This window comes from Jatrophihabitans fulvus (genome assembly GCF_054781375.1).
The window spans coordinates 1-57,101 of sequence record NZ_BAAGUN010000006.1 but is presented as its reverse complement, the minus strand read 5'-3'; the positions used below and the strand labels follow the sequence as shown (position 1 = coordinate 57,101).

Annotated in this window: 53 protein-coding genes and 1 pseudogene (1 of these 54 running past the window's edge); 36 read left to right on the top strand and 18 right to left on the bottom strand. The window is 73.3% G+C overall.

What is annotated here, in order from left to right:
• On the bottom strand, positions 1-490 hold the beginning of the coding sequence (locus tag ACYVP9_RS18195; protein WP_460606343.1) for a cryptochrome/photolyase family protein. Its footprint begins 926 nt before the window's first position; only the first 490 of its 1,416 coding nucleotides appear in the window; the start codon lies at positions 488-490; its stop codon lies beyond the left edge, outside the window.
• Here ACYVP9_RS18195 and ACYVP9_RS18190 point away from each other — a divergent pair.
• Genes ACYVP9_RS18190 through ACYVP9_RS18180 form a run of 3 tightly spaced genes read left to right on the top strand, consistent with a single transcriptional unit; the run spans position 489 to position 2,664 of the window.
• The gene (locus tag ACYVP9_RS18190) at positions 489-923 is read left to right on the top strand and encodes a DUF5709 domain-containing protein (protein ID WP_460606342.1); all 435 of its coding nucleotides are present in this window, start codon (positions 489-491) and stop codon (positions 921-923) included. The genes ACYVP9_RS18195 and ACYVP9_RS18190 overlap by 2 nt on opposite strands.
• Positions 924-940: 17 nt before the next feature.
• A complete protein-coding gene (locus ACYVP9_RS18185; protein ID WP_460606341.1) occupies positions 941-1,579 on the top strand; it encodes an MBL fold metallo-hydrolase in 639 nt (212 codons plus the stop codon).
• Positions 1,580-1,584: 5 nt separating this feature from the next.
• Entirely contained in the window at positions 1,585-2,664 is a 1,080-nt protein-coding gene (locus tag ACYVP9_RS18180; RefSeq protein ID WP_460606611.1) for a dipeptidase, read from the top strand.
• A 1-nt stretch (position 2,665) separates the two neighbouring features.
• Here the strand turns inward: ACYVP9_RS18180 and ACYVP9_RS18175 are convergent, their stop codons facing one another.
• Positions 2,666-3,640 (bottom strand): threonine/serine dehydratase, encoded by a 975-nt coding sequence (locus tag ACYVP9_RS18175; protein ID WP_460606340.1) that lies wholly within the window; start codon positions 3,638-3,640, stop codon positions 2,666-2,668.
• Between the two features lie 106 nt (positions 3,641-3,746).
• On the opposite strand from ACYVP9_RS18175, the gene ACYVP9_RS18170 reads away from it, so the two are divergent.
• The 16 genes from ACYVP9_RS18170 to ACYVP9_RS18095 all read left to right on the top strand — a co-directional run bounded on the left by ACYVP9_RS18170 (position 3,747) and on the right by ACYVP9_RS18095 (position 20,706).
• Entirely contained in the window at positions 3,747-5,771 is a 2,025-nt protein-coding gene (locus tag ACYVP9_RS18170) for an oxidoreductase (protein ID WP_460606339.1), read from the top strand.
• Between the two features lie 20 nt (positions 5,772-5,791).
• Positions 5,792-6,907 carry a hypothetical protein gene (locus tag ACYVP9_RS18165; RefSeq protein ID WP_460606338.1) on the top strand — a complete coding sequence of 372 codons (1,116 nt, stop codon included), beginning with the start codon at positions 5,792-5,794 and terminating at the stop codon, positions 6,905-6,907.
• Positions 6,908-7,065: 158 nt separating this feature from the next.
• Positions 7,066-8,214 (top strand): sensor histidine kinase, encoded by a 1,149-nt coding sequence (locus tag ACYVP9_RS18160; protein WP_460606337.1) that lies wholly within the window; start codon positions 7,066-7,068, stop codon positions 8,212-8,214.
• Entirely contained in the window at positions 8,211-8,879 is a 669-nt protein-coding gene (locus tag ACYVP9_RS18155; RefSeq protein WP_460606336.1) for a transcriptional regulator, read from the top strand. The genes ACYVP9_RS18160 and ACYVP9_RS18155 overlap by 4 nt, the downstream gene beginning before the upstream one ends.
• 78 nt (positions 8,880-8,957) lie before the next feature.
• Positions 8,958-9,794, top strand: a complete 837-nt coding sequence (locus tag ACYVP9_RS18150) for an amidohydrolase family protein (RefSeq protein WP_460606335.1) — start codon at positions 8,958-8,960, stop codon at positions 9,792-9,794.
• Positions 9,795-9,829: 35 nt separating this feature from the next.
• Entirely contained in the window at positions 9,830-10,360 is a 531-nt protein-coding gene (locus tag ACYVP9_RS18145) for an MSMEG_0572/Sll0783 family nitrogen starvation response protein (RefSeq protein WP_460606334.1), read from the top strand.
• 4 nt (positions 10,361-10,364) lie between these two features.
• The gene (locus ACYVP9_RS18140) at positions 10,365-11,432 is read left to right on the top strand and encodes an MSMEG_0568 family radical SAM protein (RefSeq protein ID WP_460606333.1); all 1,068 of its coding nucleotides are present in this window, start codon (positions 10,365-10,367) and stop codon (positions 11,430-11,432) included.
• Between the two features lies 1 nt (position 11,433).
• Positions 11,434-12,822: an MSMEG_0567/sll0787 family protein gene (locus tag ACYVP9_RS18135; RefSeq protein WP_460606332.1), complete on the top strand. Its 1,389-nt coding sequence runs from the start codon at positions 11,434-11,436 to the stop codon at positions 12,820-12,822.
• On the top strand, positions 12,819-13,658 hold the full coding sequence (locus ACYVP9_RS18130) for a carbon-nitrogen hydrolase family protein (RefSeq protein ID WP_460606331.1): 840 nt from the start codon (positions 12,819-12,821) through the stop codon (positions 13,656-13,658). Before ACYVP9_RS18135 ends, ACYVP9_RS18130 begins: the two co-directional genes overlap by 4 nt.
• A complete protein-coding gene (locus tag ACYVP9_RS18125; protein ID WP_460606330.1) occupies positions 13,655-14,905 on the top strand; it encodes an MSMEG_0569 family flavin-dependent oxidoreductase in 1,251 nt (416 codons plus the stop codon). Before ACYVP9_RS18130 ends, ACYVP9_RS18125 begins: the two co-directional genes overlap by 4 nt.
• The gene (locus ACYVP9_RS18120; RefSeq protein WP_460606329.1) at positions 14,902-15,732 is read left to right on the top strand and encodes a carbon-nitrogen hydrolase family protein; all 831 of its coding nucleotides are present in this window, start codon (positions 14,902-14,904) and stop codon (positions 15,730-15,732) included. The genes ACYVP9_RS18125 and ACYVP9_RS18120 overlap by 4 nt, the downstream gene beginning before the upstream one ends.
• Entirely contained in the window at positions 15,732-16,796 is a 1,065-nt protein-coding gene (locus tag ACYVP9_RS18115) for an MSMEG_0565 family glycosyltransferase (protein ID WP_460606328.1), read from the top strand. Before ACYVP9_RS18120 ends, ACYVP9_RS18115 begins: the two co-directional genes overlap by 1 nt.
• A 92-nt stretch (positions 16,797-16,888) precedes the next feature.
• Positions 16,889-17,257, top strand: coding sequence for a DUF485 domain-containing protein (locus ACYVP9_RS18110; protein WP_460606327.1), 369 nt, complete (start codon positions 16,889-16,891; stop codon positions 17,255-17,257).
• Positions 17,254-18,894: a solute symporter family protein gene (locus tag ACYVP9_RS18105; RefSeq protein ID WP_460606326.1), complete on the top strand. Its 1,641-nt coding sequence runs from the start codon at positions 17,254-17,256 to the stop codon at positions 18,892-18,894. Before ACYVP9_RS18110 ends, ACYVP9_RS18105 begins: the two co-directional genes overlap by 4 nt.
• 104 nt (positions 18,895-18,998) lie before the next feature.
• Positions 18,999-19,178, top strand: coding sequence for a hypothetical protein (locus tag ACYVP9_RS18100; RefSeq protein WP_460606325.1), 180 nt, complete (start codon positions 18,999-19,001; stop codon positions 19,176-19,178).
• A gap of 226 nt (positions 19,179-19,404) precedes the next feature.
• Positions 19,405-20,706, top strand: coding sequence for a sensor domain-containing phosphodiesterase (locus ACYVP9_RS18095; RefSeq protein WP_460606324.1), 1,302 nt, complete (start codon positions 19,405-19,407; stop codon positions 20,704-20,706).
• Between the two features lie 9 nt (positions 20,707-20,715).
• Here ACYVP9_RS18095 and ACYVP9_RS18090 read toward each other — a convergent pair whose 3' ends face one another.
• Positions 20,716-23,007, bottom strand: a complete 2,292-nt coding sequence (locus ACYVP9_RS18090) for a HelD family protein (RefSeq protein WP_460606323.1) — start codon at positions 23,005-23,007, stop codon at positions 20,716-20,718.
• A 24-nt stretch (positions 23,008-23,031) separates the two neighbouring features.
• A complete protein-coding gene (locus tag ACYVP9_RS18085) occupies positions 23,032-24,255 on the bottom strand; it encodes an arginine deiminase (protein ID WP_460606322.1) in 1,224 nt (407 codons plus the stop codon).
• 93 nt (positions 24,256-24,348) lie between these two features.
• On the opposite strand from ACYVP9_RS18085, the gene ACYVP9_RS18080 reads away from it, so the two are divergent.
• Positions 24,349-25,869, top strand: a complete 1,521-nt coding sequence (locus ACYVP9_RS18080) for an acyl-CoA synthetase (RefSeq protein WP_460606321.1) — start codon at positions 24,349-24,351, stop codon at positions 25,867-25,869.
• Here ACYVP9_RS18080 and ACYVP9_RS18075 read toward each other — a convergent pair.
• Positions 25,838-26,722 carry an alpha/beta hydrolase gene (locus ACYVP9_RS18075; protein ID WP_460606320.1) on the bottom strand — a complete coding sequence of 295 codons (885 nt, stop codon included), beginning with the start codon at positions 26,720-26,722 and terminating at the stop codon, positions 25,838-25,840. The genes ACYVP9_RS18080 and ACYVP9_RS18075 overlap by 32 nt on opposite strands.
• Before the next feature lie 57 nt (positions 26,723-26,779).
• Between ACYVP9_RS18075 and ACYVP9_RS18070 the strand changes: the two genes are divergently transcribed.
• The gene (locus ACYVP9_RS18070; RefSeq protein ID WP_460606319.1) at positions 26,780-28,330 is read left to right on the top strand and encodes an HNH endonuclease signature motif containing protein; all 1,551 of its coding nucleotides are present in this window, start codon (positions 26,780-26,782) and stop codon (positions 28,328-28,330) included.
• A gap of 185 nt (positions 28,331-28,515) precedes the next feature.
• On the opposite strand, the gene ACYVP9_RS18065 is transcribed toward ACYVP9_RS18070, so the two are convergent.
• Positions 28,516-29,298: a VOC family protein gene (locus ACYVP9_RS18065; RefSeq protein WP_460606318.1), complete on the bottom strand. Its 783-nt coding sequence runs from the start codon at positions 29,296-29,298 to the stop codon at positions 28,516-28,518.
• A gap of 64 nt (positions 29,299-29,362) precedes the next feature.
• Here ACYVP9_RS18065 and ACYVP9_RS18060 point away from each other — a divergent pair, with 64 nt between their 5' ends.
• Entirely contained in the window at positions 29,363-30,007 is a 645-nt protein-coding gene (locus tag ACYVP9_RS18060; RefSeq protein ID WP_460606317.1) for a winged helix-turn-helix transcriptional regulator, read from the top strand.
• On the opposite strand, the gene ACYVP9_RS18055 is transcribed toward ACYVP9_RS18060, so the two are convergent.
• Entirely contained in the window at positions 30,004-31,140 is a 1,137-nt protein-coding gene (locus ACYVP9_RS18055) for a DUF3500 domain-containing protein (RefSeq protein ID WP_460606316.1), read from the bottom strand. The two genes, ACYVP9_RS18060 and ACYVP9_RS18055, sit on opposite strands and share 4 nt — an antisense overlap.
• A gap of 81 nt (positions 31,141-31,221) precedes the next feature.
• Here ACYVP9_RS18055 and ACYVP9_RS18050 point away from each other — a divergent pair, with 81 nt between their 5' ends.
• The gene (locus ACYVP9_RS18050; RefSeq protein WP_460606315.1) at positions 31,222-31,542 is read left to right on the top strand and encodes a putative quinol monooxygenase; all 321 of its coding nucleotides are present in this window, start codon (positions 31,222-31,224) and stop codon (positions 31,540-31,542) included.
• 38 nt (positions 31,543-31,580) lie between these two features.
• Positions 31,581-32,189 carry a DUF6226 family protein gene (locus ACYVP9_RS18045; RefSeq protein ID WP_460606314.1) on the top strand — a complete coding sequence of 203 codons (609 nt, stop codon included), beginning with the start codon at positions 31,581-31,583 and terminating at the stop codon, positions 32,187-32,189.
• A gap of 3 nt (positions 32,190-32,192) precedes the next feature.
• Here ACYVP9_RS18045 and ACYVP9_RS18040 read toward each other — a convergent pair whose 3' ends face one another.
• Genes ACYVP9_RS18040 through ACYVP9_RS18025 form a run of 4 tightly spaced genes read right to left on the bottom strand, consistent with a single transcriptional unit; the run spans position 32,193 to position 37,236 of the window.
• The gene (locus ACYVP9_RS18040; protein ID WP_460606313.1) at positions 32,193-33,542 is read right to left on the bottom strand and encodes a 6-phospho-beta-glucosidase; all 1,350 of its coding nucleotides are present in this window, start codon (positions 33,540-33,542) and stop codon (positions 32,193-32,195) included.
• Positions 33,543-33,549: 7 nt separating this feature from the next.
• A complete protein-coding gene (locus tag ACYVP9_RS18035) occupies positions 33,550-34,971 on the bottom strand; it encodes an aminotransferase class I/II-fold pyridoxal phosphate-dependent enzyme (RefSeq protein ID WP_460606312.1) in 1,422 nt (473 codons plus the stop codon).
• Positions 34,968-35,813, bottom strand: a complete 846-nt coding sequence (locus ACYVP9_RS18030) for a MurR/RpiR family transcriptional regulator (protein WP_460606311.1) — start codon at positions 35,811-35,813, stop codon at positions 34,968-34,970. Before ACYVP9_RS18030 ends, ACYVP9_RS18035 begins: the two co-directional genes overlap by 4 nt.
• Before the next feature lie 4 nt (positions 35,814-35,817).
• A complete protein-coding gene (locus tag ACYVP9_RS18025; protein ID WP_460606310.1) occupies positions 35,818-37,236 on the bottom strand; it encodes a type I glutamate--ammonia ligase in 1,419 nt (472 codons plus the stop codon).
• Between the two features lie 121 nt (positions 37,237-37,357).
• On the opposite strand from ACYVP9_RS18025, the gene ACYVP9_RS18020 reads away from it, so the two are divergent.
• From ACYVP9_RS18020 to ACYVP9_RS18010, 3 genes are all read left to right on the top strand, one after another.
• Complete coding sequence (locus tag ACYVP9_RS18020) at positions 37,358-38,860, top strand: APC family permease (protein ID WP_460606309.1); 1,503 nt, start codon at positions 37,358-37,360, stop codon at positions 38,858-38,860.
• Positions 38,861-38,921: 61 nt separating this feature from the next.
• Positions 38,922-39,971, top strand: coding sequence for an amidohydrolase family protein (locus tag ACYVP9_RS18015; RefSeq protein WP_460606308.1), 1,050 nt, complete (start codon positions 38,922-38,924; stop codon positions 39,969-39,971).
• Entirely contained in the window at positions 39,968-41,131 is a 1,164-nt protein-coding gene (locus tag ACYVP9_RS18010) for a M20 metallopeptidase family protein (protein ID WP_460606307.1), read from the top strand. Before ACYVP9_RS18015 ends, ACYVP9_RS18010 begins: the two co-directional genes overlap by 4 nt.
• On the opposite strand, the gene ACYVP9_RS18005 is transcribed toward ACYVP9_RS18010, so the two are convergent.
• Positions 41,132-42,268 (bottom strand): acetamidase/formamidase family protein, encoded by a 1,137-nt coding sequence (locus ACYVP9_RS18005; RefSeq protein WP_460606306.1) that lies wholly within the window; start codon positions 42,266-42,268, stop codon positions 41,132-41,134.
• Positions 42,269-42,387: 119 nt separating this feature from the next.
• Between ACYVP9_RS18005 and ACYVP9_RS18000 the strand changes: the two genes are divergently transcribed.
• Complete coding sequence (locus ACYVP9_RS18000; RefSeq protein ID WP_460606305.1) at positions 42,388-43,137, top strand: sulfite exporter TauE/SafE family protein; 750 nt, start codon at positions 42,388-42,390, stop codon at positions 43,135-43,137.
• Between the two features lie 50 nt (positions 43,138-43,187).
• Complete coding sequence (locus tag ACYVP9_RS17995) at positions 43,188-44,027, top strand: Rossmann-fold NAD(P)-binding domain-containing protein (protein WP_460606304.1); 840 nt, start codon at positions 43,188-43,190, stop codon at positions 44,025-44,027.
• 43 nt (positions 44,028-44,070) lie between these two features.
• Here ACYVP9_RS17995 and sigJ read toward each other — a convergent pair whose 3' ends face one another.
• The 6 genes from sigJ to ACYVP9_RS17965 all read right to left on the bottom strand — a co-directional run bounded on the left by sigJ (position 44,071) and on the right by ACYVP9_RS17965 (position 50,297).
• A complete protein-coding gene (gene sigJ, locus ACYVP9_RS17990; RefSeq protein ID WP_460606303.1) occupies positions 44,071-44,967 on the bottom strand; it encodes a sigma-70 family RNA polymerase sigma factor family protein in 897 nt (298 codons plus the stop codon).
• Positions 44,954-45,703 (bottom strand): SDR family oxidoreductase, encoded by a 750-nt coding sequence (locus tag ACYVP9_RS17985; RefSeq protein WP_460606302.1) that lies wholly within the window; start codon positions 45,701-45,703, stop codon positions 44,954-44,956. The genes sigJ and ACYVP9_RS17985 overlap by 14 nt, the downstream gene beginning before the upstream one ends.
• Positions 45,704-45,733: 30 nt before the next feature.
• The gene (locus ACYVP9_RS17980; protein WP_460606301.1) at positions 45,734-46,207 is read right to left on the bottom strand and encodes a carboxymuconolactone decarboxylase family protein; all 474 of its coding nucleotides are present in this window, start codon (positions 46,205-46,207) and stop codon (positions 45,734-45,736) included.
• A gap of 122 nt (positions 46,208-46,329) precedes the next feature.
• A complete protein-coding gene (locus tag ACYVP9_RS17975) occupies positions 46,330-46,899 on the bottom strand; it encodes a PAS domain-containing protein (protein WP_460606300.1) in 570 nt (189 codons plus the stop codon).
• A 60-nt stretch (positions 46,900-46,959) separates the two neighbouring features.
• Positions 46,960-49,152: a cytochrome P450/oxidoreductase gene (locus ACYVP9_RS17970; RefSeq protein WP_460606299.1), complete on the bottom strand. Its 2,193-nt coding sequence runs from the start codon at positions 49,150-49,152 to the stop codon at positions 46,960-46,962.
• A gap of 65 nt (positions 49,153-49,217) precedes the next feature.
• Entirely contained in the window at positions 49,218-50,297 is a 1,080-nt protein-coding gene (locus tag ACYVP9_RS17965) for an NAD(P)-dependent alcohol dehydrogenase (RefSeq protein ID WP_460606298.1), read from the bottom strand.
• Between the two features lie 75 nt (positions 50,298-50,372).
• On the opposite strand from ACYVP9_RS17965, the gene ACYVP9_RS17960 reads away from it, so the two are divergent.
• From ACYVP9_RS17960 to ACYVP9_RS17930, 7 genes and pseudogenes are all read left to right on the top strand, one after another.
• A complete protein-coding gene (locus ACYVP9_RS17960; RefSeq protein WP_460606297.1) occupies positions 50,373-51,821 on the top strand; it encodes an aldehyde dehydrogenase family protein in 1,449 nt (482 codons plus the stop codon).
• Complete coding sequence (locus ACYVP9_RS17955; protein ID WP_460606296.1) at positions 51,818-52,459, top strand: PucR family transcriptional regulator; 642 nt, start codon at positions 51,818-51,820, stop codon at positions 52,457-52,459. Before ACYVP9_RS17960 ends, ACYVP9_RS17955 begins: the two co-directional genes overlap by 4 nt.
• Before the next feature lie 195 nt (positions 52,460-52,654).
• The gene (locus ACYVP9_RS17950) at positions 52,655-53,674 is read left to right on the top strand and encodes an alcohol dehydrogenase catalytic domain-containing protein (RefSeq protein ID WP_460606295.1); all 1,020 of its coding nucleotides are present in this window, start codon (positions 52,655-52,657) and stop codon (positions 53,672-53,674) included.
• A complete protein-coding gene (locus ACYVP9_RS17945; RefSeq protein WP_460606294.1) occupies positions 53,671-55,041 on the top strand; it encodes an amidohydrolase family protein in 1,371 nt (456 codons plus the stop codon). The genes ACYVP9_RS17950 and ACYVP9_RS17945 overlap by 4 nt, the downstream gene beginning before the upstream one ends.
• Entirely contained in the window at positions 55,035-55,727 is a 693-nt protein-coding gene (locus ACYVP9_RS17940; RefSeq protein WP_460606293.1) for a flavin reductase family protein, read from the top strand. The genes ACYVP9_RS17945 and ACYVP9_RS17940 overlap by 7 nt, the downstream gene beginning before the upstream one ends.
• Before the next feature lie 29 nt (positions 55,728-55,756).
• A complete protein-coding gene (locus tag ACYVP9_RS17935; protein WP_460606292.1) occupies positions 55,757-56,896 on the top strand; it encodes a type 1 periplasmic-binding domain-containing protein in 1,140 nt (379 codons plus the stop codon).
• 108 nt (positions 56,897-57,004) lie between these two features.
• Positions 57,005-57,101 (top strand): annotated as a pseudogene (locus ACYVP9_RS17930) (ATP-binding cassette domain-containing protein); the annotation flags it as partial.

Sequence of the window (57,101 nt, the reverse complement as noted above, 5' to 3'; positions counted from 1 at the left end):
AGAACGGGGTGTAGACCTTGAACGGCTTGCCCGAGCCGTTGAGCACCCGTCCGGGTGCGATGGCGTAGGGCGAGCCGGTGCGTACGAGCGGCACGTCGCCCAGCGCCTGCTCGACCGCCTCGTCGCGCCGCGAGCCGTACGGGCCGAAGTCGGCCGCGATGTGCACCGACGAGGCGTCCGCCTCCTTCACGACGCGGGGGACGACGTTCTCCGGCTTGCCGCGGCGCACCACCAGTGCCCCGCCCTTCTCGCGCAGGTCGGCGTCCAGTGCGCGCAGCGTCCGGTAGAGGAACGCGGTGCGCGGCCCGCCGGCGGGCTTGAGCAGCGCCTGGTCGAGGACGAACAGTGCGACCACGGGGCCGTCCTTCGCCGCCTCGTCCAGCGCGGGGTTGTCGCGCAGCCGCAGATCGCGCCGGAACCAGAGAACGGACGTCACACCCGCGAGCCTGCCCGTGACAGCGGCGGCGATATCGGGAAGGTGAAGTGGCATGACCGAGCCTGAAGACCGTGACGACCTGTACGAGGGCGTCGTCGTCGACGCCAGCCAGCTGGACCCGTCCGAGACGCTGACCGGGTCGAACACCGACGACCCGCTGGACGCCGGCTACAACCCGCCCGACCGCGAGCCGCACTCGTTCCGTGGCGACACCGCCGAGGAGACCCTCGAGGGGGAGTCGCTCGACGAGCGGCTGTCGGAGGAGGAGCCCGACGTGTCCGAAGCAGACCTGGACCGTGCCGACGAGCGGGAGCGGGTCGGACGGCTCGTGGCCCCGGACGAGGGCGCGCACCCGGACGAGGAGAAGGACGAGATCGCCACGGACGTCGGCCGGGCCGGGTACGCGGCCAGCGCGGAGGAGGCCGCCATGCACGCGGCCGAGGAGGCGGCGCCGCCTGCGGACCTGGACGGGCCGGCCACCGTCTGAGTTCTAGGCTCGGACCCATGCAGCTGACGAAGTACACGCACTCGTGCGTGAGATTCGACGACGGCGACCGCACCCTCGTGCTCGACCCCGGCGCCTTCAGCGAACTCGACGCCGCGCTCGACGGTGCCGACGCGGTGGTGGTCACGCACGAGCACCCCGATCACGTCGACGTCGAGCGGTTGCGCGCGGCGGCCCGCAAGGACCCGCGGCTCGCGATCTGGACGACGCCGGCCCTCGCGCAGCAACTCGATCTCGGGGAGCAGGTCACGGCGATCGGGGCGGGCGAGTCGTTCGAGGCGGCGGGCTTCTCCGTGCGCACGTTCGGCGGGCAGCACGCGGTGATCCACCCGAGCATCCCGGTGATCGCGAACGTCGGCGTGCTCGTGAACGGGTCGGTGTACCACCCGGGCGACTCGTTCGCGGTGCCGCCCGTGCCCGTCGACACCCTGTTCGCGCCGGTCCACGCGCCGTGGTCGAAGGTGTCCGAGGTGATCGACTTCGTCGTCTCGGTGCGGGCGCCGCGGACGTTCAATCTGCACGACTCGCTGCTCACCGACATCGGCCTCGGTGTCGTCGAAGGTCAGATCACCCGCATCGGGGCAGAGCACGGCAGCGAGTACCGCCACCTCGCTTCCGGCGAGACCGTCGACGCGTGACGTCGATGCGGGTGGTCGACGGCCACAACGACCTGCCATGGGCCATGCGGTTGCTGAACGACTACGACCTCGACGCCTACCCGGTCGACGTCGAGCAGGACGCGACGCACACCGACCTGGTGCGGTTGCGCCGCGGTGGCGTGGCGGCGCAGTTCTGGTCGGTGTACGTCTCGACGCAGCTGGGCGAGCGCAGCGTCGCGGCCACGCTCGAGCAGGTCGACTTCGTGCTGCGCATGATCGCGCGATATCCGGACGAGCTCGAGCTGGCGTTGACCGCTGACGACGTCGAGCGGGCTTGGGAACAGGGCCGCATCGCCTCGCTCATGGGTGCCGAGGGTGGCCACAGCATCGACTCGTCCCTCGCCGTGTTGCGCACCCTGCACGCCATGGGGGTGCGCTACATGACGCTCACCCACAACGACAACGTGCCGTGGGCCGACTCGGCGACCGACGAACCCGCGGTAGGGGGACTGAGCGACTTCGGGCGTGACGTCGTGCGCGAGATGAACCGGCTCGGGATGCTCGTCGACCTGTCGCACGTGGCCCCGTCGACGATGCGCGACGCGCTCGACACCTCGTCGGTCCCGGTGATCTTCAGCCACTCGTCGGCCCGGGCGGTCACCGACCACGTGCGCAACGTGCCCGACGACGTGCTCACGACCCTGGCCGGCAACGGCGGCGTGTGCATGGTGACCTTCGTGCCCGCGTTCGTGTCGTCCGCCTGCGCCGAGTGGAACGCGGCCGTCGTCGCCGACATGGCCGAGCGCGGCGAGGACCGCCGCGATCTCGCCGCGCTCGACGCGGCGGCCGAGCGGTACGCGGCCGAGCACCCGCGTCCGGTCGCCACCCTCGCCGACGTGGCCGACCACGTCGAGCACGTGCGCGAGGTCGCCGGTGTCGAGCACGTCGGCCTCGGCGGCGACTACGACGGCTGCGACGGCCTGCCCACCGGGCTCGAGGACGTCTCGACCTACCCCGCCCTGCTCGACGAACTGCGGTCGCGCTCGTGGTCGGAGGACGACCTCGCCGCCCTGACCCACCGCAACGCGCTGCGGGTGCTGCGCGACGCCACGCCGTCCGCCTGATTCACCCGACGACAGGCGTCCGCCCGGCCAGCACCTCGGTGAGCACGGCGGCGTCGACGTTGCCGCCGGAGTGCACGACGCCGACGCGGCGTCCGGCCATCGCCGCGCGCTCGGCGAGCAGGCCGGCGAGGGCGAGCGCGCCGGCCGGCTCGGCCAGGTTGTGCGTGGTCCTCAGCATCACCCGCATCGCCTCGGCGGCCAGGTCGTCCGACACCGTGACCACGCGGGCCAGTCCGCCGGCCAGGACGCTGATCGCGTCGGGGTCGGGGCTGCGGGTGGCGACGCCGTCGACGAAGGTGTCGGCCGTCGGCGTGGTGACCACGTGACCCGCCGCCAGTGAGCGGGCGGTGGCGTCGGCGCGGTCGCTGACGACCCCGACGATCTGCGTGTCGAGCCCGAGCAGGTCCCGCACGCCGATGAGCCCGCACGCGCCGGAGCCCATGCCGATGGCGACGTACACGACGTCGAGCGCCGGCGCGGCGGCGAGGAACTCGTCGGCGTAGGTGGCCACGCCGAGCACGAGGTCGGGGTGGAACGACGGCACCATCTCGAGACCGGGGTCGGCGGCGGCCAGTTCGGTGGCGTACTCGCGGCTGGCCTGGAAGTCGTGGCCCTTCTCCAACACGGTCGCGCCGAGCGCGCGCATCGCCGCGTTCTTGTCGAGGCTGTTGCCCTGCGGCACGACGATGGTGACGTCCAGGCCGGCGCGGCGGCCCGCGACCGCCAGGCTCTGCCCGTGGTTGCCGCGGGTTGCGCACACCAGCCCGGTGACCTCGGGGCGGCGGGTGCGCAGCCGGTCGACGTAGACGAGCCCGCCGCGCACCTTGAACGCCCCGACCGGCGTGTGGTTCTCGTGCTTGACCCACACCTCGGCGCCGGTGGCGTCGTCGAGCAACGGCCAGTGGTGGGTGGGGGTCGGCGGGACGACGGCCCGGACGGTGGCGGCAGCGAGGTCGAGATCGGTGCGGCTGAACATGCCGGCCAGTCTGGTGCGGACGGGGGCCCCGGCGCCCGGGCCGATCGCGACCCGATGGCCTGGTTCGACGGGGCACCGGGGGTTACCCGCGAGTAGGTTGACGGCCATGACGCGCTTCCCGCACCTGCTCGCGCCCCTGGACCTCGGGTTCACGACGCTGCCGAACCGGGTGCTCATGGGCTCGATGCACACCGGACTGGAGGACCGTCCGAAGAACCTGCCGAAGCTGGCCGAGTTCTACGCCGAGCGGGCCCGCGGCGGTGTCGCGCTCATCGTCACCGGCGGTTTCGCGCCCAACCGCACCGGCTGGCTGCTGCCGCTGGCCGGCAAGCTGACGACCGGGCGCGAGGTCGCGCGGCACCGCGAGATCACCGACGCGGTGCACGACAACGGCGGGCGCATCGCCCTGCAGGTGCTGCACGCCGGCCGGTACAGCTATCACCCGCTGTCGGCCACCGCGTCGCGCTCGAAGTCACCGATCACGCCGTTCTCCGCGCGGGGGATGACGTCGCGGGAGGTCCGTCGCACCGTCGACGACTTCGCGCACACCGCCGAACTCGCCCGCCGCGCCGGCTACGACGGCGTCGAGATCATGGGGTCCGAGGGCTACCTGATCAACCAGTTCCTCACCGAGCGGGTCAACCGCCGTGACGACGAGTGGGGCGGCAGCGCCGCGAACCGCCGCCGCTTCCCGACCGAGATCGTCCGCCGGTCGCGCGCGGCCGCGGGCGACGACTTCATCGTCTGCTACCGCATGTCGCTGCTCGATCTCGTCGAGAAGGGGCAGAGCTGGGACGAGACCGTGGCGCTCGCCCACGACGTCGAGGCCGCGGGCGCCACGCTGATCAACACCGGCATCGGCTGGCACGAGGCGCGTGTGCCGACGATCGTCACGTCGGTGCCGCGGGCGGCGTTCGCCGACGTGACCGGACGGCTGCGCGCCGAGGTCGGCATCCCGGTCGTCGCGTCCAACCGCATCAACATGCCCGAGGTCGCCGAGCGGATCCTGGCCGACGGGCAGGCCGACATGGTGTCGCTGGCCCGGCCGTTCCTCGCCGATCCCGACTGGGTGCGCAAGGCTGCCGAAGAGCGCGCGGACGAGATCAACACCTGTATCGCCTGCAACCAGGCGTGCCTGGACCACACGTTCAAGCACAAGATCGCGTCGTGCCTGGTGAACCCGCGGGCGGGCCACGAGACCGAGCTCGTGCTGCTGCCGACCCGCCGCGCCGCCCGGGTCGCCGTCGTCGGGGCCGGCCCCGCGGGGCTCGCGGTCGCCACCGCCGCCGCCGAGCGCGGTCACGAGGTCGAACTCTTCGAGGCCGAACCCGAACTCGGTGGGCAATTCCAACTCGCTCGGCGCATCCCCGGCAAGGAGGAGTTCGCCGAGACGCTGCGCTACTTCACCCGCCGGCTCGAGCTGCTCGGCGTCAAGGTGCACCTCGGCCACGCCGTCACGGCGGCCGAGCTGACCGCCGGTTCGTGGGACCACGTCGTCGTCGCCACCGGCGTCACCGCGCGGCGGCTCACGGTGCCCGGTGCCGACCGTCCGAACGTGCACGGCTACGCCGACGTCGTCACCGGAGCGGTCACCGTCGGACGGCGGGTCGCCGTGATCGGTGCCGGGGGCATCGGCTTCGACGTGGCCGAGTTCCTCACCGACCCGGCCCCGGACGGCCGTCCGCAACCGCTGGACGCGTGGCGCCGCGAGTGGGGAGTCGGCGACCCGGCGACCGAGCGCGGCGGGCTGGGCACCGCCGTCCGTCCGGCGGCCGCCCGCCAGGTGTACCTGCTGCAGCGCAAGAGCTCGAAGGTCGGCGCCGGGCTGGGCAAGACCTCCGGCTGGGTGCACCGCAGCTCGCTCGCGCACCGCGGCGTCGAGACGCTGAAGGGCGTCACCTACGTGCGCATCGACGGCGCCGGGCTGCACGTCACCGTCGACGAGCAGCCGCGCGTGCTCGAGGTCGACGACGTGGTCGTGTGCGCCGGCCAGGAACCGCGCCGCGAGCTCGCCGACGAGCTCGCCGGCGCACCGTTCGCGGTCCACGTCGTGGGCGGGGCCGACGTCGCCGCCGAGCTCGACGCGAAGCGGGCGATCGACCAGGGTGTCCGCCTCGCGGCGTCCCTCTGACGCCCGACAGAATCGGCTGCGTGGCCATCGCCTTCCCCGAGCCGGTCGAGCCGGCCGAGTTCGCCGCGGAGTTCCGCCGTGCGGCCGTGACCGAGGAGCGTGTCGCGTCCGCCCTCGGGTCGGTGGCCAGCCGGTCGGTGCGCATCGGTCCGTACGCCGCGGGCCCGCTCGCGCGGGTGTCCGCGGCCGGGGTTCTGGGCACGCCGCGGGTGCGGCGCACCGACCCGTCGGCGCCGGCGTTCGTCGTCACCGTGCCGGCGACGCTCGAGCTTTCGGTGCGGGTGGGGGTCGAGTCGCGCGTGCGCGCGGACGTGGAGATCGACCTGACCCTCACCCCGCGTCCCGCCCACCCGCTGGTGCTGGTCATCGACATCGCTGCGCTGCAGGCGAGCGACGTGCGCATCCGGGTGCGGGGCCGGGGGCTCGGCGCCGCCGTCAGCGGCCTCATCGGGGTCACGCCCGGCGCCGTCACCGACGAGGTCCGGCGCCAGGTGGCCTGCCAGGTCTCGAACCTCCTCGACGGCGACGCCCTGCGGCGGGCGCGGACCATCGACGTCGCCGCGCGCATCGACGGCGCGTCCCGGCCCACCCCGGGACGCAGGGACGCGGTGCGCTGGCAGTGGATCGGTGACGCCGAGTTCGGCGAGCGCTTCCTGGCCCGGGCCGTCACGCGCGAGCGCGTCGCGCACGGGTTCGGCACGCTGGCCGGACGCCCGCTCTCGATCGGGCCGCTGAAGGTGGGCCCGGGCGGCATGGCCGAGGTGCGCGCCGAGGGCGCGGTCGGCACCCCCGAGGTGTCCGACGACCCGGCGGGTGGGTACGCCGTCACGCTGCCGCTCGGTCTCGACATCGCCGTCGTCCTGGCGCGCGAGAACCGCTACCACGCCGACGTCCGGGTCGCGCTGCGCGCCGTCGCGCGCCCGGCCGCCGGGCTGACCGTCGTCATCGACATCCCGCCGGTGGGACCCGACGACGTCGCGGTCACGCTGACGCCCGCCGACAACCTCGCCGGCATGCTCGCCCGCGCCGGCAAGCTCGAGGACCAGCTCGTCGCCCAGGTCGTGCGCACCGTGAACGACCAGATCGGCGACGCCGCGGGACGCGTCGTCGACATCGGCGCGCGGGTCGCGGGCTAGTACCCGGGTACGGGTTCGCCCAGCGAAGACGGCCCCGCAGCGGGACGCGTGCGGCGGGCGTCACGCGGGACCGTCGGGGGGTCGCCGTCCCCGTCCCCAGGAGGTTCTCCGTGTCCGTTCTCCTCGCCGCGTCCGCGCGGTAGATCTAGGGTCGTCGCGTGCGGACGCACGGATGGCGCCGGGGCGCGGTCGTCACGACCGCGCTCGCGACGCTGATCGTCTCGCTGGTCGACCTGCAGCAGCACCATCACGCGATGGCCGGGGTCGGCCTCGCCGCCGCGGTCGCGTCGGCGGCGGCGGTGCTGCTGACGCAGTGGCGGCCCGAGGCGGCGGCGGCGCTCGTCGTGGTGATGACGACGCTGACCGCGAGCACGGTCGCGCCGCTGACTGCGGGCGAACCGTTCCCGTGGCCGGCGCGGAGCGTGCAGGCCCTGGTGGCGGTGCTCGTGTGCCTCGGCCTGGGGCCGGCGCCGCGGGTTCTCGCCCTGCGCCCACTGCTCGCCGCGACGACGCTCGTGGCGCAGGTCGCCGCGCTGGCCGTGATGAGCATGCGGACGCACGGGGTCGACTGGAACGACCTCGTGCCGGCCACGCTCTTCGCCGCCGCGGCGTGCGGTGTCGCCGACCTGCTGGCCTCGCGCCGCCGGGTGGGTGGGGAGCTCGTGCGGCAGCGGGCGGCCACCGCGAGCGAGCAGCAGGCCCGGTTGCTCGCCGAGGAGCGCGCCCGCATCGCCCGCGAGCTGCACGACGTGGTGGCCCACCACCTGTCGGTCGTCGTGGTGCGGGCCGACAGCGCACCGGTCCGTCTGCCCGGGGTCGACGCGCGGGTCGCCGCCGAGTTCGCGGCCGTCGCCGACGACGCCCGCGCGTCGCTGGAGCAGATGCGGCGCGTGCTGCTGCTGCTGCGCGACGAGACGGACCCGTCCGGGGCGGCGCCGCAGCCGACGCTCGCCGACGTCGCCGGTCTCGTCGCCGACGCGCGTGCCGCGGGCGCGGACATCCGCTTGGACGGGCCCGGCTGCGACGTCGGCGGGGTCGCCGGTCTCGTTGCCTACCGCACGGTGCAGGAGGCGGTCACGAACGCGCTGCGGCACGCACCCGGCGCGCCGGTCGACGTCCACGTCGGCCACGAGGCGGACGATCTCGTGGTGCGGGTCGAGAACCCGGCCGACGCCCGTCCGCTCGAGGAGGGCCACGGCCTGCGGGGCATGCGCGAGCGGGTGTCCGGAGCCGGCGGCACGGTGACGGCCGGCTACACCGACAGCGGCACGTTCGCCGTCCGCGCCGAGATCCCGGACGCGCGGTGACGATCACCGTCGTCGTGGCCGACGACCAGGAGATGGTGCGTGCCGGATTCGCTGCACTGCTCGCCGCCGAGGACGACATCGAGGTCGTCGGACAGGCGGCGGACGGCGAGCAGGCCGTGGCCGTGTGCACCGAGCTGCAGCCCGACGTCGTGCTGATGGACGTCCGCATGCCGGTGCTCGACGGCATCGGGGCGCTGCGCCGGCTGACGGCGCGGGGGTTGCCCACCCGCGTGGTCGTGCTCACCACGTTCGACCTGGACGAGTACGTGTACGACGCGCTGCGGGCCGGGGCCAGCGGGTTCCTGCTCAAGCACCTGCCACCGCGGGAGCTGGCCGCTGCCGTGCGGACCGTCGCGGCGGGCGAGTCGCTGCTCGCGCCGTCGGTCACCACGCGGCTCGTCGAGAGCTACCTGCGGCGCCCGCCCGTGCGCGCGGACGCCGGCCTGCCCGAACCGCTGACGCCGCGCGAGACCGAGGTGCTCGCGCTCGTCGCGACCGGACGGTCGAACGCCGAGATCGCCGCCGCGCTGGTGCTCGCCGAGCAGACGGTGAAGAGCCACGTGAGCCGGGTGTTCACCAAGCTCGGCGTCCGCGACCGCGCGCAGGCGGTGGTGTGGGCGTACGAGCACGGGCTCGCCGGACGGGGGTCGAGTTCGCCGCTGTGAAACACGGCGGTCACCGGGGACACGCGGAGTTGTTCCGACGGTAACCACGCGACAACGGCCGGTCCGTTGACTCGACGCATGGCACGGACGGCACCGCGGGTCACCCACGACGCGCACCGACACCTCGGGACGCTGCCGTCGTGGCCGTTCTACGGCGGCCCGCCCGTCAACCCGGACACGACCGCCCGCGCCACCATCGGCGACCTGCTCGCCGACCTGGACGACGAGGGCACCGAGCGCTGCCTGGTGCTGCCGAACTACGGCGTGCCCGACATCGGCGAGTCGTTCGCGCTCAACGAGCTCGTGATCGAGGCCGCGCAACGCGACGAGCGCATCCGCGCCGGACTGTTCGTCTCGCCGCGCTCGCAGGACGCCGACCTCAACGCGAAGGCCCTCGCGCTGGCCGGCGAGTCCGGGGTGCGCGCGCTCAAGACGACCTTCCTGCTCGGCGGGTCGGCCACGGACCCCGACTGCCTGGAGCAGCTCGACACCGTCTTCGCCGCCGCCCGCGAGCACGACCTCACCGTGCACGTGCACACGTCACCCGGCGCGGCGTCGGACATCGACCAGGTCGGCACGCTCGTCGACCGTTACGCCGACGACGTGCGCCTGCACCTCGTGCACCTCGGCGGCGGCATGAGCGGCCACATCAAGCTCATCGGCGGCCGCTTCTTCGACTGGATCGCCGCCGGCAAACGCGTCTACACCGACACGAGCTGGGCGATCGGCTTCGCGCCCCGCTGGCTGGCCGCCGAGATCGAGCGCCGCGGGGTAGGGGCCGACCGCGTGCTGTTCGCCTCGGACGAGCCCTGGGGCGACTGGATCGGCGAGCACGCCCGGCTCGTCGCGGCCGCCGGCGACGGCGAGCTCGCCCGCCACGTGTTCACCGACAACTTCGACGCGCTCTACGGCTGAGCGCGGTTCTTCACCCACCGCAGAAGGAGACCCGCATGACCACCACCATCGCCGACCCGACCGTCGCCGAGAACGCCGAGAAGAGCCGGGACGAGATCCCGCACCCGTCGCTCGGCAAGGGCAGCAGCCTCTACGGCGGCACCAAGGTCTTCCCCGACTACCAGGCCTCGGAGGGCCAGGCGTGGTTCGGGCTCGTGCACGCGATCGCGCACGAGTCGTCCGTCAGTTTCGTGGCGATCCTGCAGGCCACCCGCGCGCTGCGGAAGGGCTTCGAGTCGGCGCTCTACTTCTACGGGCCGGGCGCGATCAACTGCAACGCGAACCGCGGTTTCCCGACGACGGGCGACGACGCGTTCCCCGGCGAGACCAACATCAACAATGCGCTCGCGACCTTCATCGCCGAGGGCGGCACGGTCTACTGCTGCCGCTTCGGCATGGCCCTGCACGGCATGCGCGAGGAGGACCTCATGGAGGGCATCATCCCCACGCACCCGCTCGACGTGCAGGACGCGGTGATCCACTACGCCAACAAGGGCGCCATCATCCAGTCGAACTTCATGGTCTGAGCCGATGGTCAGCACCACGCTGCGGGCCGACCTCGCCACGCACGGCGTCGCGGTCTCCGACGACGACGCGCCCGTGCGCCGCCGTGCCGGCGCGGGCCCGTCCGACGACGGACACCTGCTGCTCGGCGGCGTCGGCACCGCGCTGCCGATCGTCGCGACGAGCAAGTACCAGGTGCGCGGCGGACGGTTGCTGCTCGGCGGGGCCGACCTCGGCCTGGACGTGACCCCCGTCGAGCGGCCGCGGTTCTACGACCTCGCGACCGCCGACGGCGTCCCCTACGAGCAGATCGCCCGGCTGCACGGCAAGGACGTGCTGGCCACGACCGTGGTGCAGACGTGCATCCGCTACGACGAGTCCGAACGCTGCCGGTTCTGCGCGATCGAGGAGTCGCTGGAGCAGGGTTCGACGACCGCGGTCAAGACGCCGGCCCAGCTGGCCGAGGTCGCGCGGGCCGCGGTGGAGCTCGACGGCGTGCGGCAGATGGTGATGACCACCGGCACGTCGGCGGGACGCGACCGCGGCGCCCGGCACCTCGCCCGGTGCGTGCGTGCCGTGGTCGAGGCGCTGCCCGGTCTGCCGGTGCAGGTGCAGCTCGAGCCTCCTGCGGATCTCGCCGCGATCGGTGGGCTGCGCGAGGCCGGTGCGGTCAGCATCGGCATCCATGTCGAGAGCCTGGACGACACCGTGCGGCGCCGGTGGATGCCGGGCAAGGGTTCGGTGCCGATGGCCGAGTACCGCGCCGCGTGGGCCGAGGCCGTCCGCGTCTTCGGGCGCAACCAGGTGTCGACCTACCTCATCGTCGGGCTCGGCGAGGACGCGGACGAGCTGGTGGCCGGCGCCGCGGAGCTGATCGACATGGGCGTCTACCCCTTCGTGGTGCCGTACCGGCCCATTGCCGGGACGCTCGCCACCACGGTCGACCGTGCGCAGGCACCGCCCTCGTGGCTGGTCGCCGACGTCACGTCCCGGGTCGGCGAGTTGTTGGAGCAGGCGGATATGCGCGGCTCCGAGCAAAAGGCTGGGTGTGCCGCGTGTGGAGCGTGCAGCGCCCTGAGCACGGCCGGAGGATGACATGACCGAACTGCTGGGCGAGGTGCTCATCGGTGCACCCGCGACCACGGCGGCCTGGCGCATCGAGGTGGCCGACGACCCTGCGTCGCTCGCCGCCTACCGGGCGCTGCGGCGCGACGTGTTCGTCGTCGAACAGGGGCTGTTCACCGGCTCCGACTCCGACGACGTCGACGACGACCCGCGGACGGTCGTGCTCGTCGCCCGGGCCGGCGACGGCACCGTGCTCGGTGGCGTCCGCCTGGCCCCCGCCACCGAACCGGACCTGGGCTGGTGGACGGGCGGACGGCTCGCCGTCCACCGGCACGCCCGCGGCACCGCGGGCATCGGACCTGCGCTCGTCCGCGCCGCCTGCGCCCACGCCGAACGGCTCGGCGCGCTGCGCTTCGAGGCCACCGTGCAGTCGGCGAACGTCCGCCTGTTCGCGCGGCTCGGCTGGCACGACGTCGCGCCGGTCGAGGTCGCCGGGACCCGGCATCGGCTCATGCGCTGGCCGGTGCACCGGTACGCGCACCAGGCGGCGGCGACCAAACGCGCGCTGGGCGGCCTGCTCGCGGGATTGCACCTGGGCGGAGCGGGCTTCGTCGGCGACGACGGCGCCCCCGTGCCGGGTACCGACGTCGTGGCCGCGTGCGACGCGATCGTGCCGTCGCTCGTCGAACGAGATCCCGAGTGGGCCGGCTGGTGCGGCGTGCTCGTCAACGTGAACGACCTCTGCGCGATGGGCGCCGCGCCCGTCGGTCTGCTCGACGCCGTCGGGGCGCGCGACGCCTCCTTCGCCGCCCGTGTCGTGTCCGGGCTGCGGGCCGCGGCGCAGGCATGGCAGGTGCCGGTGCTCGGCGGGCACACGCAGTTCGGCGTGCCCGCGGCGTTGTCGGTCACCGCGCTGGGCCGCACCGACCGTCCCGTGCCGGCCTCCGGCGGGCGCCCGGGGCACACCGTCACGCTGACCGCCGACCTGGGCGGCGCATGGCGGCCGGGCCACACCGGCCGGCAGTGGGACTCGACCACGACCCGGACGACGGACGCGTTGCAGGCGATGGGCTCGTTCGTCGCCCGGACCGCACCCGCGGCGGCGAAGGACGTCAGCATGGCCGGCGCCGTCGGCACCCTGGGCATGCTGGCCGAGGCCAGCGGCTGCGGCGCCGTGCTCGACGTGGCCACGGTGCCCGTGCCCGCCGGCGCGTCCGTGGCCGACTGGCTCGGGTGTTTCCCGGGCTTCGCCATGATCACCGCCGACGCCGCCGATCGCGGGCCCGCCCCGGCGGGGCCGGCGGTGTCCGCCGCCTGCGGCGAGCTCGTGCCCGGTGGCGGAGTGGGGCTGCGCTGGCCCGACGGCGTCGTCACCGAGGGCGTCCCCGCCGCCGTCACCGGCCTGGGGGCCTCACGATGAGCACGCTGACCGTCGCGGCCGTCGCCGCCAACTTCGGACGCGATCTGGACAGCGCTTTTGCGCAGATCAGCGCGATACTTTCGGACGCCCGCGCCCGGGGTGCCTCCCTGGTCGTGCTGCCCGAGGCGACGCTCGGCGGATACCTCGCCGACCTCTCCGGCGCGGACGGTGTGGGGCTCCCGCCCGCCCTCGACGTCGACGGCCCCGAGGTCCGCCGGCTGGCATCCCTGGCGGGCGATCTCGTCGTGACCGCGGGGCTGTGCGAGTCCGACGGCGGCGTCCGCTACAACACGGCCGTCGCGGTCAGCGGCGACGGCGTCCTCGGGGTGCACCGCAAGGTGCACCAGCCGCTGGGGGAGGGGGCCTCGTACGCGGCGGGCGACAGCTTCCGCGCGTTCGACACACCGGCCGGACGACTCGGCATGATGATCTGTTACGACAAGGCGTTCCCCGAGGCCGCCCGTGCCCTCGCCCTCGACGGCGCCGAGATCGTCGCGTGCATGTCGGCGTGGCCGGCCGCCCGCACGAACCCCGCCCGCCGCCTCGAGGACGACCGCTGGACCCGCCGCTTCGACCTGTTCGACCGCGCCCGGGCGCTGGAGAACCAGGTGCTGTGGGTGTCGGCCAACCAGTCGGGGCGCTTCGGTTCGCTGCGGTTCGTCGCGAGCGCGAAGGTCGTCGACGTCGGCGGCGACGTGCTGGCCTCGACGGGCGTCCGCGGCGGGGTCGCGTACGCCGACGTCGAGCTCGACGCGATGCTCGCCTCGGCCCGCAACGGCGGCATGAACCACCTGCGCGACCGTCGCGCCGACGCCTACGCGGTGGCGGCCCTGTGACCCGGCGGGTCGACGTCGCGATCGTCGGCGGCGGGCAGGCAGGGCTGTCGGTGAGCAGGTTGCTGGTCGACCGCGGCGTCGACCACGTCGTGTTCGAACGCGACACACGCATGCACACGTGGTCCGACCAGCGTTGGGACTCCTTCTGCCTCGTCACCCCCAACTGGCAGTGCCGGCTGCCCGGATGGCACTACGGCGGTCCCGACCCGGACGGGTTCATGGTCGGGCGGGAGGTCGTCGCCTGGCTCGAGGGTTTCGCCGCCTCGTTCGACCCGCCGCTGCGGGAGCGCACCGAGGTCACCTCGGTGCGCGCGGACGAGAACGGCCCGGGGTTCACCGTCACCACGAGCGACGGCACCTGGCAGGCCGGCCAGGTCGTCGTCGCGACGGGCGGCTACCACCGCCCGCGGCTGCCCCGCGTGGCCGAACGGCTGCCCGACCACGTCGTGCAGGTGCACAGCAGCGCCTACCGCAGGGCCGACGTGCTGCCGCCGGGACCGGTCCTGGTGGTCGGCACCGGCCAGAGCGGCGCCCAGATCGCCGAGGACCTCATGCTCGCCGGTCGCGAGGTGCACCTGGCCGTCGGACGGGCACCCCGCTTCGCCCGGCGCTACCGCGGCCGCGACGTCATCGCCTGGATGCACGACACCGGGCACTACGACCGTCCGGTCACGGACAAGCCGGTCGAGGAGCGGACGCAGGACCGCACCAACCACTACGTCACCGGTCGCGACGGCGGCCGCGACATCGACCTGCGCGACTTCGCGCGGCGCGGCATGCGCCTGCACGGCCGGCTGCGGGCGGTCGACGACGGCCGGCTGCGGTTCGCCGCCGACCTCGGCGCGAACCTCGACGCCGCCGATGCCGTCTACAACGGCATCAACGCCCTCATCGACGCGCACATCGAGCGTCACGGCATCACGACCGCGGACCCGCCGAGCCGGTACGAGCCGGTGTGGCACCCGCCGGACGGACCGTCGGAACTGCCCGCCGACGCGGTCGCGGCCGTCGTCTGGGCCACCGGGTTCACCCGCGACGACAGCTGGCTGCACGTGCCGGTGTTCGACGGCGCCGGGCACCCCGTGCACGTGCGCGGCGTGACGTCCGTGCCGGGCGTGACGTTCGTCGGACTGCCGTGGTTGCACACGTGGGGGTCCGGCCGGTTCGCCGGCCTGGAACGCGACGCCGAGTTCATCGCGAACCACATCGCGGATCGGGCCGCGCGCCCGGTCGCCAGGGCGGGATGACGACCGTCCGCGTCGCGGCCGCCGCCGCCCACTTCGGCCGCGACCTCGACCGGTCCGTCGAGCGCATCGCGATGGTCATCGCGGCCGCGCACAAGGCGGGCGCGCACCTGCTCGTGCTGCCCGACGCGGCCCTCGGCGGGTACCTGGGCGACCTGCGCGAACCCGACCCGCTCACCCTGCCGCCCGGCGTGCACCGCGACTCGGAGTACTTCGAGCGGATCCGCGCATTGTGCGGCGCGATGATCGTGTGCCTCGGCTACACCGAGCTTGGCGAGGCGCGCCGCTGGAACGCGGCCGTGTGCCTGAACGGCGACGGCACGCTCGGCCACTACCGCAAGGTGCACCTGCCGCCGGGCGAGGCGACCGTGTACGAACCCGGCACCACGATCGAGGCGTTCGACACGCCGCTCGGACGCATCGGCATGCTCATCGACTACGACAAGACCTTCCCCGAGGCGGCGCGGACGCTCGCGCTCGACGGCGCCCGCGCGGTCGCCTGCCTCAACGCGTGGCCGGCGAGCCTGACCCAGCGCGCCCCGCGGCTGACCCAGGACCGGCAGTCGCGCCTGTTCGACCTGTACGACTGCGCCCGCGCCGCCGAGAACCAGCTCGTGTGGGCGTCGGCCAACCAGACCGGCAGCACGGGCGGCCTGCGCTTCCTCGGGCAGGCGAAGGTGGTGGGACCCGGCGGCGAGATCCTCGCCCGCACCTGGGCCAAGGCAGGGCTGGCCGTGGCCGAGCTCGACCTCGACGCCGAGGTCGAGCGCGCCCGCCTGGTGCAGCACCACCTGCAGGAGCGGCGGCCCGACCTCTACACGGGCAAGTAGTGCGCATCGCGCTGCTGACGTACTCGACCCGGCCCCGCGGCGGCGTCGTGCACACGCTCGCGCTCGCCGAGGCGCTGGCAGGTCTCGGCCACGACGTCGACGTGTGGAGCCTCGCGCGCGGCGGTGACGGCGGGTTCTTCCGTCCGGTCGATCCTTCGGTACGGGTGCGCCTCGTGCCCTTCCCCGACCGGGAGGGTGAGGACGTCGGCGCGCGCATCCTGCGCTCGATCGCGGTGCTGGCGGACGCCTTCGCCGCCGCGCCGTTCTATGACGTGGTGCACGCGCAGGACTGCATCACGGCGAACGCCGTCCCGCGCTGCGTGCGCACGATCCATCACCTCGACACGTTCACCACCCCCGAGCTCGCGGCGTGTCACGAGCGGGCGATCGTCACGCCCCACGCCCACGTCTGCGTGTCGGCCGCCGTCGCCGCCGAGGTGCGGGACGGGTGGGGCATCGAGGCGACGGTCATCCCCAACGGGGTCGAGGCGGCGCGGTTCGCCGGCGTCCCCAAGGAGCACGTCCGCCGCCGTCGCGACGAGTTCGGCCGTTACGTGCTCGCGGTCGGCGGCATCGAGCCGCGCAAGGGCAGCGCCGAGCTGGTCGAGGCGATGGCGCTGGTGCGGCGGGCCGATCCGTCCGTCCGGCTGGTCGTCGCCGGGGGCGAGACGCTGTTCGACTACCGCGACTACCGCTCGCGGGTGCTCGCGCGGGCCGACGAGCTCGCGCTCGAGCCCGTGCTGCTCGGGCCGGTGCCGCACGACGAGCTGCCGTCCCTGGTCGCCGGGGCCGAGGTGTTCGCCTTCCCCTCGGTCAAGGAGGGGTTCGGCATCGCGGCCCTGGAGGCCATGGCCGCGGGGGTTCCCGTCGTGATGAGCGACCTGCCGGTGCTGCGCGAGACGTTCGACGGTGCCGCCCGGTTCGCGTCCGGACCCGAGGCGCTCGCGGCCGCGCTGCTCGCACCGGCCGAGCCCGCGTTCGTCGCGCACGGCCGGCGCCTCGCCGACCGGCACACGTGGCACGCGGCGGCGGTGGCCCACGAACGGCTGTACGCCACGCTCTGACGCCCGCCGGTTTCGGGCGATTCATGGCTATTGCACAGGCAAGTACGGTCTTGTCGCGTGGTCCGGGTCACATCCCCTGCCCAGGAGGCCGTGTGTCGTCGACCGAGTTCGAGAAAGAACCGACCCCCCCGGGTTCGTCCGGGCCCACCGACAGCTACCTCGACGTGGCCGACTCCCCGGAGTTCGCCGCCCTGCGCCGCACGTTCCGGCGCTTCGTCTTCCCGCTCGCCGCGCTGTTCCTGGTCTGGTACCTGGTGTACGTCCTGCTCTCGAATTACGCCGTCGACTTCATGTCGACGAAGGTCGTCGGCAACATCCACCTCGGGCTGATCATCGGCCTGCTGCAGTTCGTGTCGACGTTCGCGATCACGATGACCTACGCACGTTGGGCCGACCGCAGGTTCGACCCCGCAGCCGAGGAACTCGCCCGCCGCGTGCACCTGCCGGAGGTCGAGCGATGAGCCGTCCGCTGTTCGCCGCCGACGACCTCGGCGAGCCCGCCGCCAACATCGCGATCTTCGCGGCGTTCGTCCTCGTGACGCTCGTGATCGTCCTGCGCGTGTCGCGGCAGAAGGCGGGCGCGGCGGAGTTCTACGCGGGCGGCCGCAACTTCACCGGCCCGCAGAACGGCGTGGCCCTCGCCGGCGACTATCTGTCGGCGGCGAGCTTCCTCGGCATCGCCGGGGCCATCGCGCTCAACGGCTACGACGGGTTCCTGTACTCGATCGGCTTCCTCGTGGCGTGGCTCGTCGCGCTGCTGCTCGTCGCCGAACTGCTGCGCAACACCGGGCGGTTCACGATGGCGGACGTCCTGTCGTTCCGCCTCAAGCAGCGGCCGGTCCGCGCGGCCGCAGGCCTGTCGACCCTCGTCGTCAGCTTCTTCTACCTGCTGGCGCAGATGGCCGGTGCCGGCGGTCTCGTCGCGCTGCTGCTCGGCATCGACTCGAAGGCGGGTCAGGGTCTCGTCATCGCCGTCGTCGGCGTGCTGATGATCGGCTACGTGCTCATCGGCGGCATGCGCGGCACGACGTGGGTGCAGATCATCAAGGCGGCGCTGCTCGTCGTCGGTGCGTTCGTCATGACCGTCTGGGTGCTGGCGAAGTACAACTTCAACCCGTCGAGCCTCTTCGGCGGCGCGGTCGACGACCCGGCCGGCAAGGGCTCGGCGCTGCTGAACCCGGGCGCGCAGTACGGGCTGACGGGCCTGTCGAAGCTCGACTTCCTGTCGCTCGGACTCGCGCTCGTGCTCGGCACCGCGGGCCTGCCGCACGTGCTGATGCGCTTCTACACGGTGCCGTCGGCCAAGGAGGCCCGCCGCTCGGTCGTGTGGGCGATCTGGCTCATCGGCATCTTCTACCTGTTCACGCTCGTCATCGGGTTCGGCGCCGGTGCGCTGGTCGGTCCGGAGGCGATCGCCGCCGCGCCCGGCAAGGCGAACTCGGCGGCACCGCTGCTCGCGTTCGAACTCGGCGGCACGTTCCTGCTCGCGATCATCGCGGCGGTGGCGTTCGCGACGATCCTCGCGGTCGTGGCGGGCCTGACCATCACCGCGAGCGCGTCGTTCGCACACGACGTCTACAACAACGTCATCAAGCGCGGCCAGGTCGACAGCCGCGGCGAGGTGCGGGTCGCCCGCATCACCGTCGTCGTCATCGGGGTGGTCGCGATCGTCGGAGGCATCGCGGCGAACGGCCAGAACGTGGCCTTCCTGGTCGCGCTGGCGTTCGCCATCGCGGCGTCGGCGAACCTGCCGACGATCCTGTTCTCGCTGTTCTGGCGGCGCTTCAACACCCGGGGCGCGCTGTGGTCGATCTACGGCGGTCTGGCGTCGTGCCTCGTGCTCATCGTGTTCTCGCCGGTCGTGTCGGGCAAACCCGCCGGCCCCGACGGCAAGAGCCCGTCGATGATCACGGACCCGTCCGTCGACTTCCACTGGTTCGGGCTCGACAACCCGGGCATCGTGACCATCCCGCTGTCGTTCCTGCTGGCCGTCGTCGGCACGCTCACCAGCAAGCACGGCTCGACCCGCGAGAAGGCCGCCGAGATGGAGGTCCGCAGCCTCACGGGCGCCGGCGCCGAGAAGGCCAGTGCGCACTGATCGCGTCCGCTCGGGGCGGCGTCGCCCGGACGGTGCTGGTTCGCCGACGTGCGTCCGGGGTACCGACATCAGGACCGTGTCACCGAGTACCGAGGAGTCCCACCGTGGGTGAGACGCACAAGGCGGGCGAAGGCCTGAGCGACCAGGAGATGGCCGAGCAGGTCGCCGCGCAGACCCCGAGCGACGAGAAGTGGGCGGACGTGTCCAAGCGTGAGAAGGACGGCATCCTCACCGAGACCGAGCTCGCGAAGGCCGACGCGGACGAGCTGTCCGAGGACCGCTGACACCTGCACCACCACGGCCCGGTCCCCTCGGGGGCCGGGCCGTCGGCGTCCCCGTCCGACGTGGAACGCGACCCGCGACGGCGAACGGGACGGCGACGCCCGATGCACATCGATTGCGACACGTAACGGGTCGATGGTCCCGACGTGGTCGCCTTTTGCGGAGAAGTTCGGCAAACTAAACGTCGTCCACACGCAGGCATGCACATCGCGACTGAGGGAGCCCGGCATGGCCTTCCCGGTGGGTCACGGTGCCGCCGCGTCGACCACGGTCCCACCCGCGAGCGCAGGCTACGGCGACGCCCTGCTCGACCGCGTCCTCGCCGCCGGCCCGCCCGCGATGCTGTACCAACCGGTGGTCGACCTCACGAACCCCCGCCTGCCCGCGGTCGGGTTCGAGGCGCTCGCGCGCTGGCCCGGCCTCGAGGGCGTCACCACCGCCGAGCTGTTCGCCCACGCGACCCGCAGCGACCGCATGGTCGAGCTCGACTGGATCTGCCGCACCGCCGCCATCCGCGGCGCGATGTACGCCGGCATCGACCAGGGCACCGCGTTGTTCGTCAATGTCGAGCCGGCGGCGTCCGTGACCACGGCCCCGCGTGCGGCGCTCAAGCTGTGGCGTTCGGCCGCCGAGACGCTGACGATGGTGCTCGAGGTCACCGAACGGCGCATCCTGACCGACCCGTCCGCCCTGCTCGCCACCACCGCCGAGGCCCGCGAGGCCGGATGGTGGGTGGCGCTGGACGACATCGGCGTGAATCCCGACTCGCTGGCCCTGCTCGAGTTCGTCCGCCCCGACATGGTCAAGCTCGACCTCGGTTTCATGCACGGCGACCTCGACGCCGACGCCACACGCACCCTGCGGGCGGTGTCGGCCTACTGCGAGCGCACCGGTGCGTTGATCCTCGCCGAGGGCATCGAGGACGCACAGCAGCTCGAGCGGGCGGTCGGGCTCGGCGCCTCCCTGGGACAGGGGTACCTGTTCGGGCGGCCCGGTCAGCTGCAGCCCGGCGGCGCCACGTTCCACGCGCAACGGGTACCGCAGATCGCCGCGGCCGAGACGCCCTACGAGCTGATCTCGTCCGAACGCGGCTACCGCGTCGCGCGGGCGTCCGTCCTGACGCAGCTGGCGTCCGACGTCGTCGGCCAGGTCGAGGCCCTGGCCGACCCGCCGGTGTGCCTCGTCGCCATCGACCCGCGCGACCCGGACGCTGCCGCGCGGGTGGCGCAGTGGTCGCAGTACGCGCAGCGCTCGCCGCTGGTGGCGCTGTTCGGCAGGGGCATGCCCCGGCAGCCGGGCTACGGCGCGCACGGCACCGACCTGCCGGCCGACGACCCCCTGGCACACGAGTGGGCACTCGTGCTCGTGGGCGCGCACAGCGCGCTCGCGATCGGCGCCCGCAGCCTCGATCCCGAGCTGGGCGGCGACACCCGCTTCCGCTACGCGATGACGCAGGACCGCGATCTCGTGATCGCGGCGGGCATCTCGATGCTCAACCGGTTGGTCGAGGCCGAGGCCCACACCGGCTGACGCGTCCGGTCAGCGCATGCCGGCGGGTAGGTCGCCGGAGTGCACCACGTGCAGCCGCTGCGTCGGCCGGGTGAGGGCGACGTACAGATCGTTGAGACCGCGCGACGACTCGTCGACGATGGCGCCCGGCTCGACGAGCACCACCGCGTCGAACTCGAGCCCCTTGGCCCCGGCGACGGTGAGCACCGACACGGGTGAGCCGAGCGCGTCCGAGTCGGCCGTGACGACGCCGTCGGGCAGCGCGGCCGCGACGGCGGCGGCCACCGCGTCGTGCGCGGCCGCCGGGGTGATCACCGCGACGGTGCCCGGACGGGACTCGTGCCACGCGGCCGCCGCAGCGTCGCTGACGGCCCCCGCGAGCTCGTTCGCGCGGACCCGCGTGAAGTCGGGTTCGTGGCGCCCCACACGCGCCGAGGTCGGGGCCTTCACCGACGACCCGGCGGCGGCGAGCACGGCGGCGGCGAGGTCCATGACCTGCTGCGGGGTGCGGTAGTTGACCGTGAGTTCCGACAACCGCCACCGGTCGCCGACGTGCGGCTCGAGCACCTCGCCCCAGGCGGACGCCCCCGCGGCCGACCCGGTCTGTGCGACGTCGCCGACGACGGTGAACGACCGGGAGGGACAGCGGCGCATGAGCAGCCGCCACGCCATCGGTGAGAGCTCCTGCGCCTCGTCGACCACCACGTGCCCGTAGGCCCAGCCGCGGTCGGTCTCGGCCTGCTCGGCCACGCTGCGCACCTCGCCACTGCCCGCGTAGCGGCTGGCCAGTTGCTCGGCGGTGCCGTAGGCGGCGCCGCCGAAGGTGTCCTGCACCTGCTTGGCGTACTCGACCTCGGCGCGCCGGTCGGCCTCGGCCCGGGCGGACGCGGCGTTCGACTCGGCCGTCTCGTCGACGCCGAGCAGCTCGGCGGCCTCGTCGAGCAGCGGTACGTCGGCGGCCGACCAGGGAGCCGTCCGCTCGCGGCGCAGCAGCTGCCGGTCGTCACGCGACATGCGGGGGGCGGCCTCGGCCAGCCGCTCGGGATCGGCGTACAGGTCGCGCAGCAGCTTCTCGGGACGCAGCGGCGGCCAGCACAGGTTGAGCTCCCGGCGCACGTCGCGGGCGGCGTACAGCTCGGTCAGCAGGCCCGGGCGGGTGTCGTCGTCGACGTCGACGTTGCGGGCCGACGCGAGGGCACGCAGCAGGTGGCGCATGACGACCTGGACGAACGTGCGGCGGGCCACGTTGTGCGGGTTGCGGCTGCGCCGGGCGGCCTCGCGGGCCTCGCGCACGTACCGGGGCTGCAGCCGGATGACGGTGCCCTCGATGTCGAGCGGACGGCCGGTGTTGACGAGCCGCTGCCGGCGCCTGACGGCCTCCGCGATCACCCGCGCCATGCGGACGTCGCCCTTGAGCGCGACGACCTCGGGCGACTCGACGGCGGTGGCGACCACGCCGTGGAACAGCTCGCCGGGGGTGGCCATGACGACGGCGTCGGCCTCACCCAGGGCGGGCAGCACCTGGTCGATGTAGCGCAGGAACACCCGGTTGGGTCCGACGAGCAGCACGCCGCTGCGGGCGATGCGCTCGCGGTTGGCGTAGAGCAGGAACGCCGTGCGGTGCAGCGCGACGGCGGTCTTGCCGGTGCCGGGGCCGCCCTGCACGACGAGCACGCCGGCGAGGGGGGCGCGGATCACGGCGTCCTGGTCGGCCTGGATGGTGGCGACGATGTCGCGCATGCGCGGGCCGCGGGCGGCGTCCAGCGAGGCGAACAGCGCGCCCTCGCCCACGACCACGTGCGAGCCGTCGACGCCGGCACGTTCGAAGCCCTCGAGGTCGAGCACCTCGTCCTGGATGCCGGTGACCCGGCGGTTCGCGGTCGAGAGCTGCCGGCGCCGCAGCACGCCGCCGGGACGGGCGGCCGTCGCCTGGTAGAACGGCTCGGCCGCGGGCGCCCGCCAGTCGACGAGCAACTCCTTGCGCTCGCCGGCGTCGTCGGTGTCGCTCAGGCCGATGCGTCCGATGTAGCGGCGCTGGCCGTCGTCGAGGTCGAGGCGGCCGAAGCACATGCGGGTCTCGACGGCCTCGAGAGCGCGGACCCGCTGCCCGTACAACCGCATGAAGGCGTCGCGTTCGGCGCGGGCGCCGGGGTTGCCGACCGTGCCGCTGCGGGCGGTGCGGGACAACGACTGTTGCGCCTCGCCGAGCAGCCGGTCGCGCAGTGCGTACAACCGGGTGAGGTGCCGCTGCTCGAGTGCGACCTCGGCGGCCGTTGCGTCGGTGCCCGCGTCGGTGTCGGCGGGGGTGTCGGTCTGATCCACGATCAGACCAGGCTAGTGGTCGGGCTACAGCGGATCGCGGACCACCGGGCAGGTCATGCACCGGGCTCCGCCGCGGCCGCGCCCGAGCTCGCCGCCGGACACGGTGAGCACCTCGATGCCGTGCTTGTCGAGCAGCGCGTTGGTGACGACGTTGCGGTCGTAGCCGACGACGACGCCGGGTTCGAGGGCGAAGTAGTTGTTGCCGTCGCTCCACTGCTCGCGCTCGGCGGCGTGCGGGTCGTCGCCGGCGCGCAGCACCACGACCTCGTCGACCTCGAGGGCCTCGGCGAGGGCCGCCGTCAGCTCGCCGGCGGGCTCGACGCGCAGACCGTCCGCGTCGTCGGGCGAGAGCCGCCACGCCCGCAGGCCGGCGAGGTCGAGCATCGGGTAGGCCACGAACGTGGCGACGTCGACCATGGTCAGCACGGTGTCGAGGTGCATGGTCGCGCGGGCCGCCGGGATGTCGACGGCGAGCACGGTCTCGACCCGGCCGCGGTCGAACAGGCGGCGGGCGAGCAGCTCGACGGCGCTGGGCGTCGTCCGCTCGCCCATGCCCACGAGCACCGCGCGCTCGGTGAGCATCAGCACGTCCCCGCCCTCGAGCGTGGCGGGCCGGTGGTCGCGGTCGTCGTCGCCGTACAGGAACGAGAACGGGGCGTCGCGGAACATCGGGTGGTAGCGGTAGACCGCGCGGGTGTGCACCGACTCGCGCTGCCGGGCCAGCTTGGCCATCGGGTTCACGGTCACGCCGTCGTTCAGCCAGACGGAGTTGTCGCGCTGGAACAGCGTGTTGGGCAGCGGTGGCAGCACGAGGTCGTCCGCGCCGAGGGACTGCCAGCGCAACCCGCCCTGGGCGGTGAGGTCGAGGTCCGACTTGAGCACCCCGCCGATGAGCAGGTCCGCGAGCGTGCGGGGATCGGCGTCGTCGAGCAGGCGGCGCAGCGTGCGGGCCAGCTGCTCGCCGAACCGCTCGGGCGTGCAGGTGCGCTCGACGACGAACTCGCGGCCGTCGGATGTCTCGAGCGCGCCCGCGAGCAGCTCGGCGAACCGGTGCACGGTGGCGCCGCGGCTCGCCAGCACCTCGACGAACTGGTCGTGCTCGTCACGCGCCCGGTCGGCCCAGGGCACGTCGTCGAACAGCAGCCGGTGGATGTTGCTCGGGGTGAGGCGGTCGAGTTCACGACCCGGGCGGTGGGTGACGACGTGGCGCAGCCGTCCGATCTCGGAGCCGAGCCGGGGTTGCAGCATCGGTCCATCGTGTCAGGCGAACCGGCCGCCCGGGCGTTGACCGGCCCCGCCACGTCGGACAGCATCGTGGTTTCCGCCCGAACAGGAGCAGCCGTGGTCCCCAGCAATTCCAGCACCGTCGACGACATCGTGCGCCGCAGCGCCGGCCGGTACGCCGACCGCACCGCGCTCGTCTTCGGCGAGCGCAGCTGGACGTACGCCGCGCTCGACGACGCGGTCTCGCGGGCCGCGGCCCAGCTGCTGTCCCTGGGGTTGTCCGCGGGCGACCGGGTCGCGACGGTCGGCGCCAACTCCGACGCCTACCTGCTCGCGTTCCTCGGCTGCGCGCGCGCCGGGCTGGTGCACGTGCCGGTGAACTTCGCGCTGCGCGGGCGGGAGCTGTCCTACATCGTGAAGCAGTCCGGGAGCCGGGTGGCGCTCGTCGATCCCGACCTGGTCGCCGCGGTGGAGGACGTGCGGGGTGACACCGCGCTCGAGCAGGTGCTGGTGCTGCACGGGGCCGACGGCTCGGCTCTCGACGAGTGGACGTCGGGCGACGTGCCCACGTCCTTCGCCTCGCGGGACGACACGCAGATCGTGCAGCTGCTCTACACGTCGGGGACGACCTCCGCGCCGAAGGGCGCGATGATGACGCACCGCGCGCTGGTGCACGAGTACGTGTCGACGATCGTCGCGCTCGACCTCGCCGAGGACGACAACCCGCTGCACTGCATGCCGCTGTACCACTCCGCCGGCATGCACGTGTTCCTCATGCCCTACCTCGCGGTCGGCGCCGTGAACCGGATGCTGCCGAAACCGGACGTCCCCACGATTTTGCGCACCATCGCGCAAGAACGCGTCGGGTCGCTGTTCCTCGCGCCCACGGTGTGGGTCCCGTTGTCCAACCATCCCGACCTCGCCACGGCCGACCTGAGCTCGTTGCGCAAGGCGCAGTACGGCGCGTCGATCATGCCGGGACCGGTGCGCGACCGGTTGCGGCATCGGCTGCCGGAGCTGCAGTTCTACAACTGCTTCGGACAGTCGGAGATCGGGCCGCTGTCGTCCGTCCTGCGTCCGGAGGAACACGACGAGCGTCCCGACTCGTGCGGACGGACGGTGCTGTTCGTCGAGACGCGGGTGGTCGACGAGGCGGGCGACGACGTCGAGGCCGGCACACCGGGGGAGTTGCTCTACCGCTCGCCGCAGCTGTGCACCGGCTACTGGGACAACGAAGAGGCGACCGCCGAAGCCTTCCGTGACGGTTGGTTCCACTCGGGCGACATGGTCACGCGGGACGCCGAGGGCTACCTGACCGTCGTCGACCGCATCAAGGACGTCATCAACACCGGCGGCGTGCTCGTCGCGTCCCGCGAGGTCGAGGACGTCCTCTACACGCACGAGGCCGTCGCCGAGGTCGCCGTCATCGCCACACCCGACGACCGCTGGATCGAGGCGGTCACGGCCGTCGTCGTCCTGCGCGACGGCCGGACCGTCAGCGAGGCCGACCTCATCGCGCACGCCCGGCAGGACCTCGCGTCCTACAAGGTCCCGAAGCGCGTCCACTTCGTCGCCGAGCTGCCGCGCAACCAGAGCGGCAAGCTGCTCAAGCGGGTGCTGCGGGACGAGATCGGCTGAGGAACTCGAGGATCGCGTCGGCGACGGCACCCGGCGCCTGCTCGGCCTGGTGGTGTCCGGAGTCGATCCGCCGGTGGGTGAGCGGCTGGGCGAGCCACGGTCTCCAGATGGCGGCGGGGTCACCGTGGATGTCGAGATCGTCGTGGATCGACTCGAGCAGCAGCGTTCGACACTCCACTCGGCGACCGGCTGCGCGGTCGACCGCGTCGTGCTCGCGGTCGACCCCCAGGCCGGCGCGGTAGTCCTCCGCCATGCCGTGCACGACTGCCGGGTCCGTCAGCGCGGACCAGACGTCCGCGTGGTTGTCCTCGCCCATCTCACGGGGGCTCGGCGTCTCGTACCAGCTGTGCGGGTCGGAGTTGATGACGCGCTCCGCGGGCTTCACCGTCTGGCCGAGGAACCACCAGTGCCACCACGCCGCGGCGAAGCTCGCGTCGGTGCGTTCGAGGTGTTCTATGACCGGCAGGCCGTCCATGACGACGAGGTGGCTCACCCGGTGCGGATGATCCATCGCGGCTCGGAAGGCGACGAGCGACCCGCGGTCGTGTCCCACGACGGCGAAGCGCTCGTGGCCGAGGTGGGTCATGAGCGCGGCGACGTCCGCGGCCATGGCGCGTTTGGACGACTGCGCGTGATCGGGTTCGTCGGGCGGCAGCGACGAGCGCCCGTAACCGCGTAGGTCGGGGGCGACGACCGTATGGCGCTCGGCGAGCGCCGGCGCCACCGCGTGCCACGTCGTATGGGTGCGCGGGTGACCGTGCAGCAGGACGACGGCAGGTCCGCTGCCGCCGTGGCGCACGCGCAGGGTCACATCGCGGACGGGGATCTCGTCGAGCACGAATCCGTCGAACATGCCGGATCAGTACCCGCGGAGCACGAAACTGTCGTACCCGAGTTCTATGTTCGATTCGTGACCGCGATCGCCCCGTCGTTTCCCGCCGCGCAGGCGGTGGCGACGGTGCGGGCTGCGGTGGACGGGTTGTTGGCCGCGGACTTCACCGGGTGTGACGCGGCGGAGTTCCTGGCGCTGGTCGACGATCTCGAGGTCGAGGCGCGTCGGTGGGCGGCGGTCGATGCGCGGGTGGTGGCGGAGCTGAAGGACCGGTACCTGGCCGGGCAGCTGGGCCGGACGTCGGTGGCGGACGTGCTGAAGGTTCGGTTGCGCGTGTCGCCGGGCGAGGCGCGGGCGCGGCAGTTGCGGGCGGAGGATCTGGGTCCGCGCCGGCAGCTCACCGGCGAGGTCCTGTCCCCGCTGGTCGAGGACACCGCGGCCGCGCTGCGGGCGGGGGAGATCTCCGGCGCGCATGCCTCGGTGATCACCCGGGCGCTCGATCGGCTTCCCGACACGGGCGATCCGGCGGTGCCCGACATCGTGCAGTTCCACCTGCTGTCCGCGGCGCGGCAGACCGACCCGGCCACGCTGCGGCAGCTGGCCGATCAACTGCTGGCGCACCTGCTGCCCGAGCGCAAGCCCCGCACCGAACGGCGCGGCATCACCCTGTCACCGCGGGTCGGGGGGTTGCGGGCGATCCGCGGCGAGGTCACCGACGAGCTCGCCGCCCTGCTCGAGGTCGTCTTCGACGCGCTCGCCGCCCCGAACCCCGCCACCGAGCAGGCTGACGGCACCGTGCAGCGCGACGACCGCACCGCCGCGAACCGCCGCCACGACGCCGTGCTCGAGGTGTTCAAGCGCGTCCTGCGCTCCGGCACGCTGCCCGATTCCGGTGGGGTGCCGGCCACCCTGATCATCACCGCCGGGCTCGACGAACTCGCCCGCCGCGGCGCCACCGTGCGCACCAGCCACGGCGAACTCATCACCCTCGAGCAGGTCCTCGCAATGGCCGGCGACCTCGCTGTCGAACTCTGCATCACCGACGACACCGACGACACCGACGACACGGGCAACGCGACCGAGGACACGGGCAACGCGACCGAGGACGGACAGGCCGACGACACATGCCTGGCCGACGAGGCGGTCGGGCGCTGCACGTCGCCCGACGGCGGCTGCGACCAGCTCGGCGAGGACGCAGGCGTGGGGCACGGCCGAACGCTGCGGCAGCTGCTGAACCGCCTGTTCGCCCGCAAGCCCGGTCAAGGCGCTGTCCTCGCCCACGGTCGCACCCGGCGCAATGCCACCGGCACGCAACGCAAGGTCATCGCCGGCCGCGACGGCGCCGGCTGCTGCTTCCCCGGCTGCACCCGCCCGCTCGCGTGGACGCAGGCCCACCACATCGTCCGCTGGGAGGACGGCGGCCGCACCGACATCGACAACATGTGCCTCGTCTGCGTGTTCCACCACCAGCTGCTCGACCGCGGCGACTGGAGCGTCCGCATGGCCGACGACGGCCGACCCGAATGGATCCCGCCCCGCCTGCTCGACCCGCAGCGGCGACCTGTGCGCAACTATGCGCATCACCCACCCGACGTGCGGTTCCGGCCGGTACTGGTCAGGCTGAATTGAGGCGACCTCAGCGGGTCGCGGTGACCCACGCGCCTGCCATGGCGAGCGGACGGAGCCCGGCCTCCGACAAGCAGGGTGCAGGTCTCGTCGTCGTCGCGCTCCCACAACGTCCACGACTGGCGCCAGGTGTGGCCGCTCAGCGTGTAGTCGGTGGCGACGCCTCCGCGCCGGCCCCGCCGACCTGTCTACGGCACGAGCAGCTGGCTGACCGTGAAGACGGCACCGTTCGGGTCGGCGAGCGTCGCGTGGCGGAACGGCAATCCGGGGTCGTCGAACGGATCGACGACCACCCGTCCGCCGGCCTCGGCCGCCGCCCGCGCTGCGCCGTCGGTGTCCGCGACCCAGAAGTCGACGTCCCAGCGCGCGGGGCCGTCCGATGGTTGCGCGACGGCGACGACGTCGCGGGGCACGGGCTGCGACGGTTCGCCGCCGACGTACCCGGGCAGGCGGAACAGCCCGGCGGGCCCGAACGACTCCAGCTGCCACCCGAACAGCGCGCCGTAGAACGGCGCGACCGCCGCGGGGTCGGGCGTGCCGAGCGAGCTCATCGACCAGGCACCCGGTTCGTTGACGAGCTGCGCTCCCTGGCGTCCGACCGGCTGCCCGGCGCACAGCACCGCTCCCGCGGGGTCGGCCACGACCGTCAGGATCGTCGCCGGCGACAGGTCGAGCGGGCCCGACAGCACCGTCCCCCCGGCTTGGGCCGCGGCGTCGGCGGCCGCCTGCGCGTCGTCGACACGCACCTCGGTGATCCAGGCGGGCGCGGCGTCCGGGCCCGCCGCGGCGACCGACCCGATGCCGGCCACCTCCCTGCCGCGCAGCAGCGCGACCGCGTAGCCGTGCTCGGGACTCACGTCGAACTCCCACCCGAGGACGCGGCCGTAGAACTCGCAGGCCGCGTTCACGTCGTGGGACAGGCAGGTCGTCCAGTGGGGGACCCCGTGCGGGTAGCCGTCTCGCTCGCTCATGAGGAGGACCGTAATCCCAGAGCTTGGTTTTTCCAAGTGACAACTTGGAAGTAACCTCCAGGTCATGGCGACGCGCAGCTACGCGGACTCGTGCGGCATCGCCCGCGCCCTCGACGCGGTGGGTGATCGGTGGACGCTGCTCGTGGTGCGGGAGCTGGTGCTCGGCCCGAAGCGCTACAGCGACCTGCAGCGAGGCCTGGGTCGCATCGGCCCCGACGTCCTCGCGCAGCGGCTGCGCGATCTCGAACAGTCCGGCCTCGTCCGCCGGGACACCGACGCCGGCCCAGGTCACGCGAAGGTCTACGAACTCACCGACCGCGGGCACGAGCTCGAACCGGTGCTCCACGCCCTCGGCCGGTTCGGCAGCACGCTGCCCATGCCGCCCGACGCGGCCGCCCTCAGCGTCGACGCCGCGGTGGTGGCGTTGGAGACCACCTTCCGCCCGTCGCGCGCAGGTGATCTGAGCGTCGTCGTCCAGCTCGTCCTCGACGGGGACCCCGTGGTCGTCACGGTCGCGGACGGGACCGTCGCCGCTCGCCGCGGCCGGGCGGAGATACCCGCCGCCACGCTCGCCACGAGCACGTCCGTCCTCGCCGGCCTCGCCTGGCACGGGCGGTCGCTCGCCACCGCCGTCAAGGACGGCGCGGCCGAGGTCACCGGTGATCGCGCGATGTTGCGCAAACTCCTGGGGTCCTTCGAGATCGGCTAGTGGTGCCGGGCGTGGTGCTCGGCCAGCACGTCGGCGCCGAAGTCCGACACCGGGTCACGCCACACCGAGTGCGCGTGGTTGGCGTTGCGCTGCGTGTTGTCCCACTCGACCAGCAACCGCGGCCCCTGCAGCCGGTAGTAGTGCGGCGCCCCGGGCTCGGTGGAGCCCGCCCACGCCACGTGCACCGCGTCGAGCGTCGCGTCGTCGTAGACGGGGGCACAGCCGACGGGAACCCGTCCGAAGTAGCAGTCGAGCAGTGCCCGCAGCAGGTCGCGCTGCGACGTCCCGAGCTCGGCGCCGGGCACGCCCTTCGGCGCCGACGTGTACTCGAGGGCGCTGTGGTCGGCCTCGCCGTACGCGGCTGCCTCGTCGATGCGGTCGCTCGCGGCCTGCAGCTTCGCCTGCTCCGCGTCGTCGGGGAAGCGCGGGTCGCGCCAGATACCGGCCAGCGGGATCACGCGGTCGCCGTCCGAGATCACGGAACGGTTGGCGGTGACGAAGTCGGACGGCGCCTTGGGCGACAGCACCGCCCGTCGCGCCTGGGACGACGGCAGCGAGCGGACGAGTTCCCGCGCGATGTCCTCGACCCGTGCGAGCGGACGGTTCACCGCGCCGCCGAGCAACGGCGAGGTCGCCGGGTCGGCGCCCATGAAGCACGGCGTGTTCGCGACGAGCACACCGTCGACGACGAGATTGTTGAGCGACACGTGGTGCCCGCCGAAGCGCCATCCCCACGCGCCGGTGTCGCCGGGCGTGCCGAACACCCGCAGGTAGTACAGGCCGGGATCGCGGCCGCGCTCACGATCGAACCTCGCCACGAAACCCTCGGCCTGGTCGAGGACGTTCTCCAGGCCCATGGTGGTGGCGACGGTGACGTACCCGGCGTCCGACAGCCCGGACGCGACGAGTCGCATCGCCGCGCGCTGCTGCGCGGGGCGCTGCTGGTGCACGGTCAGCCCGCCGTGGTCGGTGGGGGTGTAGAACCACCGCCGCCGCTCGTCCTCGCCCGGCGCGGGGGCGTCACCGACGGCGACCGTCCGCTGATCGTCGTCGAGCAGGTCGAGCCACTGCCGCGCCGCGTCGGTCATCCGGGACGCGACGTCCCGACGTGCGGTGGTCGCGTCCGTGGTCATGGAACGGAATCTAGCCACGCGGCGGCGCAGGCCATAGCGTCGCAGTCGCAACGACCCGTCGCCCCACACCGAGGAGCATCGATGCCCACTCCCACCGACGACAACCGCGAGCTGCTGACCGTGGTGGCGTACATGAAGGCCGCACCCGGAAAGCGCGACGAGTTGAAGACGGCGCTGGAGGGACTGATCGGCTCGACGCTGTCCGAGGACGGCTGCGTGAACTACGACCTGCACCAGGGCGCCGAGGACCCGGACCTGTTCGTGTTCTACGAGAACTGGAACTCCGCCGCCCACCTGGACGCGCACCTCGCCGCCCCGCACCTCGTCACGTTCGCGGGCCGCCTCGCCGAGCTGCTCGACGACAAGGGTCTGACGATCATGCGGCTCAACCGCATCGCCTGAGACCGAAACGGGTCGTGCCGCCCGCCTAGCGTGGGGGCGTGGACCTCACCGATCTCGTCCGCGACGTCGACGCCGCGTTCGCCGTCACGGGCGCGGACACCCCGCGCTGGGACGACCCGCACCACGGCCGCGACGTGCGGGACGAGGAGTACTCCCGGGTCACCGACCCGCAGAAGTACCGAATCGTCACGGCGCGTGCGCACGCCTGGGAACGCGCCGTGACCACGGCGGGGCTCGCGATCGCGCACCGGGACGACGAGGGTGTGGAGTTGCGTCCGCTCGCGCCCGGTGCGCTGCCGGTCCGGTTCAGGTTCATGACGGTCGACGACGTGCCGCGGACGGGCGTGGTCGTGACCGCGGGCGGCCCGGCTCTCGATCTCGTCCATGTACCCGACTGCGGGTGCGACGCGTGCGATTCCGGGTCCGACGGCCTGCTCGACCAGATCGACGAGCACGTGGCCGCCGTGGTGTCCGGCGAGCTCGTGCGCGTCACCCTGCCGAACGGCTGGGTGATGAGCACCGGACCGGGCTCGTACCAAGGGTCGTTCCGCGGCGACGGTTCCGGCGTCGACATCCACGTCGTGGCCGACGAGGCCCGTGCGGGCAACTCGTCGTTCCCGGTGCTCCGCGGGGAGCCCTGGTTCTGAGCCCTACCGCTCGAACACCGCGCGCACCTCGGGGATGCGCGCGATGTAGCCGTCGAGCAGGTCGCGGGCGACCGACAGCGAACCGACGAGCGGGTGCAGCGCGAAGGCCTGCAGCGCCTCGCCGCGCGAACCCGTCCGGGCCGCGGTGATGACGTGTCGCTCGACCGCCTTGACCGCCGACATGAGCCCGAGCTGGTGCGCGTCCGGAGGCGGTGTGGCGAGCGGGTGCGCGCCGTTGCCGTCGACGATGCACGGCACCTCGACGACGGCGTCGGACGGCAGCGCCGCGACCGTCGTGCCGTTGCGGACGTTGAGGATCGCGGACGCGCGCTCGTCCCGCCCGATCGCGGCCATGACGGCGAGCGCGACTCCCGCGTAGCCCTGCTGCTCGGGGTCGGTCTCGGGCGTCCCGGTGCCGGCGGGACGCGGGGTCGCGCGGGCGTCGGCCATGTAGGAGTCGTGCCGCTGCTGCACCGTCGAGCGCCAGAGCGAGGCGACGTCGCCGCCGGCCGCGGCGGCCGAGTAGAACGCGGTCTGCGAGCGCTCGAGCTCCTCGCCGCGGGTCGCGGGCGCGGCGAGGATCGCCGCGAGCGCCTCGCGGTGGCGGTACCAGTAGTAGAGGTACTCGTTCGGCACGACGCCGAACGTCCGCAGCCAGTCGGTGCCGAACACCTCGCCCTCCTCGAGTTCGGCCAGCGCCGGCTCGTCGGCGAACAGGTCGGGCAGCACGTCCCGTCCGCGGTGCAGCACGCGGCGCAGCCAGCCGAGGTGGTTCAGCCCGACGTAGTCGAGCGTGACCTCGCCGGGGTCGAGCCCGAGCGAGCCGGCGATGCGGCGTCCGAGTCCGGACGGGGTGTCGCAGATGCCGACGACGCGGTCGCCGAGCACGTCGCGCATCGTCTCGGTGAGGATGCCGGCCGGGTTGGTGAAGTTGAGGACGAACGCGTCGGGAGCGAGCTCGCGGATCGTCGTCGCGATGCGGTCCATGACGGGCACGGTGCGCAGGGCGTACGCGAGCCCGCCCGGTCCGGTCGTCTCCTGGCCGAGCACGCCGAGGTCGAGCGCGACCCGCTCGTCGCACACCCGGCCGTGCACCCCGCCGACCCGGACGGCGGCGAACACGAAGTCGCTGCCCCGCACGGCCTCGGCGAGGTCGGTGGTGGCGAGGACCCGCGGCGGATGGGCGAACGGCTCGGCCATGGCCGCCAGCACCGACGTCATCACCGCGAGCCGGTCGGCGTCGGTGTCGTACAGGGTGACGGTGTCGACGCGGCGCGGGTGCTCGTCGCGCAGCAGGGCCTGGTGCACGAACGGCGTGCGGAACCCGCCGCCGCCGAGGATGCACAACTTCACCCGGCGATCATCCCCGGCGCACGACCCGGACGTGTTCGAGGGTGGGGTCGGCGGCGTAGGCGATGCGGGTGCCCGCGGCGCGAGCGTCCGCCAGGAAATCCATGACCTCGGCGGTGACCGTCTCGCCCGGCGCGAGCACCGGAATGCCCGGCGGGTAGGGCGCGATCGTCTCCGCACCGATCCGTCCGATCGCCTCGGCGCGGGGGACGAGTTCGTGGGCGGCGAAGAACGCCTCCCGCGGGTCGAGCGCGGTGACGGGCGCGGGCGGGTCCCAGAACCGGGCCGACGAGCGGCGCCCGTCCGCCCGCCGTGCGAGCGACGCCGTCAGCTCCGCCACCAGCGCGGCGACGTCGTCCGCGCCGTCGAACATCGTGACGACGGGGACGAGGGTGTCGCGGTCGGCCTGTTCGAGCGGCAGGCCGGCGGCGAGGAGGTCGCGCTCGACGGCGAGGCCGTCGACGCCGTCGAGCTGCAGCACCAGCTTGGCCGGGTCGAAGCGCGCCGTCGGCTGCAGCGGTGCGACCCCGTCGAGCGCGAGCGCGTCCCGCGCCGCCGCCACCGACCTGCGCAGCCCGTCCAGCAGCGACCGTCCGAGCGGCGAGGTGAGCAGCGCTCGCGACGCGTCGCTGCCGGCGAGCAGCGGGCCGGCGGGGCTGGTCGTGATCAGCGCGTCGACCGACCGGTCGAGCGCGACCGGGTCGAGTCGCGCGGTGCGGGCGAGGGCGACGGCGGCCTGCGAGTACCCCGCCAGCGTCTTGTGGGTGCTGATGACCATGGCGTCGGCGCCGGCCTGCAGTGCGTGTGGCGGGTAGTCGTCGGCGAAGCCGAAGTGCGCGCCCCACGCCTGGTCGACCACGACCGGCACCCCGCGCCCGTGACACAGCTCGACGGCCGCGGACAGCTCGCCGACGGTGCCGACGTAGCTCGGCTCGACGCACACGAGACCGACGGCGTCGGGGTTGTCGTCCAACGCGGCACGCAGCGACGGCAGGGACAGCCCGCTCGGCAGACCGGTGACCGGGTCGACGTCCGCCGCCACCCACACCGGACGCAGCCCGGCGAGCACCAGGCCCGAGACGGCACTGCGGTGCGCCGACCGGGACACCAGCACGGTGTCGCCGGGCCGGCCGAGCGCGAGCAGCAGCGCCTGGTTCGCCTGCGTGGCGCCGCCGGTGACGAACCGGCACCAGTCGGCGCCCCACGCCTCGGCGGCCAGCCGCTCGGCCCGCTCGAGCAGCGCGGGCGCCGCCTTGACGGTGTCGAGGCCTCCGAACAGGGGCACGTCGTCGCGCAGCAGGGCGCCCAGCGACGGCCACACCTGCTCGGCCCGGCGCTTGTGACCGGGGATGGTGAACGGCCGCCACGGCAGCGCCATCGCCTGCACCCACGCCGCCAGCAGCGGGGCGTCCTCGTCGCGGGGAGCGGTCACGGCCGGCGTCCCGTACGGGGACCGCCGAAGCGGTCGAACTCCTCGAGCCGCTCGCGCACGCCCGGGCCGATGGTCTCGACGACGCCGAGGGTCAACGCCTCGACCAGCGCGGTCGCCGCGGTCAGCGAGATGAACGGCGGCGGCCCGTCGACCGAACTGGTGAGCAGCACCGACGCGGCGGCCGACAGCGGGGACAGGAACGGGTCGGTGCAGAGCACGACCTCGGCGCCGCGCTCGGCGACCGCCCGTCCGAACGCGACGGTGCCGGCGTCGAAGCGGCGGTAGTCGAAGGCGACGAGCACGTGGCGCGGCCCGGTGTCGAGCACCGCGAGGGCCCGGGCGGACGGGTCGGGCGCGACGGAGGTGACGCCCGCGCGCACCAGCGACAGGTAGCGCGCGAGGTACCCCGCGACGGCGGACGAGACCCGTCCGCCCGCGACGAGCACGCAGCGGTCGGGGTCGGCGAGCAGCGCCACGGCACGGTCGAACTCGACCGGGTCGGTGCCGCGCAGCGTCTGCTGCAGCCCGGGCACGAGGTGCTGTTCGAACCGGCCGAGCACCGAATCGTCCGAGCGGGCCTGGGGGATGAGCTGCGCGGGCCCGGCGGCCTGGGCCGACAGTTCGGTGCGCAGCTGCGACTGGACGTCCGACCAGCCGCCGAGGCCCAGCTTGGCGACGAGGCGGACGACGGTGGGCGTGCTGACTCCCGCCGTCTGCGCGAGCGCCGCCGCCGACTGCAACCCGGCGGACGGGTAGTCGCCGAGCAGCGCCTGCGCGACCCGCAACTCGCCGGGGGTCAGCGTCCCCCGGCTCGCGCGCAGCGTCTCGGCGACGGTGGGCACGCGGTCAGAACTTCCAGAGCACGCCCGTGACGACCGCCTGCGGGTGCGGCGGCACGGACGCGTCGTCGCCGCCGGTGAAGCGGGCGACCTCGCCGCGGCGGACGTCGGCGATGGTCGCCGCCAGCTCGGGTCCGAACGCGGTGGTCAGCGCGGCGTCCGCCTCGAAGGCGGCGACCGCCGTCTCGACGTCCGTCGGCAGCGGACGGATGCCGCCCGCGGCGCGCTCGTCCTCGCTCAGCGACGCGGGGTCGACGTCGACCGGGTCGGGCAGCGTGGCGTTCTCGTCGAGACCCGCGAGCCCGGCGTACAGCAGCCCCGCGACGACGAGGTAGGGGTTGGCCGCGAGGTCGAAGGCCTTGACCTCGAGATTGGCGGCCGTCGACTCGCTGCCCACGCTGCCCTGCACCAGGCGCAGCGCGGTCTCGCGGTTCTCGACGCCCCAGGCCTGGAACGCGCCGGCCCAGTGCTGCGGGATCAGCCGCAGGTAGCTGGCGGGCGACGGCGCGCCGATCGCCAGCAGCGCGGGCAGCCGGTCGAGCACGCCCGCGGCGAAGGCGGCTGCCTCCGGGCGCATGCCGGCAGGCCCCTCGCCACCGGCGAACAGGTTGGAGCCGTCGCGCCACAGCGACAGGTGCACGTGCCCGCCGTTGCCGGCGCCGTTCACGACGATCTTCGGCGAGAACGTCGTCGCCATGCCGTGACGCTGCGAGCAGGCGCGGATGGTCTCGCGCACGAGCACCGCGGTGTCGGCAGCGGCGACCGGATCCTCGGGCGCGACGGAGATCTCGTACTGCGCGGGCGCGTACTCGGGATGGACCTGCTCGACGACGACGCCCTGCCGGTCGAGGGCGACCAGCAGGTCGCGCAGGTAGTCGCTGCGTTCGAGCAGTCGCGTGAACCCGTACGCCGGCCCCGAGACGGACGGGACGAATTCGGTGCCCGGCTCGCCGACCGACCACTCGATCTCGAAGGCCATGCTGCCGGTCAGCCCGCGGTCGGCGAGGGCGGCGACGGCGGCGCGCGCCAGCGAGCGCTGGTCCTGCACGTGGGGCCGGCCGTCCTGCCGGTAGCGGTCCGCGGGCGCCCACGCCCAACCGGGTTGCTGGTCGAGGGCCACGAGCCGGTCGAGGTCCGGGTGCAGCCGCAGGTCGCCGACGGGGCCACCCGCGTGCCGTCCGCTGACGATCGAGTCGTCGGTGAGGAACGCGTCGAAGACCGGGGAGGCGCCGATGCCCCGCGCCGCGGCGTGCTCGAGCCGGGCCAGCGGCACCGCCTTGACGCGGGTGATGCCGCTGTTGTCGACCCAGGTCACGGCGACGCCGACCACGCCCTGCTCGGCCAGCACGGGGGCGAGGTCTCGGGCACGGCTCGCGCGCTGCTCGCGCGCGTCCGCGGTCAGGGCGTCGGTCGGGGAATCGCTCACGCGCCCACCGTAGCCGCGATGAAATGTTTGTTACAGCCCCTCGAGCTACTTTCGCATTCGGTTCAGGCGCGCCAGACTGCGTGACACCATCCCGTCCTTCGACGTCTTCGGGGAGCACGCCATGCAGACCGACACCCCACGCGGACTCCAGCGCAACCTGTCCGTCTGGCAGGCCGTCGGGCTCTCGGTGGCCCTGATGGCACCGAGCATGGCGGCCAACATCAACCCGCAGGGCGTCGTCGGCTCGACCGGCCGTGCGGTGCCGCTGGCGTTCCTGCTCGCCGCGATCGGCGTGCTGTTCGTCGGCTACGGCTTCGTGCGGCTGTGCCAGCACTTCCAGCACGCCGGGTCGGTGTACGCGTTCGTCGGGCTCACGCTCGGCCCCCGCACCGGCGTGGTGTCGGGGCTCTCGCTCTTCGCGACCTACTGCTTCTACGGCATCGTCACGTCGTCGGCGTCGGGCATTCTCGGCACCGCGTTCCTCGACAGCGTCGGCATCTGGAACGACCCGCCCGGCTGGGCGGGCTTTCTCATCGCCGGCATCTCGCTGGCCCTGTCGCTGCTGCTGACCATCACCCCGGCGAGGCGCGGGACGTCGGCGCTGCTGACCATCGAGGGCGCCACCATCGCGATCATCCTCATCGTGTCGGCGATCGTGCTCGTCCGGCTCATCTCCGGTGACATCCCCGCGAACGCGCCGGGGTCGGGGAACCAGGGCTTCACCCTCGACGTCTTCAAGGTCGCACCGGGGACGGACGCCGACACGCTCTTCCTCGGCATCGTGTTCGGCTTCCTCTCCTTCGCCGGTTTCGAGGCGGCGGCCACGCTGGGCGAGGAGACGGCCAACCCGCGCCGCGACATCCCGCGCGCGATTCTCGGCACCGCGATCTTCGGCGGCGTCTTCTTCGTGGTCGTCACCGCGATCGAGATGATGGGCTTCGGCACGGACGCCGCCGGGGTCAAGGCGTTCGGGGAATCGGGCTCACTGCTCGGCGACCTCGGCACGAGCTACATCGGCGCCTGGGTCGGTGACGTGATCAGCCTGGGCGCGACCATCAGCGCGTTCGGGTGCTGCCTGGCCTGCATGGTCGGCGCGTCCCGCCTGCTGTTCGCGATCAACCGCGACCTCGTCGGCGCGGAGAAGGGCCTGGCGCGCACCTCGCGGGCGGGCACCCCGGCGGCCGCGGCCATGGCCGTCCTCGGCCTCATGGTCGTCGGCTTCGTCGTCATGATGCTGTGCGGCGCCACGGTGACCGAGACGTTCTTCTGGTCGGGCACCATCGGCACGCTGATCCTGCTCGTCGCGTACGTGATCACCACGATCGGCGCCATCCTGCTCGTCTTCGTGCAGAAGCGGATGGCGGTGCCGCAGTGGCAGGTCGTCATCCCGATCCTCGCGATCGTCGTGCTCGGCTACACGATCTACCGCAACGTGCTGCCGTGGCCGGACACCACGGTGGGGCGGGCGCTGCCGCTCGTCGCCGGGGCGTGGATCCTGGTGTGCGTGATCGCCGTGCTCGTCTTCCCGTCCGCCACCGCCGCGCTCGGCCGCCGCCTCGCCGCCGAGGAGGGGTTCGCCACCGAGCGTGAGCCCGCGCCGGAGGCGACGCGCCTCGATGTCTGATTCGCCGACAGTCGGTCTGCCGCTCGTCGACCACCACTGCCACGGTGTGCGGCGCGCACCGATGGACCGAGCCGCCTTCGAGGCCGACCTGACCGAGGCGGACGGACCCGGCCGGTGGCACGGCTCGCTGTTCGACACGTGGTCCGGGCTCGGGGTGCTGCAGCGCTGCGCCCCACTGCTCGACCTCGACCCGTTCTGCGACCCGGACGTCTACCTCGCCCGCCGCACCGAGCTCGGTGTCGCGGAGGTCGACCGGCGGCTGCTGACGCCCACCGGCATCTCCGACTTCGTGGTCGACACCGGCTTCGCGGCCGACACCCTCACCCCGCCGGACGAGCTGGCCGCGGTCACCGGCGGGCGGGGGCACGAGATCGTCCGCCTCGAACAGGTGGCCGAGCAGGTCATCGCGCGGCGCCCGGACGACTACGCCGCGGCGTTCGCGGCCGAACTCGACCGGCGGGCGGCGGGCGCCGCGGGCTTCAAGTGCATCGCGGCCTACCGGGTGGGTCTCGACCTCGACCCCGAGCCGCCGACGCCCGCCGAGGTCGCCGCCGCAGCGCAACGGTGGGTCTCGATGGACGGGCCGCCGCGGCTGGCCGACCCGGTGCTCATCCGCCACGGGTTCTGGACGGCCGCCGGCCACGGCAAGCCGATCCAGTTCCACATCGGATACGGCGACGCGGACGTCGACCTGCACCGCTGCGACCCGCTGCTGCTCACCCCGCTGCTGCGGGCCACGGCCGGACGGGGTGTGCCCGTCATGCTGCTGCACAACTACCCGTTCCAGCGGCACGCCGGCTACCTGGCCCAGGTGTTCGACCACGTCTTCGTCGACGTCGGGCTCGCCGTGCAGAACGTGGGCGGCGGGGCCCGGCGAATTCTCGCGGAACTGCTCGAACTGGCGCCGTTCGGTTCGGTGCTGTTCAGCACCGACGCGTTCGCGCTGCCCGAGCTCTACCTGACGAGCACCGCCGCGTTCCACGACGCCTTCGGCGCGTTCGCGGACGACGCGCTGCAGCACGGCGAGTTGGACGTTCGAACCCTCGATCGTCTGGCTGCGATGATCACGTCGGGCAACGCCCGCCGGGCGTACGGGCTCGATACCGCGTGACCGCCGGGTCGATCGCCGAGGGCATCGGGAGCATCGACGCGGCGCTGGCGGACGAGCTGCCCGCGGCCGTCGCGCTGCGGCACCGACTGCACGCCTCCCCCGACCCGTCGGGGGACGAGGGCCCGACGCTCGCCCGGGTGATCGAGGCGCTCGGCCCGTCGGGTGAGGTGCGGTCCGTCGCCGGCACCGGCGCGCTCGTGGGCCGTACCGGCGCGGTGGTGCTGCGCGCCGAACTCGACGGGTTGCCCGTCGTCGAGCAGACCGGGGTCGACTGGGCGTCCGACCGTCCCGTCATGCACGCGTGCGGGCACGACGTGCACCTTGCGGCCGCGGTCGCGGCCTACCGGGCGATCACGTCCGTCGACCCGGGTGCGCCGGTCGCGGTGCTGTTCCAGCCGCGCGAGGAGACGCCGCCGTCCGGGGCGGCGGACGTGGTGGCGTCCGGGGTGCTGGACGTCGCCGACGTCCGCGCCGTGGTCGCCGCGCACGTGCAACCGCAGCTCGCGGCAGGCGTCGTGAACGTGACCGCCGGCGTGGTCAATGCGTCGGTGGACGAGTTCGAGGTGGTCGTGCGCGGACGGGGCGGCCACGCGGGCTACCCGCACACGGTGCGCGACCCGGTCGTGGCGGCGTCCGCCGTGGTGCTTGCGCTGCAGCAGATCGCCGCCCGACGCGTCGATCCCGTGCGCGGCGCGGTGTGCACCGTCGGACGCATCGCCGGCGGCACCGCGGGCAACGTGGTGCCCGACGAGGTGTCGCTGCTCGGCACGCTGCGGGTCATGGCGGCGGGCGACCGCGACGAGCTGCTCGCGGTGTTGCGCGAGATCGCCGAGGCCACGGCCCGCGCCCACGGGTGCTCCGCCGAGGTGACCGTCCGCTCCGGCGAACCGGCGGTCGACAACCACGCCGGACTGGCGCGGGCGGCGGCCGTCCGGTTGCGGGCGGCCGGCGTGCCCACCGACACCACGTGGCGCTCGTTCGGGTCGGACGACTTCTCGCACTTCAACGCCGTCCGCCCGTCGCTCATGGCGTTCGTCGGGGTGGACGGGGGAGCGGGGCTGCACGAACCGCGCTTCCTGCCGCCCGACGACACCGTCGGGCTCGTCGCACGCACCCTCGTCGCGGAGTACCTCGCAGCACTGGACGTGCCGGCCGGTTGATCAGGGGCGGGTGACCTCGGCGAAGTCGGCCTTGCGGATCTTGCCGTGCACGCCCTTCACCACGTCGACGACCTGCGAGACGGCGAAGTCGCCGGCGGCGGAGAGGTAGGCCATCGCGAGGTGGCGGTCGATGCCGTGGTCGGTCGCGAGCAGGTCGACCGCGCAGCGCACGCAGTCCTTCATCGCCTCGTTCAGGTCCTCGTCGAGGCCGATCGGGACGAGGAGCTCGGGTGTCTCGGCGAACGGGGTGATGCGCCCGAAACCCGGGCGCAGCGCGGCCCCGCCGGGGATGACGTCGAGCTTCACCGTCGCGCGCAGCGAGGCCTCGAACGCGGTGAGCGCGACCTCGCCGTCGCCCTGCGCGAAGTGCGGGTCGCCGAAGTAGGCGAGCGCGTCGTCGACCTGCACCGGCAGGTAGAGCGTGGCGCCGGTGCCGAGCAGCGAGATGTCGATGTTGCCGCCGAAGCGGCCCGGAGGCACCGAGTGCGGACGGTCGCCCCCGGGGACGGCCACGCCCATGACGCCGAGGAACGGCGCGAGCGGGAAGCGCAGGCTGCCGCGTCCCGGGTCGGACGGGTCGACGGCCATCCGGCCGACGCCGCCATCGTGGGCGTGCGCAGTGGCGAACGTCGTCACCGGTCCGGGCAGGGTCGGCATCTCGCCGGGCAGCGCGCCGAAGCCGTGGCGCGCCGACACCATGCCGTACGGCACGCGGGGGGCCAGCTCGAGCACGGTGATGGCGAGCAGGTCGCCCGGCTTCGCCCCGGTGACCGCGATGGGGCCGGTGACCACGTGGGGTCCGTCCGCGTCGAAGTCGTGGGCGAGATCGCTCGCGGCGACGTCCTGGGCGTCGCGCAGCACGCCGTTGCCGGGAACGCCGAGCGCGCCGAAGAACTCGGTGGGGTTGCGGCCCTGGTCCTCGAGCAGGCCCTCGTGGCTCAGCGTGTCGATCGTGACGACGTCGCCGGAGGCGACCCGCAGCCGCGGGGCGTCCTGCTCGCAGGGCAGCCGGCCCCACAGCACGGTGTCGGGATCGGCCTGCAGGTAGTGGCCCTGCACCCCTCCCGGCTGCAGCACCGGAAAGCCGGTGGCGGCGAGATCGAAGGCGGACGAGGCTCCGGTGCGTACCGCGGTCATGGCCGAAAAGTAGGTTCGCAGCGTTGCGGTGGCGTTTCCGTCCGAGGTCGCGGGCGTAACGTCGTCACGTATGACAACATGACGTCTCACATTGTGAGCAGTGCGAACGGGGAGTGCGGGTGCAGGTCGGCGACGCCATCCTGGTCGGCGCGGCCGGTCTGGTCGGCGGCTTCGTCAACGCGATCGCCGGCGGCGGGTCGCTGCTGCTGTTCCCCGCGCTCGTCGCGTCGGGCCTGGGCACCGTCTCGGCCAACGTCACCAACTCGGTCGCGCTGTGGCCCGGCTACCTCGGCAACGTCCTCGCGCTCGGCACCGGCGGACGGCCGAGCCGGCGCGAGTGGACCGTGTTCGCCGCGGCCGTCCTGGGGGCGGCCGCCGGCTGCGCGCTGCTGCTGCTCACCCCCGGCGACGCGTTCGACGTCGTCGTCCCGTTCCTCGTGCTCGGCGCCGCCGCGCTGCTCGGGTTCCAGCCGCGACTGAAGAAGGCGCTGGGCGGCAAGGCGGTCGACCGGCCGGGGGCGCTGGTCGCGGGCGCGACCGTCGGCGCGATCTACGGCGGCTACTTCGGTGGCGGTCTCGGCGTCATCCTCATGGCCCTGCTGGGGCTCACGCTCAGCGCACCCCTGCAGCGGGTGAACGTGCTCAAGGGCCTGCTGCAGCTCATCGTCGCCACCGTCTCGCTCGCCGTGTTCGCGATCTTCGGCCCCGTCGAGTGGATCGCGGTCGCGATCATCGCGCCGCTCTCGCTGCTCGGCGGCGTGCTCGGCGGCAAGCTCGCCCGGCGGTTGTCCGAGCGGGTGCTGCGGGCCAGCGTCGTGACGTTCGGCGTCGCGGTCGGCATCTGGCTCGCGATCCGCGCGTTCGGCTGACGTCGCGCTGTACGTCCCGCTCTACGTCCCACCTACGAAGGGCACATCCGATGACGACGCCCACCTGGTTCATCACCGGCATCAGCAGCGGCCTCGGCCGGCACCTGGCCGAACAGGTGCTCGACGCCGGCGGCCGGGTGGCCGGCACCGTCCGCCGCGTCGACACCGTGGTGGACCTGCAGCAGCGTTTCCCGGACCGGGTCAGCGTGCACCGGCTCGACGTGACCGACCTGGCCGCCGTGGGCCCGGTGGTCGACGAGGCGTTCGCGCGGTGGGACCGCATCGACGTGGTCGTCAACAATGCCGGCTACGGCCTGTACGGGACGGTGGAGGAGCTGACCCTCGACCAGATCAGGCAGGCGGTCGACACCAATCTGGTCGGTGCGATCGCGGTCGTGAGGGCGGCGTTGCCGCACCTGCGCCGGCAGGGCGGCGGACGCCTGCTGCAGATGTCGAGCTACGCGGGGCAGGCGACGCGTCCGGGCGTCTGCCTCTACAACGCCACCAAGTGGGGCATCGAAGGGTTCACGGAGTCGATCGCCAAGGACGTCGCGGGCTTCGGCGTCGAGGTGACGATCGTCGAGCCCGGCGGCGCCCGGACGGACTTCCACTCCACCAACCTGCAGACCGGGCGGTGGCTGCCCGACTACGACGACACGCCCGCGGCCGCAGTGCGCGGCGTGCGGGAGCGTACCGACCTGCCGGTGGGCGACCCCGCCCGCATGGCCGAACGCATCATCGCGAGCACCGGCGTCAGCCCGGCGCCGCTGCGCCTCGTGCTCGGCAGCGATGCGTACCGCTACCTGCACGAGGCACTGTCGGAGCGTCTCGCCGACGTCGAGGCACAAGCGGGCAGCGCTCCCGCCACCGACGCCCCGGCGGAGGAGTGACGGTCCGGCGCGATCGTCGTCGGACGATGGCCAGCACTCGCGCTCATGGCGCCAGTTGCCGCTGTGCCGCCCTGAGCTTGTCGGGTGCCCGCACGAAGTCGAGGCGCGCGATCCTCCCACCCGAGGTGGTGACGGCGACGACGGTGCGCACCTCGCCCTCGTCCAGGATCGCCAGGCCGAGTTCGCCGTTCACGAGCGTGCGTCTGATCTCGCTGCGGCCCGACACCTTTCTGATGGTGCCGAGGACGAACCGTCCGACGCGGTCCGCCCCGATGACAGGACGCCGGGCCGCGGTGACGACGCCACCACCGTCGGCGGTGAGGACGACCGCCGGGTCGAGAACGGCGAGCAGGCCGGCGAGATCGCCGCCGGAGGCCGCGTCGAGGAACGCCGTGAAGACCCGGTCGTGCTCCCGGCGCTCGACCTCGAAGCGCGGGGCGCGGGCCGCGACGTGGCTGCGCGCCCGGCTCGCGAGCTGCCGGGCCGCGGCGGGGCTGCGTCCGACGAGCGAGCCGATGTCGCCGAAACCCATGCCGAACACGTCGTGCAGCACGAAGCTGACCCGCTCGGCCGGCGACAGACTCTCGAGGACGACGAGCACGGCGTAGCGGACGGTCTCGTCGAGGGTGATCCGGTCCTCCACCGACTGCGACGACAACGGGGCGAGCACGGGCTCGGGGAGCCACTCGCCGGGATAGACCTCGCGGCGCTTGCGGGCCGAGCGGAGCACGTCGAGGGCGGCCCGCGCCACGGCCACGGTGCCCCAGGCGGTGACGTCGCGCACCGGCTCGCGGCGGTCGGCCTCGACCAGGCGCAGCCAGCAGTCCGCGACCACGTCCTCGGCCTCGGCGCGGCTGCCCAGGACGGCGTACGCCACGCGCACCAGGTGATCGCGCGCGTCGTCGTAGTGCGCGGCGAGCTCGTCCTCACGCCCGGGCATCGGCGCTGCCCAGCCACTGCTCGAAGGTGACCTCGCCGCGCGGTCCGCCCGCGCGGGGGAGCAGGCCGCCGCCGGCCATCGCCCGTCCGGCGCCGCCCGGCAGCCGCACCGGGACGACGAGCCGGCGGTCCGCCCGGCGGCGCAGGAGCCGGCGCACCAGGTCGGTCATCTCGGCCTCTTCGGGGCCGGCGAGCTCGGGGGCCTGCCCGAGCGCCGGGCCCCGTGCCAGCGAGACGAGGTGCCCGGCGACCTCGCCGGCCGCCACCGGCCGGCACCGCATCCGCGGCACCGGGACGACCGGGCCGAGCGCCCGGGCCAGCGACTGGGCGGCGAACTCGTGGAACTGGGTCGCGCGCAGGACGGTCGCCGGGACCGGCCCGGCACGAGCGATCTGCTCCTGGCGACGCTTGCCGGTGTAGTAGCCCAGCCCGACCTCGTCGACGCCGACGATCGACAACACGACGAGATGCGCGACGCCGGCGGTGCCGCTCGCCCGTACGAGGTTGCCGGTCGCCGCGGCGAAGAACTCCTCCGACCGGCGGCGGCTCAGCGTGGCGATGTTGCTGACGTCGACCACGGCGTCGCAGCCGGCGAGCGCCTCGTCGAGCCCGGCACCGGTGCGCAGGTCGACGCCTTCGCTGCGGGCCAGGACGGCGACCGTGTCGCCGGCCGCCCGGGCCTGGTCGACGACCATCCGTCCCACCGTCCCGGTGCCGCCGGCGACCGCGAGTCTCATGTCCTCACCCTTCCACCGCTTCCTGGTACCTCAAGCCCTCTCCTGCACCGGCATCTGCAGCGGCACGCCGAACCGGTTGAAGGCGTTGATGAGCGCCACCTGCGCCACGAGTGCCCCGAGCCGAGCATCGTCGAGCAGTGACCGGACCTCACCCCACACCTCGTCGCTCACGCCCTCGGACGTGAGCGTGGTGGCCGCCTCGGTGTAGGCGAGAGCGGCTCGCTCCACCGGCGTGAACAGGGCGGATTCCCGCCACGCGACCAGCTGCAGGATCCGGTCGAGCGACTCGCCCTGATCGAGGGCGTCGTGGCTGTGCATGTCGCAGCAGTAGACGCACTGGTTGATCTGCGAGGCGCGCAGCTTGACGAGCTCCCGGATCGTCGGGTCGAGCGCGGACTTCTGGATCGCCTGGTCGGCGGCGTACAGCGCCCGCGCCACCTCGGGGACGGCCTTCGGCAGGTCCAGTCGCGGCGCGTGGGTCGAGGGGTGGACGGTCGTGGTCATGACGCTCCTTCGTCGATGGCCCCGCGCCGTGCGGGGACACCGACCTGACGAGATCCGGAGCGGGAACGTGACATCGGCTCCGCCCGAGCGGTGTCACGGGCAGATCTGCGGACGGTGTGCGACTACCGCCCGTCGCGTGCGATCCGGCGCGACATGCGTCCGATGGCCCGGTCGGACTCGACGATCAGCCGGTCGGCGCGGGTGCGTCGCGAGCGCGAGTCGCTCCCGGGGTCACGTGGCTCGACGGCGAGCAGGTCGTGTTCGAGCGCGGTGGTGACCAACAGCCGGGTGACGTCCTCGACGTGGTGCAGGATGCCGAGCGTCCGGCCGTCGGTGTCACGGACCGGTGTGTTGACCGGGAGCCAGCTCTTGCGGACGAATTCGTGACGATCGTCGACGACGTCGTAGCGCTGCAACGCCATTCGATCGGGCGCACCGCCCCGCAGCGCACGGTCGAAGGAGGCCGACAGGCGCTCCACTGCGCGCGCCTCGGGTACCGCGGGGTTGTCGGGGAAGACGTCGAACATGTACTCGTCGACCATGTCGGCGAGAGCGTGCTGCGTGGCCCGCTCGTACGCGAGGTTCGCTGCTCGTACGCGCAGCTCGGTGTCGAGCAGCAGGTACGGCGCCGCGCTGGCGCGGAAGGCGAGGCTGTCGGCGACGCCCCGGAGGGCGGTGTCCGCGACACCCAATCCGCTCACCTCGTTCCCGGCCGTGTCCGTCCCGCCACGATAGGCGCCGCACGGCGCGGACTACAGGTCGAGGACCAGCTTGTCGGACGCCGCCCGTCCGACGCAGATCATCATCGTCCGCCCGGCCTCGCGCTCCTCGTCGGTGAGGACGCTGTCGCGGTGCTCGGGGACACCCGCGAGCACGCGGGTCTCGCACGCGCCGCAGTAGCCCTTCTCGCAGTCGTACGACAGGCCGGGGACGGCGTCGCGCAGCGCCTCGATCAGGCGCTGGTCGGCGGGCACGGTGACGGTGACGTCGCTGCGCGCGAGCTGCACCTCGAAGGCGGTGTTCGCCGCGGCGTCGAAGGCGACCTCGAGGTCGTCGCCGGCGGTGAAGCGTTCGAGGTGCAACCGGTCGGTCAGTCCGAGCGAGGCGCACTGCGCCTCGACGGCCGAGAGCATCGGCGCCGGCCCGCACGCGTACACGAGGGTGTGATCGTCCAACTCGCCGAGCAGAGCCGGCAGGTCGAGCAGCCCGGCCTCGTCCTGCGGCACGAGCGTGGCGGCCGAGCCGGCCGCGGCGACGAGCTCGTCCGCCAGCGCCATGGACGAGCGGGTCCGTCCGCCGTAGACGACGCGGAACGGAATGCCTTCGGCCACGGCGTGCCGGACCATCGCGAGGATCGGCGTGATGCCGATGCCGCCGGCCAGGAAGAGGTAGCCCGGCGCGGGCACGAGCGGGAAGTGGTTGCGGGGTCCACGCACCGCGAGGGTGGCGCCGGTGGTCGCGAGCCCGTGCAGCTCGACCGAACCACCGCGGCCGTCGGCCTCGCGCAGCACGCCGACGCGCCACGAGGCACGGTCGGACGGATCGCCGCACAGCGAGTACTGCCGCACCCGTCCGCTCGGCAGTCGCACCTCGATGTGCGCGCCCGGCTTCCACGGCGGCAGGTCGTCGCCCTCGGGGCGACGCAGCGTCACGGTCACGACGCCGTCCGCGACGGTGTCGACCGCGGCGATCTCGAGCGGGGTGGGGCTGGTCAGCGAGCTGACGAGACCGGCGGTGCCGGTGGCGCGGGTGCCGGGGGTGAAGACCGCGGGGATGCGGTCCCAGCCGGTCTGGTTGCCCTGCGTCGGGTAGCCGACCAGGCCGTCCTCGACGACGCGGTAGTCGGGCAGCCGGGTCAGGACCTGCGTCATCATCTCGCGGAACATCGCGCGGGCCAGGTGCGCGCCGGCACAGCGGTGCGACCCGATGCCGAAGCTCAGGTGACGGCTGGCGTCGCGGTCGAGGCGCACCTCGCGCGGCTCGGCGAACACCTCCGGGTCGTGGTTGGCCGCGACCCAGGGGATGAGCACGCGGTCGCCGGCGTGCACCGGGCAACCGCCGACCTCGGTCTCGCCGGTGACGGTGCGGGCCATCGCCTGCGCCGGGGTGAACGCGCGCAGGAACTCCTCGGTCGCGTTCTCGAGCAGGTCGGGCGACTCGACCAGCTTCTGCTTCTGCTCGGGATGCCGGCTGAGGTGCACCAGCGTCCAGCCGGTGAGCGAGGTCGTCGTGTCGACGCCGCCGGCGATGAGCAGGCCGATGACGGACACCAGCTCGTCGTCGGTGAACTCGCTGCCGTCCTGGCGGCGCCCGGCGACGATCGCGCTGACGGCGTCGTCGCGGGGCTCGGCCCTGCGGGCGGCGATCAGGCGACGGATGCAGGTGTCCATGTAGGCGAGCCCGGCCGCGCCGCGCATCGCCCGCTCGCTGCCGGCGACGGCGGCGAAGATGTCGTGGATCGGCGCGGCGAGCTTCGCCCACTCGTCCTCGGGGAAGCCGAGCCAGTCGAGGGTGACCGCCGCGGGCAGCGGGTTGGTGAGGTCCTGCACGAAGTCGCACGAGCCCGACTCGACGAACGCGTCGACGACCCGCGCCGCGTGCCGGGCGATCATCGGCACCAGCTTCTCGACGGCCGCCGGCGTGAGCAGCGGGTTGATCAGCTCGCGGTAGTCGACCGACGCCGGCGGGTCCAGCTCGATCGGGAACTGCTCGAGACCGGGGCCCTTCGGGATGACGATGGTGACGCCGTCGCCGCCGTGGGACGAGCGGGCGGACGAGAAGGTCGCGTCGTCGCGGGCGATGCGGGCGACGTCGGCGTACCGGGTCGTGTAGACGAAGCCGCCGTGGGCGTCCGTCCGCCCGCCGGGACACTGCGTCCGGAAGCGTTCGTAGTACGCGACAGGGTCGGCGTTCGCCTCGGGGGAGTGGTGATCGAAGACGGTCATGGCACGCTCCACGTGCGTCGTACGTCCGCGCGGTGTTGTCCGGCCGCGCCACCGGAAGGGTGACTTTAGAACGTGAGGACGGCCTTGCCGACCTCGCCCGCGCGCATCGCGGCCACGGCGTCGTTGATCTTCTCGAACGGGAAGAAGCTCATCATCTCGTCGACCGGGAAACGGCCCTCGGCGTGCCAGCGCAGCAGCTGCGGCAGGAAGACCTGCGGCAGCGCGCCGCCGGAGATGATGCCGGTGATGCTGCGGCCGTTGAGGACGCTGCGCCACTCGAAGCTCATGTTCTCGCTCGGCCCGATGCCGATGACGCCGGCGTGCCCGAGCGGGCCGAGTGCCTCGACGCCGGTGCGCAGCACGTCCTCGCGGCCGGTGGTGTCGACGACGAAGTCGAAACCGTGCGGCGCGATCTGCTTCAGCTGCTCGGCCGTGTCGGCGCCCGACGTCACCGTGTGCGTCGCGCCGTGGCGGCGGGCCGCCTCGAGCTTGGCCGGGTTGACGTCGACGGCCGCGATGACGCCGCACGAGCTGATGGCCGAGGCCAGGATCGCCGCGACACCCACGGCGCCCGCACCGAAGACGGCGATCGACTGCCCCGGGCGCGGCCGCAGCACGTTGACCACGCCGCCGGCGCCGGTCTGGAAGCCGCAGCCGAAGGGGCCCACGATGCGCAGGTCGACGTCCTTGTCGATGACCGTCACGGCCCGGGCCGGGATGACCGCGTGCGACGCGAACGACGACTGGCCGAGGAAGTGGGCGTTGACGTCCGCGCCGTTCAGCGTGACCGCCGTCGACCCGTCCGGACGCCGCCCGGCGAAGTTGAGCGCGTCGAAGCTGCGGCAGTAGCTCGGCGTGCCGCCGAGGCAGATCGAGCAGGTGCCGCACGAGGTGAACGACAGCGCGACGTGGTCGCCGGGCGCGATGCCGGTGACGGAAGATCCGACGGCCTGCACGACGCCGGACCCCTCGTGGCCGAACAGCGCGGGGGTGGGGAAGAAGTTCGAGAACTCGAGGTCGGTGCCGCAGATGCCGACGGCGGCGATCTCGACGAGCACCTCGTCGGGGCGCGGGTCGCCGAGCTCGACCTCGGTCACGGTGAAGGGCTGGCCGTTCTGCTCGAGGACGGCGGCGGTAGCACGCACGAAGAGGAACTCCTTCACGTCACATTGCGAGACCGCATATTGACATGTGGAACAGGGCGGGTCAAGGATCGCGGCATGCCCGACGTGTTCACCCTGCCTGCCGGACAGCATGTCATCGACGGGGAGTGGGTGGCGGCCCGCACCGGAGACGTGCTGGACGTCGTCGACCCCGCGACCCGAGAGCCCTTCACCACCGTCGCCCGCGCCCGGGCCGAGGACGTCGACGACGCGGTGGCCGCCGCCCGCCGGGCCTTCCCGGCGTGGGCTGCGATGAACGCGTCCGAGCGCGGCGCGCTGCTGCACCGCTGGGCCGACCTGATCATGCAGAACGTCGAGGCGCTCGCCGCGACCGAGGCCCGCGACGTCGGCAAGCCGCTGTCGGGCGGACGGCTGAACATCTACATCGCCCAGGGCATCGTCGAGTACTTCTCCGGCGCCGCCGACAAGCTCACCGGCGTCACGCTGCCGACCCGCTCGCCCGATTTCCTGGGCCTGACGATCCCCGAGCCGTACGGCGTGTGCGCCGTCGTCATCCCGTGGAACGTGCCCGCGGTGCTCACGGCGGCGAACGTCGCCCCGGCGCTCGCGGCCGGCAACACGGTGGTGCTGAAGCCGTCGGAGGTCGCGCCGCTGTCGCCGTTCGCACTGGTCGAGCTCGCGCGGCAGGCGGGCTTCCCGCCCGGCGTGATCAACGCCGTCACCGGCCTCGGTCCCGAGGCGGGGGCGGCGCTGTCGTCCCACCCGGACGTGAACCACATCAGCTTCGTCGGCTCGACGACCACCGGGCGGGCGATCATGTCCGCGGCCGCGCAGCACCTCGTGCCCGTGAAGCTCGAGCTCGGCGGCAAGTCTCCGAACGTCGTGTTCGCCGACGCCGACCTCGACGTCGCGATCCCCGCCATCGTCGCGTCGATCACCGAGAACGCGGGCCAGAACTGCTACGCGGGCTCGCGGCTCGTCGTGGAGTCGTCCATCGAGTCCGAGGTGGTCGAGCGGCTGGCCGCGGCGATGGCCGAGGTGCGCCGCGGCGCGTGGGACGACGACCTCGACATGGGCCCGCTGGTCAACGGCACCCAGTTCGCCCGTGTCGGCGAGTTCCTCGAGCAGGCGCCCCGCGACGGCGCCCGCGTCGTGACCGGCGGCGGCACCGACGACGGTTGGTTCGTCCAACCCACTGTGTACGACAAGGTCGACCCCGGTTCGCGCATCGTCCGCGAGGAGGTCTTCGGACCCGTCCTGGCCGTCCAGCCGTTCTCGGGCTTCGCCGAGGCGGTCGAGCTGATGAACGGCACCGACTTCGGCCTGCTCGCCTGCATCTGGACGAACGACGTGTCCCGGGCGCTGCGCGTGGCCAAGGACGTCCGCTCCGGGCAGGTGGCCGTGAACCAGTTCCACGACAGCGGCGTCATCGGCTTCCCGTTCAACATGCAGAAGGACAGCGGCTTCAGCCGAGGCGGCGGCTACAACGCCCTGCGCGAGTACACGCAGGAGAAGGCGGTGGCCGTCCGCCTGCTCGGCCCATGAGGCTTCCGGGTGCCGGCGCGGCCCTGTTCTACGGCGGGCCCCGGTTGCGCGCCTGGACCACCGCGCTCGCCTGGCTCGACCACACCGTCGAGGTCGACGGCCGCACGGCATGGACCGTCGTCCCCGGGCGCGACCGGCTCGCCGAGCTGCGCGCCGCGCTCGTGCGGACGGTCGGTGACGGCGCGCCGCTGTTCGCCGCGTGCGGGTCCAGGGCGACGTCGGCCGACCGGCTGCCGGTGTCGTACGCCGAGGCGGCCCGCCTGCTCGGGCTCGGACGGGTCCAGGGCCGCGACGTGCTCGCCTACGAGGACGCCGGCGTGCTGCAGGTGCTGCTGGCCAGCCCGCCCGAGCGGCTGCGCGACTACGTGCAGGGTTCGCTCGGACCGGTGCTGGAGCGTCCGGACCTGCTGCGGACGCTGCGCGCGTGGCTCGCCGAGAGCGGCAGCCGGCAGAGCGTGTCCGAGCAGCTGCACCTGCACCGCAACTCCGTCGGCTACCGCGTGCGACGGCTCAAGGAGCTGCTCGGCCTCGACCCGCTGGAGCCCGCCGCGGCCGCCCAGCTGCACCTCGCGCTCGAGGCGCTCGACCTGCTGCGTGCGGACGAGGGCACCGCCGCGGGCCTGCGCGTGACCGTCTGAGAACGGACGTTTCCGGCGCCTCGACCGGTCGGCTGCGAGCCCGGCTTGTTACAACGACGTCACGCCTGCCGAAAGGGCCCGCAGGGCCGTTGACAGGGGTAGTGCGCGAAGGCAGAGTACCGCCATACGTTCCACCGCCTCACAATGCGAGACGGTATTACGGCCAGAGGATGGGGGTCCGGCGACGTGCGGGCGATGGTGCAGACCGGCTTCGGGGGTCCCGAGGTGTGCGTGCTGCGCGACGTCCCCGAGCCGGCCTGCGGCCCCGGCGACGTGGTCGTGCGGGTCGCGGCGTGCGGCCTCAACCGGCTCGACCTCATCCAGCGCACGGGCCCCGGAGTGATCCCCGGGTTCGCGCTCCCGCACGTCGCGGGCATGGACGTCGCCGGCACCGTCGTGGCCGCCGGCGCCGACGTCACCGCCCTCGCCCCCGGCGACCGCGTGGTGGCCGACCCGACGCAGGGGTGCGGCACCTGTCCGCAGTGCTCGGTGGGCGACCGTCCGTACTGCGTGCAGCCGCGCATCGTCGGCGGCAACATCGACGGCGGCCTCGCCGAGTACGTGCGCGTCTCCGCCGAGTCGGCCGTGCGCGTGCCCGAGGCGATGACGCTGCGCGAGGCGGCGACGCTGCCCACCGCGTGGGCCACCGCCTGGCACTGCGTGAACACCGTCGCGGGGCTGGCCGCGGGCGAGACGTTCGTCGTGCACGCCGCCGCGAGCGCCGTGAGCCTCGCCGCGATCACCCTCGCCAAGCGCGCGGGCGCGACCGTCGTCGCCGCCGCGAGCACGCCCGAGAAGCTCGAGGCCGCCCGCCGCGCCGGTGCCGACGTCGCCGTCGACAACGCCGAGCCGCTCGCGAAGGTCGTCGCCGAGCACACCGACGGCCGCGGCGCCGAGGTCGTGCTCGACCACGTCGGCGCCGCGACCTGGCGCGCGTCGCTCGACAGCCTGGCCGTCCGCGGCCGCCTCGTGATGCTCGGCAACACGACCGGCGACGGCGTGCAGTTCTCGCTGGCCGAGGTCTTCCACCGCGAGCTCAAGCTGCTCGGCGCGGGCGGCTACACCTCCGCCGACTTCCTGGCGGCCACGGCCGCGTGCTTCGCGGGCGGGCTGTCGCTGCCGGTCGCCGAGGTGCTGCCCCTCGAGGAGCTCGCCCCGGCGTGGGACGTGTTCGAGCGCCGCTCGACCGTCGGCAAGGTGGTGATCGAGCCGTGACCACCCTGCTGGTCGTCGGCGGCGACGTCGTGACGATGGACGCCGACCGGCGCGTGCTCACCGGCGCGACCGTGGCCGTCGAGGACGGCCGCATCGCCGCCCTCGGCACCGCCGCCGAGCTGCGCGAGCGCTTCGCCGGCGCCGAGGAGATCGACGCCACCGGCTGCGTCGTCACCCCGGGCCTCGTCGACGCGCACCAGCACACGACCGTCGACCCGCTGGTGCGCAGCACCATTCCGGACGACATCGACTCGGACGAGTCGATCTTCGGCTGGATCGTGCCGCTGCACGAGCAGGCGAACGGCGACGACGACGAGCTCGCCGCGACGATCACCGCCGCCGACGCGGTGCTGCGCGGCGTCACCACGCTGCTCGAGCCCGGCACCGTCGCGCACCCCGACCGCGTGGCGGCCGGCCTGACCCGGGTCGGCGTCCGTGCCCGGGTCGGTGGGTGGGGCTGGGACGCGGCCGACGTGCCCTTCGGCGGCACGGCGGACGAGGTGCTCGCCCGGCAGGAGCAGATCGTCCGCGACCTCCCGTCCGAGGGGCCGGTCACCGGCTGGGTCACGCTCGTCGGGCACGACCTCGCCAGCGACGAGCTGTTCGCCGGCGCCGCCGAGCTGGCCGAGCGCCTGGACGTCGGCCTCACGCTGCACATCTCGCCCGGCCCCGGCGACGTCAAGTCCTACGCCGACCGGTGCGGACGGCGGCCGGTCGAGCACCTGGCCGCGCTGGGCGTGCTCTCGCCGCGGCTCGTGCTGGGCCACGCCGTGTGGCTCGACGACCTCGAGCTCGACCTGGTGCTCGACGCGCGGACCGCGATCGCCGCCTGCCCCGGCGCGTACCTGCGGCTCGCGCAGGGTTACACCCAGGCCAGCCGCCACGCGGAGTTCGTGCGCCGCGGCGGACGCCTCGCGCTCGGATGCGACTCGCACAACGCCGGGGACGTGCCCGACGTGCTGCACGCCGCCTACCTGGTCGCGGCCCTCGAGCGCGACCGCGCGCTGCCGGCCCCGATCCGCGCGGAGCAGGCGTTCGCGCTCGCCACCGTCGACGGCGCCGCTGCCGTGGGCCTCGGCGACGTGACCGGCTCGCTCGAGGTCGGCAAGGCCGCCGACCTCGTCGTGATCGACGCGTCCGGACCGAGCTGGACGCCCCGCGGCGACCTCGCCCGCCACCTCGTGTGGGGCATGGCGAGCCGCGACGTGCGCGACGTGGTGGTCGACGGACGGGTCGTCGTCCGCGACCGCGCCGTCGTGGGTCTCGACACCGCCGCCCTGCTCGCCGAAGCCACCGACCGGCGCCGTTCGCTGCTGTCCCGCGCCGGGCTCGTCCCCGTCCCCACCTGGCAGGAGCACATGTGCTGAACGTGATCGACATGGCCGGCCGCACACCGGCCCAGAAACAGGGAATCCTCTCGCAGCTCGTCGTCCCCCGTCCGATCGCGATGATCACGACGGTCGACGCGGACGGCACCCTCAACGTGGCGCCCTTCAGCTACTACATGCCGATCAGCGGCGAGCCGCCGCTGATCGCGGTCACCATCGGCACCACCCGCGAGGCGACCGACGCCCCCAAGGACACCTGGGTGAACGTCGAGCGCACCGGCGAGTTCGTCGTCAACGTGACGACCGTCGAGCTGGCCGAGCACATCGAGACCGTCGCCCGCGAGTACCCGCAGGGCACCAGTGAGCTCGAGGTCGCCGGCTGGGCCACGGTGCCGTCGTCGGTGGTCGCCACCCCGTCGCTGGCCGAGAGCCCCGCGCACCTCGAGTGCCGGGTGCGCGAGGTCATCGACCGCGGCGACCACACCTCGTGTTTCTCCGGCGTCCACATCCTGATCGCCGAGGTCGTGTGCGTCACCGTCGACGACACATTGCTCGCGGCACCGAACCGCATCGACCCCACGAGGGTCCAGGCGGTCGGCCGCATGGGTTTCCCCTACTTCGTCACCGCGGGGGAGGCGTCGATCTTCCGTCAGGAACGCGTCGCCTACGAAGACCTCACCGAGGAAGACATCGCTTCCCTCCGCCCCGTCACCGCCGACAGCTGAGCGCACCACCCGACCGAAAGGAACCATCCATGTCCGCAGTCCTCACCGGCGGCAAGGGGCGCGTCGCGCTCCTCGGCGCCGTCCTCACGAGCCTCGCGCTCGCGGTCAGCGGGTGCGCGAGCAACGACGCGTCCGCGCCGAAGTCGTCCGCCGGCGCAGGCGGCGGCAGCACTGCCGCGGCCGGCGGCGGTTCGAGCAGCGCCACCGGCGGCTCCGGCGGCTCGGGCCTGAACGAGCCCGACACCAACGGCGACGGCAAGGTCAAGATCGGCGTGCTGAGCCCGGGCGACATCAACGACAACGGCTACTACGAGAGCTTCGTGGCCGCGGCCGACACCTTCGCCAAGCAGGAGGGCTGGACCGTCATCAAGCGCGGCAGCGTGCCCGTCGCCGACGCGCTCAGTGCCGCCCGCGCGCTGTGCCAGCAGGGCGTCGACATGGTCGCCCTGGGCGCCAGCGAGCTGAAGGACGCCATCCCGGCGTCCGAGGAGGCCGTCTGCTCCAAGACCGCCTTCTACGTGCCCGCCTCGGCGAACATCAACCAGACGCCGAAGATCGTCATCTCCTCCGACGACCCCAACCAGTCGATGCTGGCCGCGGGATACGCCGCGGGGCTGAAGATGAAGGCCGCGGGTGACACCAAGGCCGGCTTCGTCACCGGTCTGAAGGCCGACTTCAGCGTCGCCGCCGCCAAGGCGTTCCTCGCCGGCATCCGCGAGATCGTCCCGAAGGCCACCCTGGTCGAGACCTACACCGGTGACTTCAACGACTCGGCCAAGGCCAAGGAGGCCGTCCAGGCGCAGCTCGGCCAGGGCGCCAAGGTCATCTACCCCTACCTCGGTGGGGCGACCGACGCCGCCAACGCTCTCGCGCAGCAGAGCAAGGCGATCACCCTCACGCCGGGTACCGACCGTTGCGGCCAGACGCCGAAGTTCGACATCTCCGTGATCTTCTCGCCGGGCGACTACTTCCTCGCCGCCCTGAAGGAGTTCAAGGCCGACAATCTGAAGATGGGCACCACGCGCGTCTGGCAGATGGGCAAGGACCCGTACCCGACCGTCAAGGTGTGCGAGGGCTCGTCCGACCAGGCCAAGGTCGCGCAGTTCATCAAGGACATCGGCTCCGGGAAGATCAACCCGGCGGACGAGGTCAAGCGCCTCAACCCCTGACCCCCAGGTTCCACCCCCGCAGGAACACCGCAAGGAAATGAGCGCAGCCATGACCGACACCGCACGCGTTCTCGAACTGCGTGGCATCACCAAGCACTACGGTCCGGTCACGGCCTGCTCGGGGAGAACGGTGCCGGCAAGTCCACGCTCATGAAGGTGCTGCTCGGCCTCGTCGGACGGGACGCCGGCACGATCGCCGTCCGGG

Coding starts and splice junctions, on each gene's coding strand:
- ACYVP9_RS18190 (WP_460606342.1), top strand. CDS start 489: ATGACCGAGCCTGAAGACCGTGACGACCTGTACGAGGGCGTCGTCGTC.
- ACYVP9_RS18185 (WP_460606341.1), top strand. CDS start 941: ATGCAGCTGACGAAGTACACGCACTCGTGCGTGAGATTCGACGACGGC.
- ACYVP9_RS18180 (WP_460606611.1), top strand. CDS start 1,585: ATGCGGGTGGTCGACGGCCACAACGACCTGCCATGGGCCATGCGGTTG.
- ACYVP9_RS18175 (WP_460606340.1), bottom strand. CDS start 3,640: ATGTTCAGCCGCACCGATCTCGACCTCGCTGCCGCCACCGTCCGGGCC.
- ACYVP9_RS18170 (WP_460606339.1), top strand. CDS start 3,747: ATGACGCGCTTCCCGCACCTGCTCGCGCCCCTGGACCTCGGGTTCACG.
- ACYVP9_RS18150 (WP_460606335.1), top strand. CDS start 8,958: ATGGCACGGACGGCACCGCGGGTCACCCACGACGCGCACCGACACCTC.
- ACYVP9_RS18145 (WP_460606334.1), top strand. CDS start 9,830: ATGACCACCACCATCGCCGACCCGACCGTCGCCGAGAACGCCGAGAAG.
- ACYVP9_RS18140 (WP_460606333.1), top strand. CDS start 10,365: ATGGTCAGCACCACGCTGCGGGCCGACCTCGCCACGCACGGCGTCGCG.
- ACYVP9_RS18135 (WP_460606332.1), top strand. CDS start 11,434: ATGACCGAACTGCTGGGCGAGGTGCTCATCGGTGCACCCGCGACCACG.
- ACYVP9_RS18130 (WP_460606331.1), top strand. CDS start 12,819: ATGAGCACGCTGACCGTCGCGGCCGTCGCCGCCAACTTCGGACGCGAT.
- ACYVP9_RS18120 (WP_460606329.1), top strand. CDS start 14,902: ATGACGACCGTCCGCGTCGCGGCCGCCGCCGCCCACTTCGGCCGCGAC.
- ACYVP9_RS18105 (WP_460606326.1), top strand. CDS start 17,254: ATGAGCCGTCCGCTGTTCGCCGCCGACGACCTCGGCGAGCCCGCCGCC.
- ACYVP9_RS18095 (WP_460606324.1), top strand. CDS start 19,405: ATGGCCTTCCCGGTGGGTCACGGTGCCGCCGCGTCGACCACGGTCCCA.
- ACYVP9_RS18085 (WP_460606322.1), bottom strand. CDS start 24,255: ATGCTGCAACCCCGGCTCGGCTCCGAGATCGGACGGCTGCGCCACGTC.
- ACYVP9_RS18075 (WP_460606320.1), bottom strand. CDS start 26,722: ATGTTCGACGGATTCGTGCTCGACGAGATCCCCGTCCGCGATGTGACC.
- ACYVP9_RS18065 (WP_460606318.1), bottom strand. CDS start 29,298: ATGAGCGAGCGAGACGGCTACCCGCACGGGGTCCCCCACTGGACGACC.
- ACYVP9_RS18060 (WP_460606317.1), top strand. CDS start 29,363: ATGGCGACGCGCAGCTACGCGGACTCGTGCGGCATCGCCCGCGCCCTC.
- ACYVP9_RS18055 (WP_460606316.1), bottom strand. CDS start 31,140: ATGACCACGGACGCGACCACCGCACGTCGGGACGTCGCGTCCCGGATG.
- ACYVP9_RS18050 (WP_460606315.1), top strand. CDS start 31,222: ATGCCCACTCCCACCGACGACAACCGCGAGCTGCTGACCGTGGTGGCG.
- ACYVP9_RS18020 (WP_460606309.1), top strand. CDS start 37,358: ATGCAGACCGACACCCCACGCGGACTCCAGCGCAACCTGTCCGTCTGG.
- ACYVP9_RS18015 (WP_460606308.1), top strand. CDS start 38,922: ATGGACCGAGCCGCCTTCGAGGCCGACCTGACCGAGGCGGACGGACCC.
- ACYVP9_RS18005 (WP_460606306.1), bottom strand. CDS start 42,268: ATGACCGCGGTACGCACCGGAGCCTCGTCCGCCTTCGATCTCGCCGCC.
- ACYVP9_RS17995 (WP_460606304.1), top strand. CDS start 43,188: ATGACGACGCCCACCTGGTTCATCACCGGCATCAGCAGCGGCCTCGGC.
- sigJ (WP_460606303.1), bottom strand. CDS start 44,967: ATGCCCGGGCGTGAGGACGAGCTCGCCGCGCACTACGACGACGCGCGC.
- ACYVP9_RS17985 (WP_460606302.1), bottom strand. CDS start 45,703: ATGAGACTCGCGGTCGCCGGCGGCACCGGGACGGTGGGACGGATGGTC.
- ACYVP9_RS17980 (WP_460606301.1), bottom strand. CDS start 46,207: ATGACCACGACCGTCCACCCCTCGACCCACGCGCCGCGACTGGACCTG.
- ACYVP9_RS17970 (WP_460606299.1), bottom strand. CDS start 49,152: ATGACCGTCTTCGATCACCACTCCCCCGAGGCGAACGCCGACCCTGTC.
- ACYVP9_RS17960 (WP_460606297.1), top strand. CDS start 50,373: ATGCCCGACGTGTTCACCCTGCCTGCCGGACAGCATGTCATCGACGGG.
- ACYVP9_RS17955 (WP_460606296.1), top strand. CDS start 51,818: ATGAGGCTTCCGGGTGCCGGCGCGGCCCTGTTCTACGGCGGGCCCCGG.
- ACYVP9_RS17950 (WP_460606295.1), top strand. CDS start 52,655: ATGGTGCAGACCGGCTTCGGGGGTCCCGAGGTGTGCGTGCTGCGCGAC.
- ACYVP9_RS17935 (WP_460606292.1), top strand. CDS start 55,757: ATGTCCGCAGTCCTCACCGGCGGCAAGGGGCGCGTCGCGCTCCTCGGC.